Annotated in this window: 59 protein-coding genes (2 of these 59 cut by a window edge); 32 read left to right on the top strand and 27 right to left on the bottom strand. The window is 58.1% G+C overall.

The features are described 5' to 3' along the window. The 5 genes from ACR3EG_RS04220 to ACR3EG_RS04200 all read left to right on the top strand — a co-directional run. On the top strand, window positions 1-1,415 hold the 3' portion of the coding sequence (locus tag ACR3EG_RS04220; RefSeq protein ID WP_480483159.1) for an ABC transporter ATP-binding protein. It extends 115 nt beyond the left edge of the window; the window shows 1,415 of its 1,530 coding nt (coding positions 116-1,530); its start codon lies beyond the left edge, outside the window; the stop codon is at window positions 1,413-1,415. A gap of 3 nt (window positions 1,416-1,418) precedes the next feature. Further along, complete coding sequence (locus ACR3EG_RS04215; RefSeq protein ID WP_480483157.1) at window positions 1,419-2,513, top strand: ABC transporter permease; 1,095 nt, start codon at window positions 1,419-1,421, stop codon at window positions 2,511-2,513. Further along, window positions 2,513-3,481: an ABC transporter permease gene (locus tag ACR3EG_RS04210; RefSeq protein WP_480483155.1), complete on the top strand. Its 969-nt coding sequence runs from the start codon at window positions 2,513-2,515 to the stop codon at window positions 3,479-3,481. The genes ACR3EG_RS04215 and ACR3EG_RS04210 overlap by 1 nt, the downstream gene beginning before the upstream one ends. 248 nt (window positions 3,482-3,729) lie before the next feature. After that, entirely contained in the window at window positions 3,730-4,650 is a 921-nt protein-coding gene (locus tag ACR3EG_RS04205) for a sulfite exporter TauE/SafE family protein (RefSeq protein ID WP_480483153.1), read from the top strand. 2 nt (window positions 4,651-4,652) lie between these two features. Further along, the gene (locus ACR3EG_RS04200; protein ID WP_480483151.1) at window positions 4,653-5,420 is read left to right on the top strand and encodes a TIGR02186 family protein; all 768 of its coding nucleotides are present in this window, start codon (window positions 4,653-4,655) and stop codon (window positions 5,418-5,420) included. Window position 5,421: 1 nt separating this feature from the next. On the opposite strand, the gene ACR3EG_RS04195 is transcribed toward ACR3EG_RS04200, so the two are convergent. The 7 genes from ACR3EG_RS04195 to ACR3EG_RS04165 form a co-directional block, all read right to left on the bottom strand. Then, the gene (locus ACR3EG_RS04195; protein WP_480483149.1) at window positions 5,422-6,150 is read right to left on the bottom strand and encodes an SDR family oxidoreductase; all 729 of its coding nucleotides are present in this window, start codon (window positions 6,148-6,150) and stop codon (window positions 5,422-5,424) included. Beyond that, window positions 6,147-7,679, bottom strand: a complete 1,533-nt coding sequence (locus ACR3EG_RS04190) for an ATP-dependent DNA helicase (RefSeq protein WP_170353500.1) — start codon at window positions 7,677-7,679, stop codon at window positions 6,147-6,149. Before ACR3EG_RS04190 ends, ACR3EG_RS04195 begins: the two co-directional genes overlap by 4 nt. A 60-nt stretch (window positions 7,680-7,739) precedes the next feature. Next, window positions 7,740-8,378: an acyl-homoserine-lactone synthase gene (locus ACR3EG_RS04185; protein ID WP_480483146.1), complete on the bottom strand. Its 639-nt coding sequence runs from the start codon at window positions 8,376-8,378 to the stop codon at window positions 7,740-7,742. An 83-nt stretch (window positions 8,379-8,461) separates the two neighbouring features. Beyond that, a complete protein-coding gene (locus tag ACR3EG_RS04180; protein ID WP_480483145.1) occupies window positions 8,462-9,181 on the bottom strand; it encodes a helix-turn-helix transcriptional regulator in 720 nt (239 codons plus the stop codon). Continuing rightward, window positions 9,120-9,338 carry a hypothetical protein gene (locus ACR3EG_RS04175; protein ID WP_170772339.1) on the bottom strand — a complete coding sequence of 73 codons (219 nt, stop codon included), beginning with the start codon at window positions 9,336-9,338 and terminating at the stop codon, window positions 9,120-9,122. Before ACR3EG_RS04175 ends, ACR3EG_RS04180 begins: the two co-directional genes overlap by 62 nt. 207 nt (window positions 9,339-9,545) lie before the next feature. Next, window positions 9,546-10,832: a crotonyl-CoA carboxylase/reductase gene (gene ccrA / locus ACR3EG_RS04170; protein ID WP_209195320.1), complete on the bottom strand. Its 1,287-nt coding sequence runs from the start codon at window positions 10,830-10,832 to the stop codon at window positions 9,546-9,548. Between the two features lie 112 nt (window positions 10,833-10,944). Beyond that, window positions 10,945-12,333 carry a 1-acyl-sn-glycerol-3-phosphate acyltransferase gene (locus tag ACR3EG_RS04165; RefSeq protein ID WP_480483142.1) on the bottom strand — a complete coding sequence of 463 codons (1,389 nt, stop codon included), beginning with the start codon at window positions 12,331-12,333 and terminating at the stop codon, window positions 10,945-10,947. A 143-nt stretch (window positions 12,334-12,476) separates the two neighbouring features. On the opposite strand from ACR3EG_RS04165, the gene ACR3EG_RS04160 reads away from it, so the two are divergent. The 3 genes from ACR3EG_RS04160 (at window position 12,477) to deoD (ending at window position 15,612) form a co-directional block, all read left to right on the top strand. Beyond that, window positions 12,477-14,441: a methylmalonyl-CoA mutase family protein gene (locus ACR3EG_RS04160; protein ID WP_480483140.1), complete on the top strand. Its 1,965-nt coding sequence runs from the start codon at window positions 12,477-12,479 to the stop codon at window positions 14,439-14,441. A gap of 125 nt (window positions 14,442-14,566) precedes the next feature. Beyond that, a complete protein-coding gene (locus tag ACR3EG_RS04155; RefSeq protein ID WP_170353506.1) occupies window positions 14,567-14,884 on the top strand; it encodes an H-NS histone family protein in 318 nt (105 codons plus the stop codon). Window positions 14,885-14,901: 17 nt separating this feature from the next. Continuing rightward, window positions 14,902-15,612, top strand: a complete 711-nt coding sequence (gene deoD / locus ACR3EG_RS04150; protein WP_480483138.1) for a purine-nucleoside phosphorylase — start codon at window positions 14,902-14,904, stop codon at window positions 15,610-15,612. Window positions 15,613-15,861: 249 nt separating this feature from the next. Here the strand turns inward: deoD and ACR3EG_RS04145 are convergent, their stop codons facing one another. The 3 genes from ACR3EG_RS04145 to ACR3EG_RS04135 all read right to left on the bottom strand — a co-directional run bounded on the left by ACR3EG_RS04145 (window position 15,862) and on the right by ACR3EG_RS04135 (window position 17,277). Continuing rightward, a complete protein-coding gene (locus tag ACR3EG_RS04145) occupies window positions 15,862-16,008 on the bottom strand; it encodes a hypothetical protein (RefSeq protein ID WP_170751779.1) in 147 nt (48 codons plus the stop codon). Between the two features lie 152 nt (window positions 16,009-16,160). Continuing rightward, window positions 16,161-16,361, bottom strand: a complete 201-nt coding sequence (locus tag ACR3EG_RS04140; protein ID WP_480483135.1) for a hypothetical protein — start codon at window positions 16,359-16,361, stop codon at window positions 16,161-16,163. Window positions 16,362-16,497: 136 nt separating this feature from the next. After that, on the bottom strand, window positions 16,498-17,277 hold the full coding sequence (locus tag ACR3EG_RS04135) for a succinate dehydrogenase iron-sulfur subunit (protein ID WP_170751781.1): 780 nt from the start codon (window positions 17,275-17,277) through the stop codon (window positions 16,498-16,500). 163 nt (window positions 17,278-17,440) lie between these two features. On the opposite strand from ACR3EG_RS04135, the gene ACR3EG_RS04130 reads away from it, so the two are divergent. After that, complete coding sequence (locus ACR3EG_RS04130) at window positions 17,441-18,496, top strand: glycosyltransferase family 4 protein (RefSeq protein ID WP_480483133.1); 1,056 nt, start codon at window positions 17,441-17,443, stop codon at window positions 18,494-18,496. A gap of 68 nt (window positions 18,497-18,564) precedes the next feature. On the opposite strand, the gene sdhA is transcribed toward ACR3EG_RS04130, so the two are convergent. From sdhA to ACR3EG_RS04090, 8 genes are all read right to left on the bottom strand, one after another. Continuing rightward, a complete protein-coding gene (gene sdhA, locus ACR3EG_RS04125) occupies window positions 18,565-20,370 on the bottom strand; it encodes a succinate dehydrogenase flavoprotein subunit (RefSeq protein WP_209195326.1) in 1,806 nt (601 codons plus the stop codon). 18 nt (window positions 20,371-20,388) lie between these two features. Further along, window positions 20,389-20,760 (bottom strand): succinate dehydrogenase, hydrophobic membrane anchor protein, encoded by a 372-nt coding sequence (sdhD, locus tag ACR3EG_RS04120; RefSeq protein ID WP_209195327.1) that lies wholly within the window; start codon window positions 20,758-20,760, stop codon window positions 20,389-20,391. Window positions 20,761-20,772: 12 nt separating this feature from the next. Next, entirely contained in the window at window positions 20,773-21,159 is a 387-nt protein-coding gene (gene sdhC, locus ACR3EG_RS04115; protein WP_353391213.1) for a succinate dehydrogenase, cytochrome b556 subunit, read from the bottom strand. Window positions 21,160-21,357: 198 nt separating this feature from the next. Beyond that, a complete protein-coding gene (locus ACR3EG_RS04110) occupies window positions 21,358-22,020 on the bottom strand; it encodes a DUF1194 domain-containing protein (RefSeq protein ID WP_480483130.1) in 663 nt (220 codons plus the stop codon). Window positions 22,021-22,075: 55 nt separating this feature from the next. Continuing rightward, the gene (locus ACR3EG_RS04105) at window positions 22,076-23,104 is read right to left on the bottom strand and encodes a MaoC family dehydratase (RefSeq protein WP_480483128.1); all 1,029 of its coding nucleotides are present in this window, start codon (window positions 23,102-23,104) and stop codon (window positions 22,076-22,078) included. After that, on the bottom strand, window positions 23,104-23,310 hold the full coding sequence (locus ACR3EG_RS04100; protein ID WP_480483126.1) for a DUF1737 domain-containing protein: 207 nt from the start codon (window positions 23,308-23,310) through the stop codon (window positions 23,104-23,106). The genes ACR3EG_RS04105 and ACR3EG_RS04100 overlap by 1 nt, the downstream gene beginning before the upstream one ends. 10 nt (window positions 23,311-23,320) lie before the next feature. After that, a complete protein-coding gene (locus tag ACR3EG_RS04095; protein ID WP_480483125.1) occupies window positions 23,321-23,875 on the bottom strand; it encodes an NnrU family protein in 555 nt (184 codons plus the stop codon). Between the two features lie 6 nt (window positions 23,876-23,881). Beyond that, complete coding sequence (locus ACR3EG_RS04090) at window positions 23,882-24,739, bottom strand: HpcH/HpaI aldolase/citrate lyase family protein (RefSeq protein WP_480483123.1); 858 nt, start codon at window positions 24,737-24,739, stop codon at window positions 23,882-23,884. Window positions 24,740-24,910: 171 nt separating this feature from the next. Between ACR3EG_RS04090 and ACR3EG_RS04085 the strand changes: the two genes are divergently transcribed. Further along, entirely contained in the window at window positions 24,911-25,210 is a 300-nt protein-coding gene (locus tag ACR3EG_RS04085; protein WP_480483121.1) for a hypothetical protein, read from the top strand. Here the strand turns inward: ACR3EG_RS04085 and ACR3EG_RS04080 are convergent. Beyond that, a complete protein-coding gene (locus tag ACR3EG_RS04080; protein WP_480483119.1) occupies window positions 25,207-25,962 on the bottom strand; it encodes a sulfite exporter TauE/SafE family protein in 756 nt (251 codons plus the stop codon). The two genes, ACR3EG_RS04085 and ACR3EG_RS04080, sit on opposite strands and share 4 nt — an antisense overlap. A 146-nt stretch (window positions 25,963-26,108) precedes the next feature. Between ACR3EG_RS04080 and mdh the strand changes: the two genes are divergently transcribed. The 13 genes from mdh (at window position 26,109) to ACR3EG_RS04015 (ending at window position 39,647) form a co-directional block, all read left to right on the top strand. After that, window positions 26,109-27,071 carry a malate dehydrogenase gene (gene mdh / locus ACR3EG_RS04075; protein WP_170353522.1) on the top strand — a complete coding sequence of 321 codons (963 nt, stop codon included), beginning with the start codon at window positions 26,109-26,111 and terminating at the stop codon, window positions 27,069-27,071. 318 nt (window positions 27,072-27,389) lie between these two features. Beyond that, complete coding sequence (sucC, locus tag ACR3EG_RS04070; protein WP_480483117.1) at window positions 27,390-28,583, top strand: ADP-forming succinate--CoA ligase subunit beta; 1,194 nt, start codon at window positions 27,390-27,392, stop codon at window positions 28,581-28,583. A gap of 72 nt (window positions 28,584-28,655) precedes the next feature. Continuing rightward, the gene (locus ACR3EG_RS04065) at window positions 28,656-29,165 is read left to right on the top strand and encodes a hypothetical protein (protein WP_480483115.1); all 510 of its coding nucleotides are present in this window, start codon (window positions 28,656-28,658) and stop codon (window positions 29,163-29,165) included. A 34-nt stretch (window positions 29,166-29,199) separates the two neighbouring features. After that, on the top strand, window positions 29,200-30,081 hold the full coding sequence (gene sucD, locus ACR3EG_RS04060) for a succinate--CoA ligase subunit alpha (RefSeq protein ID WP_170353524.1): 882 nt from the start codon (window positions 29,200-29,202) through the stop codon (window positions 30,079-30,081). 188 nt (window positions 30,082-30,269) lie between these two features. Then, window positions 30,270-30,893 (top strand): hypothetical protein, encoded by a 624-nt coding sequence (locus ACR3EG_RS04055; RefSeq protein ID WP_480483113.1) that lies wholly within the window; start codon window positions 30,270-30,272, stop codon window positions 30,891-30,893. A gap of 9 nt (window positions 30,894-30,902) precedes the next feature. Next, window positions 30,903-31,445 carry a DUF805 domain-containing protein gene (locus ACR3EG_RS04050; protein WP_480483111.1) on the top strand — a complete coding sequence of 181 codons (543 nt, stop codon included), beginning with the start codon at window positions 30,903-30,905 and terminating at the stop codon, window positions 31,443-31,445. Further along, a complete protein-coding gene (locus ACR3EG_RS04045) occupies window positions 31,442-34,399 on the top strand; it encodes a 2-oxoglutarate dehydrogenase E1 component (RefSeq protein ID WP_480483109.1) in 2,958 nt (985 codons plus the stop codon). Before ACR3EG_RS04050 ends, ACR3EG_RS04045 begins: the two co-directional genes overlap by 4 nt. 2 nt (window positions 34,400-34,401) lie before the next feature. Further along, on the top strand, window positions 34,402-35,907 hold the full coding sequence (odhB, locus tag ACR3EG_RS04040) for a 2-oxoglutarate dehydrogenase complex dihydrolipoyllysine-residue succinyltransferase (RefSeq protein WP_480483108.1): 1,506 nt from the start codon (window positions 34,402-34,404) through the stop codon (window positions 35,905-35,907). Window positions 35,908-35,909: 2 nt separating this feature from the next. After that, a complete protein-coding gene (locus tag ACR3EG_RS04035; protein ID WP_480483106.1) occupies window positions 35,910-36,179 on the top strand; it encodes a hypothetical protein in 270 nt (89 codons plus the stop codon). A 129-nt stretch (window positions 36,180-36,308) separates the two neighbouring features. After that, on the top strand, window positions 36,309-36,701 hold the full coding sequence (locus tag ACR3EG_RS04030) for an MAPEG family protein (RefSeq protein ID WP_480483104.1): 393 nt from the start codon (window positions 36,309-36,311) through the stop codon (window positions 36,699-36,701). 87 nt (window positions 36,702-36,788) lie between these two features. Next, window positions 36,789-37,178, top strand: coding sequence for an MAPEG family protein (locus ACR3EG_RS04025; protein WP_170353531.1), 390 nt, complete (start codon window positions 36,789-36,791; stop codon window positions 37,176-37,178). A 79-nt stretch (window positions 37,179-37,257) separates the two neighbouring features. Beyond that, on the top strand, window positions 37,258-38,646 hold the full coding sequence (gene lpdA, locus ACR3EG_RS04020) for a dihydrolipoyl dehydrogenase (RefSeq protein ID WP_480483102.1): 1,389 nt from the start codon (window positions 37,258-37,260) through the stop codon (window positions 38,644-38,646). A gap of 182 nt (window positions 38,647-38,828) precedes the next feature. Continuing rightward, entirely contained in the window at window positions 38,829-39,647 is an 819-nt protein-coding gene (locus tag ACR3EG_RS04015; protein WP_480483100.1) for a tellurite resistance TerB family protein, read from the top strand. Between the two features lies 1 nt (window position 39,648). Here the strand turns inward: ACR3EG_RS04015 and ACR3EG_RS04010 are convergent, their stop codons facing one another. From ACR3EG_RS04010 to ACR3EG_RS03995, 4 genes are read right to left on the bottom strand one after another with little or no spacing between them, the layout of a single operon-like run. Continuing rightward, window positions 39,649-40,254: a pyridoxamine 5'-phosphate oxidase family protein gene (locus ACR3EG_RS04010; protein WP_480483098.1), complete on the bottom strand. Its 606-nt coding sequence runs from the start codon at window positions 40,252-40,254 to the stop codon at window positions 39,649-39,651. Further along, window positions 40,241-40,981 (bottom strand): lysophospholipid acyltransferase family protein, encoded by a 741-nt coding sequence (locus tag ACR3EG_RS04005; protein WP_480483096.1) that lies wholly within the window; start codon window positions 40,979-40,981, stop codon window positions 40,241-40,243. The genes ACR3EG_RS04010 and ACR3EG_RS04005 overlap by 14 nt, the downstream gene beginning before the upstream one ends. Then, entirely contained in the window at window positions 40,981-41,880 is a 900-nt protein-coding gene (locus ACR3EG_RS04000; protein WP_480483094.1) for a cell division protein FtsX, read from the bottom strand. The genes ACR3EG_RS04005 and ACR3EG_RS04000 overlap by 1 nt, the downstream gene beginning before the upstream one ends. Beyond that, a complete protein-coding gene (locus ACR3EG_RS03995) occupies window positions 41,877-42,554 on the bottom strand; it encodes a cell division ATP-binding protein FtsE (protein ID WP_480483092.1) in 678 nt (225 codons plus the stop codon). Before ACR3EG_RS03995 ends, ACR3EG_RS04000 begins: the two co-directional genes overlap by 4 nt. Before the next feature lie 183 nt (window positions 42,555-42,737). Between ACR3EG_RS03995 and ACR3EG_RS03990 the strand changes: the two genes are divergently transcribed. After that, window positions 42,738-43,484: a zinc-ribbon domain-containing protein gene (locus tag ACR3EG_RS03990; RefSeq protein ID WP_480483090.1), complete on the top strand. Its 747-nt coding sequence runs from the start codon at window positions 42,738-42,740 to the stop codon at window positions 43,482-43,484. An 8-nt stretch (window positions 43,485-43,492) separates the two neighbouring features. Here ACR3EG_RS03990 and ACR3EG_RS03985 read toward each other — a convergent pair whose 3' ends face one another. The 4 genes from ACR3EG_RS03985 to argH form a co-directional block, all read right to left on the bottom strand. Beyond that, on the bottom strand, window positions 43,493-46,033 hold the full coding sequence (locus tag ACR3EG_RS03985) for a TIGR02302 family protein (RefSeq protein WP_480483088.1): 2,541 nt from the start codon (window positions 46,031-46,033) through the stop codon (window positions 43,493-43,495). A gap of 40 nt (window positions 46,034-46,073) precedes the next feature. Next, window positions 46,074-47,339, bottom strand: coding sequence for a diaminopimelate decarboxylase (gene lysA / locus ACR3EG_RS03980; RefSeq protein ID WP_480483086.1), 1,266 nt, complete (start codon window positions 47,337-47,339; stop codon window positions 46,074-46,076). 262 nt (window positions 47,340-47,601) lie between these two features. Next, a complete protein-coding gene (locus ACR3EG_RS03975) occupies window positions 47,602-47,784 on the bottom strand; it encodes an argininosuccinate lyase (protein WP_170353542.1) in 183 nt (60 codons plus the stop codon). Then, a complete protein-coding gene (gene argH, locus ACR3EG_RS03970) occupies window positions 47,784-49,172 on the bottom strand; it encodes an argininosuccinate lyase (protein WP_480483084.1) in 1,389 nt (462 codons plus the stop codon). The genes ACR3EG_RS03975 and argH overlap by 1 nt, the downstream gene beginning before the upstream one ends. A 21-nt stretch (window positions 49,173-49,193) precedes the next feature. Between argH and ACR3EG_RS03965 the strand changes: the two genes are divergently transcribed. From ACR3EG_RS03965 to ACR3EG_RS03930, 8 genes are all read left to right on the top strand, one after another. Then, window positions 49,194-49,760: a TlpA disulfide reductase family protein gene (locus ACR3EG_RS03965; protein WP_480483083.1), complete on the top strand. Its 567-nt coding sequence runs from the start codon at window positions 49,194-49,196 to the stop codon at window positions 49,758-49,760. Window positions 49,761-49,892: 132 nt separating this feature from the next. Continuing rightward, window positions 49,893-50,279 (top strand): hypothetical protein, encoded by a 387-nt coding sequence (locus ACR3EG_RS03960; RefSeq protein ID WP_480483081.1) that lies wholly within the window; start codon window positions 49,893-49,895, stop codon window positions 50,277-50,279. Continuing rightward, the gene (locus ACR3EG_RS03955) at window positions 50,276-51,247 is read left to right on the top strand and encodes a sterol desaturase family protein (RefSeq protein WP_480483079.1); all 972 of its coding nucleotides are present in this window, start codon (window positions 50,276-50,278) and stop codon (window positions 51,245-51,247) included. Before ACR3EG_RS03960 ends, ACR3EG_RS03955 begins: the two co-directional genes overlap by 4 nt. A 90-nt stretch (window positions 51,248-51,337) precedes the next feature. Then, window positions 51,338-51,526, top strand: coding sequence for a hypothetical protein (locus tag ACR3EG_RS03950; protein WP_480483077.1), 189 nt, complete (start codon window positions 51,338-51,340; stop codon window positions 51,524-51,526). Window positions 51,527-51,610: 84 nt separating this feature from the next. Continuing rightward, window positions 51,611-52,444, top strand: a complete 834-nt coding sequence (locus ACR3EG_RS03945) for an EAL domain-containing protein (RefSeq protein WP_480483076.1) — start codon at window positions 51,611-51,613, stop codon at window positions 52,442-52,444. Between the two features lie 182 nt (window positions 52,445-52,626). Next, window positions 52,627-53,802 (top strand): acetyl-CoA C-acetyltransferase, encoded by a 1,176-nt coding sequence (locus ACR3EG_RS03940; RefSeq protein WP_480483074.1) that lies wholly within the window; start codon window positions 52,627-52,629, stop codon window positions 53,800-53,802. 184 nt (window positions 53,803-53,986) lie between these two features. Further along, window positions 53,987-54,709 carry an acetoacetyl-CoA reductase gene (gene phbB / locus ACR3EG_RS03935; protein WP_171122624.1) on the top strand — a complete coding sequence of 241 codons (723 nt, stop codon included), beginning with the start codon at window positions 53,987-53,989 and terminating at the stop codon, window positions 54,707-54,709. Window positions 54,710-55,006: 297 nt separating this feature from the next. Next, window positions 55,007-55,126, top strand: the beginning of a protein-coding gene (locus ACR3EG_RS03930) for a transcriptional regulator GcvA (protein ID WP_480483072.1). Its footprint extends 828 nt past the window's final position; the window shows 120 of its 948 coding nt (coding positions 1-120); the start codon lies at window positions 55,007-55,009; the stop codon falls past the right edge of the window.

Genomic DNA, 55,126 nt, shown 5'->3' with positions numbered 1-55,126 from the left:
AAAACGGTGCGGGCAAATCCACGCTGATGAGTATCCTCTACGGCTTTTACAAGGCCGATAAGGGCGAGATTTGGATCAACGGTGACAAGACCGAAATTCCCGACAGTCAGGCTGCGATTGCGGCAGGTATTGGGATGGTGTTCCAGCATTTCAAGCTGGTGGAAAACTTTACCGTTCTGGAAAACATCGTTCTGGGTGCCGAGGACGGAGGGCTGCTTGCCCCCTCGCTGTCCAAAGCGCGTAAAGAACTGAAAGCGCTGGAAGAAGAATACGAGCTGTTCGTCGACCCTGACAAACGTATCGACGAAATAGGCGTGGGCATGCAGCAGCGTGTCGAAATCCTCAAAGCCCTGTATCGCAAGGCCGAGATCCTGATTCTGGACGAACCCACCGGGGTTCTGACCCCGGCCGAGGCCGATCAGCTGTTCCGCATCCTCGACCGGCTGCGGTCCGAGGGCAAGACGATCATCGTGATCACCCACAAGCTGCGCGAGATCATGGAAAACACCGACACCGTCTCGGTCATGCGGCGTGGTGAGATGACAGCCACAGTCAAAACCGCCGATACCAACCCGCAGGAACTGGCCGAGCTTATGGTTGGGCGCAAAGTGCTGTTGCAGGTTGACAAACTGCCCGCAAAACCAGGCCAGCCCGTGCTTGAGATCGAAAATCTGAGTGTCACCGATAGTGCGGGTGTCGAGCGGGTCAAAGGCATCGACCTGACCGTCCGCGCGGGTGAAATCGTGGGCATTGCGGGCGTTGCCGGCAATGGTCAGTCTGAACTGCTTGAGGTTCTGGGCGGGATGCGTCCGGGCCAAGGCACGATCCGCCTGAACGGCGCACCTTTGGCGCTGAGCGGGGCGGGCTCGGATGGTCAGACACGCCGGGCGCAAGGGATTGCGCATGTACCCGAGGACCGCCAGCGCGAAGGTCTGATCATGGATTTCCACGCGTGGGAAAACGTGGCCTTCGGCTATCACCGCGACCCGGCCTACAAGCGGGGCCTGTTCATGGACAACGCCGCCCTGCGCGCTGATACAGAGGCCAAGATGGAAAAGTTCGACGTCCGCCCACCCGATGGCTGGCTTGCGGCCAAGAACTTCTCGGGCGGGAACCAGCAAAAAATTGTCGTCGCGCGCGAGATTGAGCGGAACCCCGATCTGTTGCTGGTGGGTCAACCAACACGCGGCGTGGATATCGGCGCGATCGAGTTCATTCACAAACAGATCGTCGCTCTGCGCGATCAGGGCAAGGCGATCTTGCTGGTTTCGGTCGAGCTGGAAGAGATCTTCTCGCTGTCTGACCGGATTGCGGTGATGTTTGACGGACATATCATGGGCGAACGCCTGCCCCATGAGACGGATGAAAAAGAGCTGGGCCTGCTGATGGCCGGTGTTGCGGGAAAGGCCGCGTGAAGCATGGATAAAATGCCCAAATGGGCCGATGTCGTTCTGATCCCGCTGATCAGTCTGATACTGGCTGCAATCCTCTCGGCGTTGGTGATCCTCGCCATTGGTGAAAACCCCATCGAGGCCGTGAACCTGATGGTCACCGGCGCGCTGGGGTCGACCTATGGCTGGGGCTATACGCTGTATTACGCGACCAACTTCATGTTCACCGGTCTGGCCGTAGCCGTGGCATTTCACGCGCGTCTGTTCAACATCGGCGGCGAAGGTCAGGCCATGCTGGGCGGTCTGGGCGTCGCCATGGTGTGCCTCTATATCGATTGGCCCCACTGGAGTATTGCCCTGCTGGCCGCCTGTGTCGGATCGGCCCTGTTCGGTGCCATGTGGGCGGCAATCCCCGCCTACCTGCAAGCCAAGCGCGGTAGCCATATCGTGATCACAACGATCATGTTCAACTTCATCGCGGCAGCCTTCCTGAACTATATGCTGGTCAACGTGATGCGCCCGCAGGGCTCGCAAGACCCGGCAACCGCGCGTTTCCCCGAAACGGTGCATTTGCCAACCTTCCAGTCCATGTTCTCAACCGCCGAGAATGCTATGTTCCGGGGCGCGCCCGCGAATATCTCGTTCTTTGTGGCCTTGCTGGCCTGTGTCGCGGTCTGGGCGCTAATCTGGCGGACGCGGCTGGGTTATGAAATCCGCGCCTATGGCCATTCGGAAACCGGGGCCGTCTATGCCGGGATTTCCCCGGTGCGCATTACCATCATCGCCATGCTGATCTCGGGCGGATTGGCGGGGATGATGGCCATCAACAACGTCATGGGCGAGGCAGAGCGTCTGGTCCTGAACTCGACCGAGGGCGCAGGTTTCATCGGCATCGCAGTGGCGCTGATGGGGCGGTCGCACCCGTTCGGGGTGTTCCTTGCCGCGATCCTGTTCGGGTTCCTCTATCAGGGCGGTGCAGAACTTGCGCTGTGGACCTCGATCCCGCGTGAGCTGATCGTGGTCATTCAGGCCCTTGTGATCCTGTTCACCGGAGCGTTGGACAACATGGTACGGATGCCGCTTGAAAAGCTGTTCCTGAGCCTGCGGAAAGGAGCGCAGTGATGGAGGCCTTCGTAACTCTTATCCAAGTCCTTGATTCGACAATTCGACTGGCAACACCGCTGCTGCTGGCCTGTCTGGCAGGGCTCTATTCGGAACGCGCGGGCATCTTTGATATCGGGCTTGAGGGCAAGATGCTCATGTCCGCCTTCTTCTCGGCCGCCGTGGCCGCTGTGACCGGCTCGGTCTGGCTGGGCCTTCTGGCAGGAATCGGGGCTTCACTAATCCTGTCGGCCCTTCATGGCGTCGCGTCGATCACGTTCCGGGGCAATCAGCTGATCTCGGGCGTCGCGATCAACTTCCTGGCCTCGGGGATGACCGTTCTGGTCGCTCAAAGCTGGTTCCAACAGGGCGGGCGAACTCCGTCCCTGTTCGGCGGCGGCCGGTTCGAGCCGATCAACTTCCCCTTTGCCGACGCGATAAGCAGCGTGCCCATCGTTGGACCGATCTACTCCGAGCTTCTGTCGGGGCATTCCATCCTCGTCTATATCGCTTTCCTGATGGTGCCGCTGACGTGGTGGATTCTGTACCGCACCCGCTTTGGCTTGCGCCTGCGGGCCGTGGGCGAAAACCCGGCCGCTGTAGATACCGCAGGTGTCTCGGTCGTGGGGCTGCGCTTTGCCGCCGTGGCGATTTGCGGCGTACTGTGCGGGATCGCGGGTGCCTATCTGGCGACCGCCCTGCAAGCCGGGTTCGTCAAGGAAATGACCGCCGGACGGGGTTTCATCGCACTGGCCGCGCTGATCTTTGCCAAATGGCGGCCTTGGCATGCGATGGGAGCGTGTCTGCTGTTCGGTTTGCTTCAGGCTGTTGCGCTGCGTTTCCAGAATATTGACCTGGGCGGCGTTGTCATCCCGGTACAGGTCATGGATGCCCTGCCCTACATCCTGACCGTGGTGATTCTGGCCGGGTTCGTTGGCAAAGCTGTTCCACCCCGGGCGGGTGGCGAGCCCTATGTGAAAGAGCGGTAATAAGTCCAGTTTCGGACAGATTTCAGTCCTGTTCGCTGCAGAGCGGCATGCACAGTTGATTTTGCATGCCGCAGACGCTCTAAAGAGGTATGCGAGTGTTTCCTGTGCCAGCCAATTCCGGACACATACCCACCCGGGTAAATTGCCCAATGGGTTCAAAGCCACGCCTCACGCAGAATTCAAAGCTCTTTCCGGAAACGGACCGCATATCATCACCTAACACACCTGTTAACAAGACCTAGTTCCCCATGCAGATCTACCTTCCTATCGCCGAAGTCTCTGTTAACGCTTTTCTACTGCTGGGTTTGGGCGGTATGGTCGGTATCCTCTCCGGCATGTTTGGCGTCGGCGGCGGGTTCCTGATGACACCGCTTCTGTTCTTTATTGGTATCCCTCCGGCCGTTGCTGTTGCGACCGAGGCGAACCAAATCGTCGCGTCTTCATTTTCCGGTGTTCTGGCACATTTCAGGCGTAAGACCGTCGACCTCAAGATGGGCACTGTCCTGCTGACGGGAGGCCTAATCGGCGCGGCCCTTGGGGTGGTGGTATTCAATTACCTCAAAAGTCTTGGTCAGGTCGATCTGCTGGTTACCCTGTGCTATGTCGTCTTCCTGGGTGTGGTCGGCAGCCTGATGTTCATCGAAAGCCTGAATGCGCTGCGAAAGTCCAAAAAAGGTGGCGCTGCGCCTGCGAAAAGACGACAGCGTGGCTGGGTTCATGCCATGCCTTTCAAAATGCGTTTCCGCACCTCGGGCCTTTATATTTCGGTTATCCCGCCGGTGATGGTCGGGCTTTGCGTTGGGGTTCTTTCAGCGATCATGGGGGTCGGAGGCGGCTTTATCATGGTGCCTGCTATGATCTATCTGCTGGGAATGCCCACCAAAGTTGTCGTCGGCACCTCGCTTTTTCAGATCATTTTCGTAACAGCGTTCACCACGATGCTGCACGCGACAACGAACTATACGGTCGATATCGTTCTGGCCGTTCTGCTGCTGGTCGGAGGCGTCATAGGCGCGCAGATCGGCACGGTGATCGGCGCGCGTATGCCGGCCGAGCAGCTGCGCGTTTTGCTGGCTGCGTTGGTTCTGGTCGTTTGCGGAAAGCTGGCGCTTGATCTGCTTTTGGAACCGTCCGAGCTGTATTCGCTGGGCGTGGAAGGGGGGCACTGATCATGCTGAAACGCCTGATCCTTTTGCTTACCCTGTGCGTGACACCCGCGTTGGCCGAAGAAGAATCCGTTGTACTTGGCCTTAGCCAGGATCGTGTGGCGATCACAGCCACGTTTGACGGGTCCGAGATTTTGATTTTCGGGGCCGTCAAACGCGAAACACCCATTCCATCCGGTCCCCCGCTTGAGGTTATCGTCGCCGTTGCGGGGCCATCCAGCCCGGTGACCGTCCGCAGGAAAGAACGCAAGCTTGGCATTTGGGTCAATACCGACAGCGTTCTGGTCGACCTTGCGCCCAGTTTCTACGCCGTCGCAACAAGCGCGCCGCTGGACGATATTCTGTCGGATACCGAAGACCTGCGCTATCGCGTCTCGATTGAACGTGCGATCCGGTCTGTCGGCGCTGCGATGCACATTCGCGGGGCACAGGACTTCGCTGACGCCGTCGTGCGTATCCGGGAAGACGAAGGGCTGTATTCCATCCGCGAGGACACGGTTGCAGTGGATGAACAAACCTTATTCCGGACCTCAATCGACATGCCAGCGGACCTGACCGAAGGTGAGTACGCGGCGCGCATTTTCCTCACCCGTGGCGGCGCAGTCGTGTCGCAGTTTGAAACCATCATCGACGTGCGCAAAGTGGGGCTGGAACGGTTCCTTTATACAATGTCCCGCGAACAACCCGTCTGGTATGGGTTGATGTCTCTGGTCATCGCGATTGCCGCTGGCTGGGGCGCCTCTACCGCCTTCCGGCTACTGCGCGAGACCTGAGTTACCCACGCCCAATATAAGGCATCGTGGTCGCCATAACCGTCATGAACTGAACATTCGCATCGGGCGGCAAACTGGCCATGTGAAACACCGAACGGGCAGCGTCACCAACGTCCATCGTGGGGTCCGGCTGCTGCCCCGCTGCGATGGCATTGTCTACCAAATCCTGCACCATCTGCGTCCGCGCGTTGCCGATATCGATCTGACCGCAGGCAACGCCAAATGCCCGCCCGTCCAAAGACAGGCTACGCGTCAACCCAGTGATCGCGTGTTTCGTTGCCGAATAATGCACCGAGTTTGGTCGCGGCACGTGGGCTGCAATCGATCCGTTATTGATGATCCGACCGCCCTGAGGCGATTGGTGTCGCATGATCCGAAAGGCTTCGCGCGCGCATAGGAACATTCCGTTCAAGTTGACGTTTACACTTTGGTACCAGTCTTCCAGCGCGATCTCATCAATGGTGCCACCGGGGGCAAAGATACCCGCATTGTTGAACAGGACATCCAGCCTGTCCGCCCTATTGGAAAACGTCCGAAAGGCCCGAGATACCGCAACCGGATCCGTAACGTCGGCAGCCAGCACAATCGCCTTGGGGTGCTGTTGCGCAATTTCGTCCAGCTTATCGGCACTGCGGGCCAACAGACCTACGGTCCAGCCCTCATTCAGAAACAGCTCGGCTGTGGCGCGCCCTATGCCAGAGCTTGCGCCGGTTACGATGATCGTCTTCATGTCTCTTCCGCCTCCAATGTCAGCGAGGCCGCCGGAACCGCCCTCAGATCATCAACGCGCAAAGGATAGGTCGGCTTGGCCAAACGGTTCCGTACCACCCAAATCAACCGTTCCTGCGCACGCGTGATGGCCACATAGGCCAGACGTTTCCAAAGGGGCTGCCCCGCTTCGGTTCGGCCCATCCGAGCAGCTGCGTAGATATCGGGTGCAAAGACCTGCACCGTGTCCCATTGCGAGCCCTGCGCCTTGTGGATGGTCACGGCCGCCCCATGCAGAAAGGTCGCGCCCATGCGGGCGGCATAGGGGATGAATGGCTCTTCCTCATCCGGCATTTCGATTTTCACGATCGAGGCCGCGCTAACCTGCGGGTCCTCGGCCCCCATGACGTGCAGGCGCGAAAAACCGGGCTTGCGACCCGGCCCCAGATAAACAACCTGCGCCCCTTTGATCAGCCCGCGCGCTTCAAGGTCCAGACGCTTCTTGCGATGCTTCAAGGGCAGTTCGATCCCGTCGCAGATCAGCGGCTCGCCTTCCAGCAACTCGGTATCCGGGGCACCATGCACCTGCCGAAACGCCTGAATCAAACGGATACGTGTCGCATTGCGCCACACCAGAACCGGGCTACGGGCCATCAGATCAACCTCGACCCGTTGCCCCCACACGACGCGGTCATCCTGCCGGGCCGTTTGTTCAACCAGACGCTCGAAATCTTCAAACCCCATGGCAGGGTCCGCCAGCGCATGGGCCAGATCCAAAATGGGATTGTCTGCCGTCTGGCGATGCACCCGGTGCAGGATCTGCTTGCGCGGCTCGGGCAGACCATCAAACACCATGCTGCCCGATTGATTGACCGGAGCCAGCTGCGCCGGATCGCCAAACAGCAACAGCGTTGGGAAAATCTCCTGCAGGTCCTCGAACTGCCGGTCGTCCAACATCGAGGCTTCGTCTACGAACCCGATATCCAATGGTTCTTCCCGACGTTTCCAGCCTGTGATGAAATCCGAACCACGTAGCCCCGCCGCGGCCAAAGCACCGGGAATGGACTTGTTGTTTTCATAAAACGCGGCGGCACGGTCCAGTGCCTCGTCGGTCAGCCCTTCGATCTCGGGGCGTTCGTCGTTTCCGGCCAGCCACTCGGCAATCCGCTCATATTCGGGGTCATAGACCGGTGTATAAAGGATGCGGTGGATCGTGGTCGCAGGAACCCCGCGCAACCGCAATACGCTGGCCGCCTTGTTGGTGGGGGCCAGAATTGCAAGGCTGCGTTTGTCCCGTGCCTTGCGGCTTTCAAAATCGCCCGAGACGATCTGAACGCCAGTTTCAGCCAGCGCCTTGTAAAGCTCGGCCAACAGCAGCGTCTTGCCCGACCCAGCCTTGCCGATCACCGCCATCACACCGGATTTTCCGTTGCCCGGCAGTTTCAGCAAGGCATCGTCATCCAGATCAACGCCTGCCGACCTCAACATCTCTGCGATGTTGTCATAGGCGGCGGCTTGGTCGTCCGAGAAGGTCACGAGGGGCGTAGACATGGCGCGACCCTACAAGGCCGCGCCAGCTATCACCAGATGCGGTTTCCGCTTTTCCGCAACTTATGCAGACAGCGCAAACCGATGCTGCCGCGCGGTTCCGAAAGCGGTCTTGAACCAAAGACGCGACAGTTCACGCGGGATACCGGCACGTTCGGCCACACGGTTGCAATCGTCGGAAGAATAAGGCCACAACCCTACCGAAATCTGATCACGCCCCGTTCCTTGCGACCCCAACACCACCGGAGACGACCCGATCAGCCGGTAAATCCTGATCATTCGTGCATCAAACACGCCGGCGATATGGGTCAGGCCGAACCCTTCCATGATTTCGCCCCCGCTCAGCATAATGGCACCGGCGGTATGTGGGCTGGCCGTTCGGGACAGGCAAAAGCGTGTAACCTCCCAGATCAGTGGGCTGTTGATCGGTTCACCCCCAGTCAGATGCCCGAATACTTCGTTCACCATAACGCGCCCGGTCGTCGGCAACACACGCATGGACCCGCCATGACTGCCGTCTTCTTCTTCCCAGATAACATAGAGCGGGTTCAGATCATCATACTGATCCCGCTCTTCCCCCCTTTCATTGACATATACGTCCCAACCCAGTCGGGTTTTGAACTGATCGGCTCGGTCGCGGAACATTCCGTCGGCGAGCTCAGGAAATTTGTGAAGTTCGTCGGCAAACAAATAGCGCAACATGACTTTTTCCCCTTGTCGTCCTGTGCAGGAACGAAGGGAGTACGAAGTCGTGGTTAATTTACCGTTCGAGGTGCGCGCGGCCGTTAAACGACTATTAATCCCCGACTGAGCGCCGTTGCGATCGCGTGGGTGGTATTCTGCGCCCCAAGCTTGGCACGGGCGCTTTCGATATAAACACGCAGCGTATGTTCAGAGATTGACAAGGAATGTGCCACTTGCGCACGGCTATAGCCCAGCGCCAGCAGGGTCATGGCATCCACCTCGCGTGGGGACAGCCCGCGCGGCGCATCCGGTTGACGGTCGCGTTCAAACTCCAGCGCCTTTCGATTGAAATAATGCGCAATAAGGATCAGCTCACGCCCATGGGTATCAATGAAAGCTGTCCAACTGGCGTCGTCGCAGGTGTGGTTTACGGTGAACAGCGCAAACTGGCCGTTCGGGCCCCGGATCGGGATTGAATAGCCTTGGTTACCGACCCCATGCTCCAGCGCGTCCTGCAGGAAATTCTTGGCAACTTTTCCGGACCAGTCCAAAGACTTCCAATCCACAGGATGAAAGCGTTGAAAACACCCCAGTATTACGGGGTCAATACGGTGGTAATTCCGCTCGCGGTATCGTTCTGCCCAGGCGTCGGGATAGGTGGTATAACCGTACTGGTCACCTGCCCCGTCAACCCAATGATATATAAGATGTTCAACCTGTAGCCGGTCGCGCAACCTGACGGCAACATCGCTTAATTCATCAAGCGTGCTGGTGTTTTCCAAGTCCTCCAGGACCTGAGCCATATCCGGTGTTGTTCCCATTCGCAGGCGTCCGAGCCTCATCCTTCAAGGACGCAATCTCGGCCGCTGCGATCAGCTTGGTGTCATCCAACTGCTCGGCAAGCGCGGTCAAACCGTTCTCAACGGCGAATGCGTTGAGATCCGACAAAACGTCCAGTATCCACTCATTTTTCGCCATCTAGAGTCGCTCCGAAACGGTTAACGAAGGGTTAACACAACCATAACATGTGCAGTGTTTTTGCGGCAATTCACTGGTTTCTACTCCCCAAAAATAGCGGGGTCGGGTTCTGCAAGTCGTTGAAAACGGTCACTCGTTCCCAAAACGCAGCGCACCCGCGGACCGAATTAACGATTCGCGGGCGCAATTTCTAGAGAAGCAGGCCGGTTACCCGCGCGCGTCCAGAACCTCTTCGAGGGTGCGCATTCCGGTGCGCGGAGCCTGAACCAGAACCGACATGTTGCCGGGCTTATGCTCGTTGCGCATCATTTTCATGTGGGCTTCGGGCAGCTCGTTCCAAGCAAAGACTTCAGACATGCAGGGGTCCAGACGACGCTCGACCATCAGCTGGTTTGCCGCCGATGCCTGCTTCAGATGCGCAAAGTGTGAACCCTGAAGACGCTTCTGGTGCATCCACATATAACGCACGTCGAAGGTCAGGTTATAGCCGGTGGTGCCAGCACAGATGACGACCATGCCGCCCTTTTTCACCACGAAGGTCGAGACAGGGAAGGTGCTTTCGCCAGGATGTTCAAACACCATGTCGACATTCACACCCTTGCCTGTGATGTCCCAGATGGCTTTGCCGAATTTACGGGCCTCTTTGAACCACTCGGCATATTCCGGCGTGTTGACTGTAGGCAGTTGACCCCAGCAATTGAAATCCTTGCGGTTGATCACACCCTTGGCGCCCAGACCCATCACAAAGTCACGCTTGCTTTCGTCCGAGATCACGGCGATCGCATTCGCACCTGCGGTGTTGATCAGCTGGATCGCATACGATCCCAGACCGCCCGACGCGCCCCAAACCAGAACGTTCTGCCCCGGCTTCAGGTCATGCGGCTCGTGACCGAACAGCATCCGGTAGGCGGTGGCCAGCGTCAGCGTGTAACAGGCGCTTTCTTCCCAGGTCAGGTGCTTGGGGCGCGGCATCAGCTGCTGGGCCTGCACATTGGTGAACTGCGCGAACGAGCCATCGGGCGTCTCGTAACCCCAGATGCGCTGGCTGTCCGAATACATCGGGTCGCCACCGTTGCAGTGTTCGTCGTCACCATCATCCTGATTACAATGGATCACGACCTCGTCGCCAACTTTCCAGCGGGTAACTTTCTCACCCACAGCCCAGACGATGCCCGAGGCATCCGAACCCGCGATATGGAAGGGCTGACCATGGCCGTCAAAGGGGCTGATCGGCTTACCCAGCGACGCCCAGACGCCGTTGTAGTTCACACCAGCCGCCATCACCAGAACCAGCACCTCGTGGCTGTCCAGCTTGGGCACATCGACCACTTCCAGCTGCATGGCCGTGTCCGGCTCGCCATGGCGTTCCTTACGGATCGCCCACGCATACATTTTCTTAGGCACAAATCCCATCGGAGGGATTTCACCCATCTCATAGAGGTCTTTTTCCGGCGCGTCGTAGGACGCGATACCGCTTTCGGTGTCCAGAGCCATGTTGGCCTCCTTTTATCTAACCCTTCGCCGCGATGCAGAATCGCCTGCGTTACCAGATGAGATATTTGGACCCGAGCAATATTGCAATAGAATTTGCATCTATTTTGTAATTTTATGACCCAGCGGGTGCAGAAATTTCTTTTGCTGACGCAGCATCCCCAAACTCGATATCTTCCCGCGCAGAGGCCGCGTAGTAGTTCAACAGGTCAACCCTTTGACCAGATTGGGATATTTTTCCATCTACCTGCTTCAGGATCCGCCTCTGCACGAGTTGGTCCAGAGCCTGGGTAATCACAGTGTCGTCTGGACCTGCCGAAGTTCCGTCGCGTCGCATGGAATCCGAAACAATACGCCGGACGTCATCTTCCAGCAATTCACCACGTTCCTGGATCAGCTTGCAGATCGCCGGCAGAGGGACAAGCGGGATAGCATCTTTGATACGGCCCATCAGGGCACGCGCCAGATCTGTCATGACGTCCCGCTCATGCTCGATACGAAACTCCTGTAACGAGATCGGTTTCCCATACCGCACCGACGCGAGTCCGAACCGAGTGTACCGCCCGATCAAACGGCGACCAATCTGCTTGAGAATCCAACCCGTAATCACCCCAATACGGGCGCGAAAACGCCTTTCATTCCCCAGCGCAGCCTTTGTCAGGATCGTATCCTCAAGCACCCGGTCATAATTCAACGCGACAGGTACGAAGACCACATCTCGTCCATCCGGTTTGGTTCCGTCCAGAATATACTTCAACAGACCCAGCTTGGGACGCCCCAGAGCGCCACTTAGGCTTAATCCCCCTTCAGGGAACATAGCCTGCGTTACCCCTGCTTCGGTCGCGTGACGCACATAGCAGGCCAGGACCTGCCGGTAGAGCTCGCTGCCCGATCTGCGACGGATAAAGTAAGCGCCCATGGCCCGGATCAAGCGGCTGAGCGGCCAGACACGCGCCCACTCGCCCACCGCATAGGACAATGCCGAGTGCTGCGCGGCCAGATACGTGACCAAAACATAATCCATGTTGCTGCGATGGTTCATCACAAACACAACGGTTGCGTCGGGGTCGATGTTTTTTATCGCCTCCTCATCCTGATAGCTGAGGCGCACATCGTAGAACGCATTGCTCAGCATGCGGGCGACTCGAATTGCAAAACTGAAATACGCCACCGCCGAGAAAGATGGCACGATCTCGCGCGCGTAACGGCGGGCGGTTTCGAAAGCCACCGCTTCGGGGACGCCGGTTTCATGTGCATGATCCTGAACCGCTTGTCCCACTTGGGGGTCGTAAATCAGGCGCTGGATCATGTCGTGCCGCTCGGCCAGCTTGAAAGGCTGAATCGGGCGCTGCAGCCGCGTATTCAGGCGCTTCACCGCACGTTCAAGGCGACGACGAAAGAACCACCGCACGGACGGAAACAGAAAATGCGAAGCAAATGTGACCGCGGCAAACACCAGGATCAGCAAAAACAGCCAAAGCGGAAGCTCCACGGTCTCAGTCATGCGCGCACCCTGACAGCAAACGTTGCGTCCTACAATCACAAGAACTGCATATGCCGCATCGCAGCGAATTGACATATCCCGAAAATTGCGCTTTAGAAGCCTTCAGAGTAATTTTATTGCCCACCAAGGACACGAGGCCCGCCATGACGCAGACGCAGAAAGATCGCCCCTGGCTCATCCGAACCTACGCCGGTCATTCCACCGCAAAGGCGTCGAACACATTGTATCGCGGCAATCTGGCAAAGGGTCAGACCGGGCTGTCAGTGGCCTTCGATTTGCCCACTCAAACTGGCTATGACAGCGACCATACGTTGGCACGGGGCGAGGTCGGGAAAGTCGGCGTTCCTATCAGTCACTTGGGCGACATGCGGGTTCTGTTCGACCAGATTCCGCTGGAGCAGATGAATACCTCGATGACCATCAACGCAACGGCACCATGGTTGCTGGCGCTGTATATCGCCGTGGCCGAAGAACAAGGCGCGGATGTATCCAAGCTGCAAGGCACAGTTCAGAACGATCTGATCAAGGAATATCTGAGCCGCGGCACTTACGTGTGCCCGCCGAAACCGTCGCTGAAGATGATCGCGGATGTAGCCGAGTACTGCTATACCAACGTGCCAAAATGGAACCCGATGAACGTGTGTTCCTATCACTTGCAGGAAGCTGGCGCGACGCCCGAACAAGAACTGGCCTATGCCCTTGCAACGGCCATTGCCGTTCTGGACGAGCTGCGCCCGCGCGTACCGGCCGAAGATTTCCCCGCGCTCTGCGGTCGGATTTCATTCTTTGTGAACGCGGGAATCCGTTTTGTCACCGAGATGTGCAAGATGCGCGCCTTCGTGGATCTTTGGGACGAGATTCTGAAAGACCGCTATGGAGTCGAAGACTCCAAGTTCCGCCGCTTCCGCTACGGCGTGCAGGTGAACTCGCTCGGCTTGACCGAGCAACAACCAGAAAACAACGTCTATCGCATCCTGATCGAGATGCTGGCCGTGACTCTGTCGAAAAAGGCACGCGCGCGCGCGGTTCAGTTGCCTGCCTGGAACGAGGCGCTGGGTCTGCCCCGCCCATGGGATCAGCAATGGTCGATGCGGATGCAGCAGATTCTGGCCTATGAGACCGATCTTCTGGAATACGGCGATCTGTTCGACGGCAACCCCACTGTCGACGCTAAGGTCGAAGAACTGAAAGCAGGCGCGCGCGCCGAACTGGCGAATCTGGATTCGATGGGTGGTGCTGTCGCTTCGATCGAATACATGAAGTCCCGTCTGGTTGACTCGAACGCCGAGCGCCTGAATCGCATCGAACGCAATGAAACCGTTGTCGTCGGCGTGAACAAGTGGACCGAAGGTGAACCCTCACCGCTGCAGACCGAGGACGGCGGCATCATGGTTGTCGATCCAGCGGTCGAGCAAGAGCAGATCAGCCGTCTCAACGTATGGCGCTCCGAACGCGATGACGCCGCCGTTACGGCAGCGTTGGCGGCATTGCGCGAAGCGGCGCAGACAGGCACGAACGTCATGGAGCCTTCGATCGCAGCTGCCAAGGCCGGTGTCACCACTGGCGAATGGGCCGAAGAAATGCGGAAGGTTTATGGCACATATCGTGGGCCGACCGGTGTGTCCGGGTCGGTATCGAACAAAACCGAAGGTTTGGAAGACCTGCGCGCCGCTGTGGATGCGGTCAGCGACAAGCTGGGTCGTCGTCTGAAGTTTCTGGTCGGCAAGCCAGGGTTGGACGGCCATTCAAACGGTGCGGAACAGATCGCTTTCCGCGCCCGCGATTGCGGCATGGACATCAGCTATGAAGGCATCCGCCTGACACCCGAAGAAATCGTCGCCGCAGCAATGGAAGATCAGGTTCATGTGATTGGCCTTTCGATCTTGTCGGGCAGCCATATTCCTCTGGTGCAGGATGTCATGGCGCGCCTGAATGCCGCCGGCTTAGACATTCCGGTAATTGTCGGCGGGATCATCCCCGAAGATGATGCGGAAAAGCTGAGGGCAATGGGCGTCGCACAAATCTATACCCCCAAGAACTTTGAGCTGAACGCAATAATGGGGGATATTGTTACGCTGGTTGACCCTCAAAACATCGCCGCTCAATAACAGTCGTATTATCTGTTCTTTTTCCATATCTATTCCATGATAAATTGGGATAGATATCGCCCGTTGTTAGATTTACGGCATTGCTTTGAAAACGCCGTAATAAAACTTGGGCTGGGAGAATACGAATGGCGATTAACCTTGAAAAAATGTCGCGCAAAGAGCTGATTGACCTGCGCGGACAGTTAGATAAAGCACTGATAAAAGCGGAAAAACGCGAACGGCAAGAGGCTTTGAAAGCTGCAGAAAAAGCTGCGGCAGAATTCGGCTTTTCCTTGTCTGAATTGTCGGATGGCGGCATCGGATCGGGCAGCAAACCAAAAGCAAATGCCAAATATCGCAACCCTTCTGAGCCAACTCAAACATGGTCTGGACGCGGACGCAAACCGCAATGGGTTCATGACGCGCTCAATTCCGGGGCGGATATAGCCGATTTGGAAATCTGATAGGAATTAACTTTGACATGACAATTCATATTGGTGCCGAAAAAGGCGAAATTGCAGAAACGGTTCTTTTGCCCGGCGACCCATACCGGGCAAAATGGGCGGCAGAGACGTTTCTGGACGACGTAAAACAAGTCAATAATGTGCGCGGCATGTTGGGGTTCACCGGGACCTGGAAGGGCAACCGCGTAACCATTCAGGGCAGCGGGATGGGTATGCCTTCGCTCTCGATCTACGTGAACGAGCTGATCCGCGACTATGGAGCCAAGACCCTGATCCGCATCGGTTCATGCGGCGGCATGCAGGATAAGGTCAATATCCGCGACGTGATCCTTGCGATGACATCGACAACGCTTAGCACGCCGTCCCGCGGGATCATGAAAGAGCTGAATTTTGCCCCCTGTGCGGATTGGAGCCTGTTACAAGCCGCCGCTACGGCAGCAGCCGCGAAGGGTACGCCGACTCATGTAGGGGGTATTTACTCGTCCGACGTTTTTTATGATGAACGCCCCGACTTGAATGAACAAATGGTGCGTCACGGTATCCTGGGCGTCGAAATGGAAGCTGCCGAGTTGTATATTCTGGCCGCCCGCCATCAATGCAGGGCACTGGCCGTTCTCACCGTCTCGGACCACTTGCTGACCGGAGAGGCTCTGCCCTCTTCCGAGCGTGAAAGCAGCTTTGGCGATATGGTCGAGATCGCTCTGCAGGCGGCCTTTCCTGCAGCATAGATTCAAGCAGGGCGAAGCTGCCCTGCTTGTTTAGCGCTCTCTAAGACATATGTTCGGCGCGTCTTTACCCTCATGCTGGGCGCCGCAAAACGCGCAAACCCAGATACCTTCCTTTCGATATTGACGCCACCGGCAATCGCGCGACAGGGACGTCGTTCTGGACCGCCAATAAAGGTAGGCGAAAACACCGGCGGCAAGTAAAAGCAACAGAACAGGCATAGCTATCCATTGCCCATTCCGCCCATCGCATCAAGCCGCGTTCGCGTATTCAAAAAGCTCAGGTTCGCGCAGCTCTGCAGTTTCGGTGGGTTCGGGCATGTAGTAAGCCCATGCCTGTTCCAACAGCGCCAGCGCCTCAGCTGCGTTCGATTTGTTTTCAGATTCTTGCACTTGCATCGGAGCGATCCCATTCCGGTTCCATCACTCCTCCCTGTGCGGAAAATAGGCTGTCAAGCTGCGGGGGTCACCTCATCTTTTTGCAGTCTCGCCATTCCTCATTTGCATGCAAGGCTGGCATATGGTTTTGCCAACCTTGCGGGTCATTTGATTTACGCGGTGACACAGGCATTCGCTTGGGCGGCCTGCGCTTCGCTAACCCCGTTGCCCGGAACAAACACCTCGGTGTGTTTGCCATCCTTACGGACAATCTGAGTGGTGAATTGGCCTTCAATCCCGGCTTGATTTGCGCAATCCACCTGTTTGAAAACAAGGTCCGCCCGGTTACCACTTGATCCGCTGCATGCGGACACAACCGCGAGCGCAACGAGAGGAAAAACCTTTGTCAGCATTCTAGTCATTGAGGTACTCCGATATTTCAATACCCGCATGACACGAAAAACCCTGGGAGGTTTCCATCCCAGGGTTTGTCATTTTTTAAAACTGTGATCAAACTGCCCGTTCGACCATCATCTTCTTGATCTCAGCAATCGCCTTGGCTGGGTTCAGACCCTTGGGGCACGTCTTTGCGCAGTTCATGATCGTGTGGCAACGATACAGTTTGAAGGGATCTTCCAACTCGTCCAGACGTTCACCCGTGGCCTCATCACGGCTGTCGATGATCCAGCGATAGGCGTGCAACAACGCTGCGGGCCCAAGGTAGCGATCGCCATTCCACCAATAGCTGGGGCACGAGGTCGAACAGCTTGCGCACATCACGCACTCATACAGACCATCCAACTTTTTGCGATCTTCGATGGACTGCTTCCACTCTTTCGCAGGGCGGTTGGTCTTGGTTTCCAGCCATGGCATGATCGAGGCATGCTGAGCATAGAAATGCGTCAGGTCCGGTATCAGGTCCTTGACCACCGGCATATGCGGCAGCGGGTAAATCTTCACATCGCCCTTGATCTCATCCATGCCATAGATACAGGCCAACGTGTTGATCCCGTCGATGTTCATCGCGCAGGATCCGCAAATGCCTTCGCGGCAGGACCGGCGGAACGTCAGGGTTGGATCAATCTCGTTCTTGATCTTGATCAGCGCGTCCAAAACCATTGGACCACAGTTGTCCATATCAACGAAATAGGTATCAACCCTAGGATTCTGACCATCATCCGGGTTCCAGCGATAGATCTGAAACTTGCGCACGTTGGTTGCGCCATCCGGCTTGGGCCAGGTTTTTCCGGTTGTGATCCGGGAATTCTTTGGCAGGGTGAGTTGTACCATTTCCGACCTCGCTAAATTCCTGCGCATTGATACACTCAGAACCGCTGAAAGCCAACCATTTAGCCTTGAAAACACCCAATAAAATTAGGCAAATTCGCCTATGCACCGGGATTTAGCAATCAGGCAAGACCCCGCAAATGATGAGCAGCATCCGGGACCCTAAATGCAAACCAAAGTCGCCAATTTTCCATACGGCACGAAGAACCCTTATCAGGATATGATGTATTCGGCTTGCAGCCCCGAATTCACTCTGTCCGCCCCACGCGAGGTTTCGTTTGCGCAATTCGCAAACCCCGATTTCAGAGCAGCACACGGGATTATTCATCTTCATTGGGATGACCGCCTATTCCGTATCGTCGAATCCGATGACACAAGCCCGCTTTTTCAAGAAGTCAAACGAGGACTAGAGCGCTACCGGGAAAACGGCGGGCGTCTGATTTGGACCATCCACAACCAGGCAGCGCACTCGCAGACCGAGCTTACCGACAATTTTCGGCAGATTCGTCAGCAACTGACTCAGATGTCTGACCTGATTCATGTGCATACACCCCACGCGGCGCGTCACATGATCTCGGAATATGGTGCAGATTCAGAGAAGATTCGATTGATTCCCCATCCAAGTTACCTTGGCGTCTATGAGCCGACAGAGGTCACGCTTAACCGGTCAGCGCCCGCCAACCAACCGATCCGGTTCCTGGCTTTTGGTGCAATGCGTGGAAATCGTGACCTGGACAAGCTGCATGAAGCCGCCCGCAAATTGACCAATCGCGGACATTCGTTCGAGCTATCGGTGGTCGGGAAAGTCTTTCGCTCGGGACGCAGGCTAATGCGTCGAATGCAGGTGAATCCGAATGTGACCGTGATTTCCGACCGTGTTCCGGACGACGAAATTCCCACGATTTTCTCGCAATCGCATGTCTACACCTTGCCATCAATGAACACGTTTACGTCGGGAACTGCCATGCTGGCCCAAACCTTCGGGCTTCCGATCATTGGTCCGGACATTGATCCGCACAAACACACGACCCCCGAAGCCTGTCATGACTTGTTGTATCCGGCGCAAAACCCGCGCGGATTGATCCGGACGATGATGCGGGTGATGGAAATGTCAAAAGACGAACTGAACGAAAAACGCCAAACCTGCTTGCAATTCGCTGTTGCCCGCCAACCAGCCCATATCTCTGGTCAGTTGAAGCAAGCTCTCGCAGAACTCACATAAGGAGACTGCCCCATAAAAAAGCCACCCGGCTTATGGGTGGCTTTTTTCGTGGCTTTTAAACAAATGCGTTAGAAGGTCCGCGCCTTCGGTGCGATTTTCTTGAGGCTGATGCCGCCTTCGGCTTCGGTCGTCAGCGGGTCCGCAATCACAGGGCGATAGCTAAGCTCGACTTTGTTCCCCTCGACGCGGCTGACAGTGTGAACACGCCAGTTTTCATCATCACGCTCGGCAAAATCCTCATGCGCGTGGGCGCCGCGGGATTCTTTGCGCGCCTCAGCCCCGACAATCGTCGCCAGAGCGCTTGGCATCAGGTTGCCCAGCTCCAGCGTCTCCATCAAGTCGCTATTCCACACCAACGAGCGGTCGGTGACTTTCAGATCGTCCATCTTGGCGGCAATGGCCGTCATCTTCTCGACACCTTCGGCCATGGTTTTCGCGGTGCGGAACACAGCCGCGTCTGCTTGCATAGTCTTCTGCATTTCAAGACGCAGATCGGCGGTCGGGATTGCACCACTGGCATTGCGCACAGTGTCAAAGCGATCAAACGCTTTATCCACGGACGCCTGATTTAGCACAGGGTTCGACGCATCCGCGTCGACCACTTTGCCGGCCCGGATTGCTGCCGCGCGGCCAAACACCACCAGGTCGATGAGCGAGTTCGATCCCAAGCGGTTCGCCCCATGGACCGAGGCACAACCGGCCTCGCCCACAGCCATCAGGCCGGGAACCACAGCGGTCGGGTCATCGGCGGTGGGGTTCAGAACCTCGCCCCAATAGTTTGTGGGGATACCACCCATGTTATAGTGCACGGTCGGCAGAACCGGGATCGGCTCCTTGGTCACATCGACACCGGCGAAAATCTTGGCCGATTCTGAGATGCCCGGCAGACGTTCTGCCAGTGCCTCGGCAGGCAGGTGCGACAGGTTCAGGTGGATGTGATCGCCTTCGCCACCAACACCGCGCCCTTCGCGGATTTCCATCGTCATCGAACGGCTGACATAGTCGCGTGGCGCAAGGTCTTTGTACTGGGGCGCATAGCGCTCCATAAACCGCTCGCCTTCCGAGTTGGTCAGGTATCCGCCCTCGCCCCGTGCGCCCTCGGTAATCAGACAGCCCGAGCCGTAGATGCCGGTGGGGTGGAACTGCACGAACTCCATATCCTGCAGGGCCAGACCTGCGCGGGCCACCATGCCGCCACCGTCACCGGTGCAGGTATGGGCCGAAGTCGCGCTGAAATAGGCACGGCCATAACCGCCGGTCGCCAGCACCACCATCTTGGCGTTGAACACATGCATTGTGCCGTCGTCCAGCTTCCAGCAGACGACGCCCTGACACTGCCCATCCTCGGACATGATCAGGTCGATGGCGAAGTATTCGATGTAGAACTCGGCGTTGTTCTTCAGCGATTGCCCGTACAGAGTATGCAGGATCGCGTGGCCGGTCCGGTCAGCAGCCGCACAGGTGCGCTGCACTGCAGGGCCTTCGCCAAATTCGGTGGTGTGGCCACCGAACGGGCGCTGATAGATCTTACCTTCCTCGGTCCGGCTGAAAGGCACACCGTAGTGCTCCAGCTCGTACACGGCCTTGGGCGCCTCACGCGCGAGGTATTCCATTGCATCCGTATCGCCCAGCCAGTCCGAGCCTTTGACGGTGTCGTACATGTGCCACTGCCAGTGATCCGGACCCATATTCGACAGTGACGCGGCAATGCCGCCCTGCGCCGCCACTGTATGCGAGCGGGTCGGAAAAACCTTGGTCACGCAGGCGGTGCGCAGCCCTTGTTCGGCCATGCCCAGGGTGGCCCGCAGACCTGCCCCACCGGCGCCGACAACGACCACGTCATATTCATGCGTTTCGTATTCGTATGCAGCCATTTCTTTCAGCTCCGGAAATTAGAGGGCAATGCGGGCGATGGCGAACAGGCCCGCCGCAGCCGCGCCATAGGACAGGCAGGTTGTCAGGATAATTAGGACCTTCTCGGTCGTGCCGTGAGCATAGTCCTCAAGCATCACCTGTGCGCCTTCGGCGAAGTGTTTCATACTGATCACCAGTGTCAGTGCCGCAACAATTGCCGGGAACGGGCGCGAATAGTAGTCCAACACCACATCATAGGGCTGCCCCAGCACGGGACCAAAGGTGAAGATGAACAGCGGAACAAGGATCAGCAATGCCACCGAGCTGACCTTCATCCGCCAGAAGTGGGCTGTGCCTGCTTTGGCCGATCCAAGGCCACTGGCGCGTTTGCGGTCTGTCAGATAACGCATGTCTGGCCTCCTTTACGCAACGATGATCAGGGTCAGCAGGGTCAGGACAACCGACCCGATGACAACCGCCCAACCCAGCTTCTCCGCGACCGGCAACTCCAGCCCCTTCGCGTTGTCCCAGATCAGGTGCCGAACACCTGCCAGCGTGTGGTACCACAACCCCCACAGGGACAGAGCCATCACAAGATCACCCAAAACCGATGTCAGCCACCAATTCGCACGCTCGTATGCTTCGGGCGAGGTTGCGGCGGCCAGAAACCACCATACGATCAGCAAGGCTGCCACGATCATCGCGTTCCCGGTGATACGGGTCAGAATAGAGGTGACCGAGGTCAACTGAGGGCGATAGATCGACAGATGCGGCGATAACGGGCGATTGCCCCGGTTAACATCGGCCATGGCGGCTCCTTTTCGGTTGGCTACCGAACGTTTTACTGTTTTTTGCGACTCTGTCACGTGCTGCAGATGCAAAAAAGCCTAATATTGGAGCAAAATGACGCATATTTGAGAATTGTGATCACACAAAATAATGACGTGATCACAAATGAATTCAAGTCCATCGAGTGTTAGCGCCGCGACTTCCGAATCTGCATTCACTCAGTCCAGACCTGCGGTTTGCTGCGTCACTTCCCGCAACAATTTCTTGCGAATACGTTCGGGGTAGTCCTCAAACCCCGCAGCCGAGACCACAAAGGCCCCTTCGCCCACGATCACGTTTTCAAAGAAGTAGGCGGTCAGGTCTGGTTCGCTTTCTTCGATCGCAATCGCGTTCACGGTTACGCCTTTGCCACGCAAAACTTCATGTATCTCGCTAGGCTCAACCCCTTCGTTAGAGATTCCATCGCCCGAGATATCGATAAGATGCCTTTTGCAGGTGGCGACTTCGTCAAAACTCGACAGCGTCATTTCCAGGGCCTCGCCAATTGCGGTCGAGAAATTACGCCAGACACGCGGGTCAGCAGCCACCTGATCTGCAAACCGATCCAGCGTTTCGAAACTGTCGATATTGGTCCAGGGGATTGTGATCTTCTGCCGCGAGGCGCCTGTCCATTGAACAAGCATCAAGCGGGCCTGACCACGCACCAGTGCTTCGGACACGATGGGATCGCGCAAACCTGCAGCCAACCCGTCCATCTGAATACGGTATTCAGAGGAATCAACCGAGCCAGAGACATCCACTGCCAACGCCAGCGCAAGATCGCAGGCCATGGCGGGTGGAGCCAGGCAAAAACTCAAAGCTAAGGATCGGAACGCGCGCATGACCGCAGCCTACCACGAATGACGCGGGCTGCGATCACATGAATGTGGGTAGGTATCAAACAGGCATCAATGCCCAGTAGTCCAGATCAAGCAACACGTTGGGCATGTAGCGCCCGTCTTCGTTTTTCAGCAGGAAGGGTTCGCCGCACTTTGTTGCGACCAAGCGTAGACGGATCGCCCCCACGCCGGGCACGCCGGTTTCGGCCTTGTCCAGAACCTCGGACCACGCCTTGATCGTATCGCCCGCAAAACACGGGTTGGCGTGCGCGCCGCCATTCAGACCCACCACCATCTGCGCATTGGCCAGACCATTGAAAGACAATGCCCGCGCCATCGAGATCACGTGGCCGCCATAAATCAGACGTCCCTCGGGGCGGAAGGTCAGGTCGAAATGCACTTTGGCAGTGTTCTGCCAAAGGCGGGTGGCCAGCATATGCTCGGCCTCTTCTATGGTGACACCGTCCACGTGGTCGATCTTTTCGCCGATCTCATAATCGCCCCAGCGATGCGCCTCACCGGCTTGGGTAAAATCGTAGTTCGAGAAATTCAAACCCTGCGGAATGACCAGATCACTTGGCTCCAACGCCTTTTTCAACTGCGGCACAACCGCTTCGGGCGCAGGGGCGGACAGGTCCGATTTGCGCACCATCACCCAGCGGACATATTCCATGACCGCCTCATCGCGCTGATTCAGGCCACGGGTACGCACATAAACCACGCCGGTCTTGCCGTTCGAGTTCTGCTTGACCCCGATCACCTCGGATTCCGACCGCAGCGTGTCACCGGCATAGACCGGCTTCAGCCAGCGCCCCTCGGCATAGCCCAGATTGGCAACTGCATTCAGAGAGACATCCGGCACGGTTTTGCCGAACACCACATGAAACGCCGCCAGATCATCCAACGGGCTTTGCGGCAAGCCGGATGCCCGGGCGAACTCGTCCGAGGAATAAAGCGCATGACGCGCAGGATAGAGCGCGTGATAAAGCGCCCGCTCACCGTCGGTAACGGTGCGCGGCACCGCGTGTTGCAGCACCTGCCCTACGGAATAGTCCTCGAAAAAGCGGCCCGGATTGGTCTTTGCCATTATTGCTGTCCCAGTTTCATATCGGGTGAATAGTCGGCCGTGACCTCTTTGGTCACAGCCTGCGCACAGCGCATCACGCTGTTTGCGGCGTCATAGGCGTAAGAGGGATCGCCATACAGCTCCCACCCCTTCGCCAGCGCATCAGACACTTTGTGGCAAAAGGCCGAGGTGTCCTCTTCCGTCAGCAGACGATAGAGTTTTGCCATTTTATTCCCCTTACGATCCGAACGGAGACGGACCGACCAGCCCGTGGATATAGCCGATGACACCCAGCAGAACGATCGAAGCCACAAAGAACATCGCGTCTTTGCCGTAGGTTCCGGGTTCACCGGGTGTCCAGTCAGGCTCGGACTTGTTGATCACGATCACTTCGACCACGGCCCAGGCCAGCAAACCGCCGAACAGGATGATCGAGGCCAGATCGCCATTTACCAGCAGATGCGCAAAGGCCCACAGCTTGAACCCGCCCAGCATCGGATGGCGCAGCTTGTTCAGCAGGCGGCCTTTCTTGGGTGCGGGGCTCATCAGGAAGATGGCGATCAGCACCAGCAGGTTGTTGACGTGGATCAGGAACGTGGGTGGCGCCCAGACATAGATGAAATCGGTCATGCGATAACCGAAGATCATCAGCAAGATCGCTGCCACCAGCGCCAGTGCCACCGCACCTTTGCCGCCATTGCCCATGGCCTCGCGCCGCGCAGGCGCGACGCGTTTAAACAGATGTGCGGCCCACCAAATCGCCACACCAAGGATCAGAAGAACAAAGCCCATGCTGGCTTACCCCGCTTGCAAAGCTGAAATCGCCTCTGCTTTTGCCAGAATTTCGCGGGCGGTTGCAACGTGCAGGTTCTCAACAATTTTGCCATCCACGACAGCAACACCCTGCCCTTGCGCTTCGACCTCTTCAAAAGCAGCGATCTGACGCTGGGCCAAGTCGATTTCCGCATCCGAGGGCGCATAGGCCGCGTTGGTGATTTCGACCTGAGCAGGGTGTATCAGCGTCTTGCCGTCAAAGCCCATATCGCGGCCCTGCGTACATTCTGCGGCCAGACCTTCGTCATCCTTGAAAGCGTTATAAACACCATCCACGATGATCAGGCCCTCGGCCTTGGCGGCCAGCAGGCACAGGCCCAGCGAGGTCATCAGCGGCAGGCGATCGGGACGGAAACGGGTCTGCAATTCCTTCGCCAGATCGTTGGTGCCCATCACGAACCCCGCCATCAGCGGATGCGCGGCAATCTCAGCCGCGTTCAGCATACCGCGCGGTGTCTCCATCATCGCCCAGATCGGGACATCTCCGGTGATCGCCGCCAGTGCGTCCACGTCAGCGGCTGAATTCACCTTGGGCAGCAGAACCACATCGGCATCCATGTCCCGCACGGCTTCGGCATCGGCGCGGCCCCATTCGGTGTCTAGCCCGTTGATGCGCACGATCTTGACCCGCGCGCCGTATCCGCCCACGGCCAGAGCGGCCTTGAGCGTTTCACGCGCGTTCTCTTTTTCATCCGCGGCAACCGCGTCTTCCAGATCAAAGATGATCGCGTCGACCGACAGGGTGCGCGCCTTGTCCAGCGCCCGATCTTTTGAGCCGGGGATATACAGAACAGAACGATAGGGGCGCTGACGGGGGTCCATTGGCCTCTCCCTTAAGAAATAAAGTTGCGCGGAATGGGGCATTTTTTGCCGGAAAGTTCAAGAGCAAAATCGCCGCATTGCAGCATAAGCGACGCAACGTGCGTTGGCTTAACCGGATTTCGGTGCCTGATCCGCACTCTTTGGGACAGATGGAACCGAAAGGGTGCAAGGATGAAGAAGACGCTGTTCAAGATGACAATGGGGCTGGGAATCATGGTTCTGGCCGCCCAGCAGGTACAGGCCCGAACTTGCGGTCCGCGCGAAGACGTGGTCAAGCGATTGACCGAAACCTATGGCGAGACCCGTCAGGGCATCGGCATCGCGCGCCGAGGTGCGGTGATGGAGGTCTACGCCTCGGACACAAGCGGCAGTTGGACGATCACGGTTACGATGCCGGACGGGATGACCTGTCTGATCGCGTCCGGTCAGTCTTATGAGGACATGGCCGAGGCGTTGCCGCCCAACGTCTAGGTCAGCGCGTCCCAGATCAGTTTGCTGCCCGTTAGGGTCAGCAGGACGTAGGCGATGCCAAAGAACAGGCGCTCGGACAGCATGAAATGCGCCCGGACGCCCAGCCACGCGCCAATAATGGCGAATGGGGCAAGCAGCAAATCCGCCAGCGCCGTGTGCCATGTGAACAGGCCCAGATAGGCGAAGGGCACGAATTTCGCTGCGTTGATGACCCAGAAAACCAGCACGGTGCTGGCCTGAAACTCGGTCTTCGTCAGGCGTTGTGACAGAAGGTAAACGGCTGCGGGCGGGCCGCCGGCATGGCTGACAAAGCTGGTGAAGCCGGCCACCAGCCCCGCAAACAGCCCCGCCGAGGGCGGCAAACGGTTGGCAAAGCCGCGAATCCAGCCCTTGCTTTGCGCCACATGCCAGACCACAAACCCGACCGAGATCCCCCCGATCAGCAGACGCAGCAAATCGTCATCTGTCACGCGATACAGCCACGCGCCCAGCGCGATACCAGGCACAGCGCCAAAGATCAGCAGGCGCGAATCCGGCCAGCTCCAGCGTTTCCAATAGGGTTTCAGCGTGGCGACGTCGATCACCATCAGGATCGGCAGCATCAGCGCCAGCGCCTGTCCCGGCGTCAGGATAAGCGCCAGAATCGACGAAGACGCGAAGGCCACGCCCGACCCGAACCCGCCCTTGGAAATGCCGGCGAAGATCACGGCCGGGATCGCCACGGCAAAAAACATCAGGTCCAGTTCGAACATTTAGTCTTCCGAATACTTCAGGAATCGCGCCCCTCGGACGGCACAAATACGGTATGCGGTTGTATGCCACGCAGCACAACCCTTGCACAAATCCGTTTTACCGACTAGCACAACCGCGATTTCTAACCCCATCGGAGATTTTCCACATGGCCAGACCCAAGATCGCGCTGATCGGCGCAGGTCAGATCGGCGGCACGCTCGCCCACCTCGCTGCAATGAAAGAACTGGGTGACGTCGTCCTGTTCGACATCGCCGAAGGCACCCCCGAAGGTAAGGCGCTGGACATCGCAGAATCCGGCCCCTCCGAAGGGTTCGACGCCAAGCTGAAGGGCACCCAGTCCTACGAAGACATCGCAGGCGCCGACGTCTGCATCGTTACAGCAGGTGTTCCCCGTAAACCGGGCATGAGCCGCGACGACCTGCTGGGCATCAACCTGAAAGTTATGAAATCCGTGGGTGAAGGCATCGCCGCCAACGCGCCCGACGCATTCGTCATCTGCATCACCAACCCGCTGGACGCGATGGTTTGGGCGCTGCGCGAATTCTCGGGCCTGCCCCATAACAAGGTGTGCGGCATGGCCGGCGTTCTGGACTCGGGGCGTTTTGCCCATTTCCTGTCGGAAGAGTTCAACGTCTCGATGCGCGACGTCACCGCGTTCGTTCTGGGCGGCCACGGCGACACCATGGTGCCGTCGGTGCGTTACTCGACCGTTGCCGGTATCCCGCTGCCCGATCTGGTCGAGATGGGCTGGACCACGCAGGAGAAACTGGACGCCATCGTTCAGCGCACCCGTGACGGCGGTGCCGAAATCGTTGGCCTGCTGAAAACCGGCTCGGCCTTCTATGCTCCGGCCACCTCGGCGATCGAAATGGCCGAAGCCTATCTGAAAGACCAGAAGCGCGTTCTGCCCTGTGCCGCCTATTGCAATGGCGAGCTGGGCGTAGATGGCATGTATGTCGGCGTCCCCACCGTGATCGGCGCAGGCGGCATCGAGCGTGTTGTCGACATCAAGCTCAACGAAGAAGAGCAAGCCGGTTTCGACAACTCGGTCAACGCTGTGAAGGGCCTGATCGAAGCGTGCAAGGGTATCGACAGCTCTCTGGCCTGATCCTTCCACAGCACAAAATTCAAAAAAACCGGTCCTCTTTGGGCCGGTTTTCTTTTGCAATCAAGGCTGATGCTGGACGTGTCGCCAATGTTGGCGCAAACGTCGCAAATCCTTTATTTGTTGGCACCAATGACCATGCGCATCCAGATATCGAATCAACAAACACCGCCTACAAAGTTTGTGATCACACCAGAAAATACTGTGATCACAAATGCTGAAAATCTTTGCTAAAAACTGCGTCAGCAGCAAAAAAACCTTTAAACTTGTCCCCCAGACACCCCTATAACGATCTAATCGTAGTCAGACGGGACAATTTCGATGAATATTCACGAATACCAAGCCAAGGCTCTTCTTCGCAGCTATGGCGCTCCGGTCTCCGAAGGTCGCGCGGTTCTGCGCGCCGAGGAAGCCAAAACCGCAGCCGGTGAACTGGACGGCCCCCTGTGGGTTGTCAAAGCCCAGATCCACGCGGGTGGCCGCGGCAAAGGTTCCTTTAAAGAGGCTGACGCCGGCGAAAAAGGCGGTGTGCGTCTGACCAAATCGGTCGAAGAAGCCGCCGAAGAGGCCAAAAAGATGCTGGGCCGCACGCTGGTCACGCATCAGACCGGCCCTGCAGGCAAACAGGTCAACCGCATCTATATCGAAGCCGGGTCCGGCATCGAGCGTGAGCTGTATCTGGCCCTGCTGGTGGATCGCCAGACCAGCCGCATCTCGTTTGTCTGCTCGACCGAAGGCGGCATGGATATCGAAGAAGTGGCCGAGTCCACGCCCGAGAAAATCCTGTCCTTCTCGGTGGACCCTGTGACCGGCTATCAGGCTTATCACGGCCGCCGCATCGCCTTCTCGCTGGGTCTGGAAGGCGCGCAGGTCAAGCAATGCGTCAAGCTGATGGGTCAGCTGTATCAGGCCTTCGTCGAGAAGGACATGGAGATGCTGGAGATCAACCCGCTGATCGTGGCCGAAGGCGGCGACCTCAAGGTGCTGGACGCCAAGCTGGGCTTTGACGGCAACGCGGTTTACCGCCACCCCGACATCGCCGAGCTGCGCGACGAGACCGAAGAAGACCCCAAGGAGCTCGAAGCCTCAAAATACGACCTGAACTACATCGCGCTGGATGGTGAGATCGGCTGCATGGTCAACGGTGCCGGTCTGGCGATGGCGACGATGGACATCATCAAGCTGTACGGGGCCGAGCCTGCCAACTTCCTCGACGTGGGTGGCGGTGCCACTAAAGAGAAAGTGACCGAAGCGTTCAAGATCATCACCTCGGACCCGAACGTCAAAGGCATTCTGGTCAACATCTTCGGCGGCATCATGCGCTGTGACGTCATCGCCGAGGGCGTAGTTGCCGCGGTGAAAGAGGTCGGCCTGCAGGTTCCACTGGTCGTGCGTCTGGAAGGCACCAATGTCGAGAAAGGCAAAGAGATCATCAACACCTCTGGCCTGGACGTAATCGCGGCGGACAACCTGAAAGACGGTGCCGAGAAGATCGTGAAGGCGGTTAAGGGTTGATGAATTCCATCATCAGTCAAACATTCACTTTGAATTCGTCTTCGCTAAACCAAAGAGCTCAATGAACGTCCAATGAAACTAAAACTTATCGCAGCAGCGATCACTTTGTTGGCTTTGAATGCATGTACTGAACCATTGACGCCGGAAGAAAGAGCCGAACAAACGGCGCGCAACCTGCCGTTGCCGACCGCGGCCATTCCGGACTGTGTTTCAACTGCGCTGGGTCAAAATGGAAACTACTCAAAACTGGTAGCCTTGGGATACGAGAACTACAAACCAATAACCAAATCCGGAGTAAACTTCCGAGGCAAAGAGGGGAGTGTTCTGCTGGGAGACAAAACCACCTTGAACTTCCAAAAGGGTATTGGTTGTGAAGCTGAGTATTCCAACGAAACCGATGATTTTAACGTCATTGGCGCGGCTTGGATTTCTGCGTTGAAAAACGCGGGATACGAACCATCAACCAACGGTGGGCAGATTTCTTTCGTCGCCAATGGCGTGCCGATGCGATTTGACGGAAACCACCGTGTTGGCAATTACTCAAATGTCATGGCTTTCAGCATCAAACGCGGTGATCGGTAACTAAGCGACACCCCGAAAACAGGAGACTCCTAAAATGGCAGTCCTCATCGACGAAAATACCAAAGTGATCTGTCAGGGCTTTACCGGCTCGCAGGGCACATTCCATTCTGAACAGGCCATCGCCTATGGCACCAAGATGGTCGGCGGCGTGACCCCCGGCAAAGGCGGGATGACGCATCTTGACCTGCCCGTGTTCAACTCGGTCCACGAGGCCAAGCATGTGACCGAAGCCAATGCCTCGGTGATCTATGTTCCGCCGCCCTTCGCGGCCGACTCGATCCTTGAGGCGATTGACGCCGAGATGGAAGTGATCGTCTGCATCACCGAAGGCATCCCGGTTCTGGACATGATGAAGGTGAAACGCGCTCTGGAGGGCTCGAAATCGCGCCTGATCGGCCCGAACTGCCCCGGTGTCATCACGCCCGACGCCTGCAAGATCGGCATCATGCCCGGCCACATCCACAAGCGCGGTTCGGTCGGCGTTGTGTCTCGTTCGGGCACTCTGACCTATGAGGCCGTCAAGCAGACCACCGATGTGGGTCTGGGCCAGTCCACCTGTGTGGGCATCGGCGGCGACCCGATCAAAGGCACCGAGCATATCGACGTGCTGGAATGGTTCCTGGCGGATGACGAGACCCACTCGATCATCATGATCGGTGAGATCGGTGGCTCGGCCGAAGAAGAAGCCGCACAGTTCCTGGCGGATGAGGCCAAGAAGGGCCGCAAAAAGCCGGTTGCGGGCTTCATTGCTGGCCGTACAGCCCCTCCGGGCCGCCGCATGGGCCACGCAGGCGCGATCGTCGCCGGTGGCAAAGGCGGTGCCGAGGACAAGATCGAAGCCATGCGCTCGGCCGGTATCGTTGTGGCAGAAAGCCCCGCGACGCTGGGTGAAGCCGTGCTGGAAGCGATTGGCTGATGACAAACCGACTCTCCACAGGCGCTGAGGGCAGCGCCCGACCCTGGGTGGGTGCTGCAAGCGCCCTCCCGGGGGGAGGGTCGGGCACTGCCCGGCGTTGCCGCCGGGCGGGTGCAGTATTCGTCGCGCTAAGCACTCTGTGCAACCCCATATATGCATCCGGCGAACCGGAAACCGTCCGCAATGTATTGAGCCTGTGTTCTGACTTAGGAAACAACGTTGCGGCGGTTAATGACGAGTTGAAAAATCTCGGCTGGCAAGCTGCTGAAACACCGCAAACGAGTTTGAACGTGCTGTTCTGGTCGTTGTTTGCGCGGGACTTCGCAATCTTTGGCGATGAAGCCCTCGAGCGAATGGCAAATAGCGACGACCTTGGCACGCAGCTTGGTTATTTGATTGTAAATGCTGATTTCAAGGCCGCCTCAATCCTTGGCAACTCTGCGCTGCCTCCGAACCAGCCCGCATATAGCAAAGGCGAGTACCAACTGGCAGTTCTCGGCGTAAGCCTGGGTAAGGGTTACTGCATCATGGCGGGACCCAGCACCATCCTTGACACCGTAACACAGTTCGACAGTTTTGCAGAAAAATGGCCTGAGGACATGCCAAAGAGCAACCGGGACGGCGTGACAGCGTTGTTTGGAACGCTGGGCAACGCAAATATCTTTGCCGCCAATCTGGACGAACCGGCACTCAGAACGCTCTATTCGTCGACGACAATCGAGCTACCCGAGTCCAGAAGAACATTCGATCCGCAAATCTTCGATGCTCTGCCACCGGCAGTCATCAGCATCTCTCCCACTAAGTCTCAGTGAGGTAACCCCATGACCTTCTCTGACGCCATCCGCACCTGTTTCTCCAAGTTCTTCACGTTCTCTGGTCGTGCCTCGCGGCCTGAATACTGGTTCTTTTTCCTGTTCATCGTGATCTGGAGCCTCATCGCGGGCTTCATCGACCTTAAGTTTTTCACGCAAGTCGCCACGACCGAGACCGAAACGACGAAATCCGTCGCTGCCACATCGAGTCAACCGGTGCAGAGCATTGTCAGCCTGATCGTCTTCTTCCCGCATCTCGCGGTCGCATGGCGGCGTATGCACGACAGCGGGCGCAGCGGGCTGTTCGCTCTGCTGCCGCTGCTGCTGATGGGCGGGGCCATTGCGGTTCTGATCTTTGGTATCGGCCTCTCCGACCAGTTCCAGCATGGCGGAGGTTTGAACATTCTGTTCACCCGCGCGACTTTACTGATTGTTATACCCACCCTTCTAATTCTGATGATCTCGCCGCTTCTGGTGCTGTGGTGGCTGACCCGCCCCAGCCAGCCAGGCACCAACAAATACGGTCCCAACCCATATGAGGTAACCCAATGACCGAGCACTCGCCCAACTCCGCCTTTCATGCCTCAAGCTTCATGCAGGGGCACAACGCAGAATACCTGGAGCAGCTGTACGCCCAATACACGCGCGACCCGAATGCGGTTGATGCGGCCTGGGCCGAGTTCTTTCGCGCCATGGGCGATGCCTCGCCGGATGTGCAGCGCGAGGCCGAGGGGCCATCCTGGGCGCGCACCGACTGGCCGCCGATGCCGGCGGATGATCTGACCGGGGCGCTCACGGGCGAGTGGGCCGAGATTGACGCCAAGGCGGCGGGCAAAAAGATCAAAGACAAGGCGGCAGCCAAGGGCGTTGAGGTCAGCGAAGACCAGATCAAGCGCGCGGTGCTGGACAGCCTGCGGGCGTTGATGCTGATCCGGGCCTATCGGATTCGGGGCCATCTGGCCGCCGATCTCGACCCGCTGGGGATGCGCGCCGCAACCAACCACCCCGAGCTGGATCCAAAGACCTATGGCTTTACCGAGGCCGACATGGACCGGCCTATCTTTATCGACAACGTGCTGGGCCTGCAGATGGCCTCGATGCGGCAGATCGTTGATATCGTGAAACGCACATATTGCGGCACCTTTGCGCTGCAATACATGCATATCTCGGATCCAGAACAGGCTGCTTGGCTGAAGGAACGGATCGAAGGCTACGGCAAGGAAATTGCATTCACCAAGGAAGGACGCAAAGCCATCCTGAACAAGATGGTCGAGGCCGAGGGCTTCGAGAAATTCCTGCACGTCAAATACATGGGCACCAAGCGGTTCGGCCTGGACGGCGGTGAGGCTCTGATCCCCGCGATGGAACAGATCATCAAGCGTGGCGGCGCGCTGGGTGTGCGTGACATTGTGATCGGGATGCCGCACCGGGGCCGTCTTAACATTCTGGCCAACGTGATGCGCAAGCCCTATCGCGCGATCTTCAACGAATTCCAGGGCGGCAGCTTCAAGCCCGAGGATGTGGATGGCTCAGGCGATGTAAAATACCACCTCGGCGCCTCGAGCGACCGCGAGTTTGATGGCAACAGCGTTCACCTGTCGCTGACGGCCAACCCCTCGCACCTTGAGGCGGTGAACCCCGTCGTTCTGGGCAAGGTCCGCGCCAAGCAGGACCAGCTGAAAGACAACGAGCGTACCGCTGTGATGGGCATCCTGCTGCATGGCGACGCGGCCTTTGCTGGTCAGGGCGTTGTGGCCGAAGGGTTTGGCCTGTCGGGTCTGCGCGGTCACAAAACCGGCGGCACCATGCATATCGTGGTGAACAACCAGATCGGGTTCACCACTGCGCCGCATTTCAGCCGCTCCAGCCCCTACCCCACCGATATCGCGCTGATGGTTGAGGCACCGATCTTCCACGTGAACGGTGACGACCCTGAGGCGGTGGTTCACGCCGCCAAGGTCGCGACCGAGTTCCGCCAGAAGTTCCACAAGGATGTGGTCATCGACATCTTCTGCTACCGCCGGTTTGGTCACAACGAGGGCGACGAGCCCATGTTCACCAACCCGATCATGTACAAGAAGATCAAGACGCATAAGACCACCCTGTCGCTGTATACCGAGCGTCTGGTCAAAGACGGCCTGATCCCCGAAGGCGAGATCGAGGATATGAAAGCCGCCTTCCAGGCGCAGCTGAATGACGAGTTCGAGGCCGGTAAGGACTATAAACCCAACAAGGCCGACTGGCTGGATGGGCGATGGTCGCATCTGGACAAGAATAAAGACGAATATGTCAGGGGCGATACCGCGATCTCGCCAGAAACTATGGCCGAGGTCGGCAAAGCGCTGACTCATGTTCCTGCGGATATTGCTTTGCACAAAACAGTGGGCCGCCTTTTGGACCACAAAAAGCAGATGTTCGACAATGGCAAAGGCTTTGACTGGGCCACGGGTGAGGCGCTGGCTTTCGGCTCGCTTTTGACCGAAGGGTATCCGGTGCGTCTGTCTGGCCAAGACGCGACACGCGGGACTTTCAGCCAACGCCATTCGGGCTTTGTCCATCAGGAAACGGAAGAGCGGTACTATCCGCTGAACAACATCCGGGCCGGTCAGTCACAATACGAGGTGATCGACTCGATGCTATCGGAATACGCGGTGCTTGGGTTCGAGTATGGCTATTCGCTGGCAGAACCCAACGCCCTGACCTTGTGGGAAGCGCAGTTTGGCGACTTTGCCAACGGCGCGCAGATCATGTTCGACCAGTTCATCAGCTCGGGCGAAAGCAAATGGCTGCGGATGTCCGGCCTGGTCACGCTGCTGCCGCACGGGTTCGAAGGGCAAGGCCCCGAACACTCGTCAGCGCGTCTGGAACGGTTCCTGCAGATGTGTGGTCAGGACAACTGGATCGTGGCAAACTGTACGACGCCTGCGAACTATTTCCACATCTTGCGCCGTCAGCTGCACCGGACCTTCCGCAAACCGCTGATCCTGGTGACGCCGAAATCGCTGTTGCGGCACAAGCTGGCCGTCAGCACGGCTGCGGATTTCACCACCGGCTCCAGCTTCCACCGGGTGCTATGGGATGACGCGCAGCATGGCAATTCTGACACCAAGCTGGTCAAGGATGACAAGATCAAGCGAGTCGTTCTGTGTTCGGGCAAAGTCTACTATGACCTGCTGGAAGAACGCGACGCGCGCGGCATCGACGACGTCTATCTGATGCGGATCGAGCAATATTATCCCTTCCCCGCGCACTCGCTGATCAACGAGCTTGAGCGTTTCAAGGGCGCCGAGATCGTCTGGTGTCAGGAAGAGCCCAAGAACCAAGGTGCCTGGACCTTTATCGAACCCAACATCGAATGGGTTCTAACCCGGATTAAAGCCAAACATACACGGCCCCGCTATGTCGGTCGCGCCACTTCGGCCTCGCCCGCGACGGGTCTGGCCAGCCAACACAAAGCCCAACAAGAAGCGCTGGTGAACGAAGCGCTGAGCATTGAAGGAAAGTAATGATGTCCATTGAAGTTCGTGTTCCCACGTTGGGCGAGTCGGTCACTGAAGCCACGGTTGCCACCTGGTTCAAAAAGCCCGGTGACGCCGTCGCCGTTGACGAAATGCTCTGCGAGTTAGAGACCGACAAGGTCACCGTCGAGGTCCCCGCCCCGGCTGCAGGTGTAATGGGTGAAATCGTCGCCGCCGAAGGTGAAACCGTTGGTGTTGACGCGCTGCTGGCCACGATTGCAGCCGGCGAAGGCGCAGCCTCTGCCCCTGCGGCGGCAGCCCCGGCCCCTGCGGCGGCCCCGGCAGCATCAGGCGACAGTGTTGACGTGATGGTCCCCACGCTGGGCGAATCCGTGACCGAGGCGACTGTGTCCACATGGTTCAAACAGGTGGGCGACGCCGTCGTGCAGGACGAAATGCTGTGTGAGCTGGAAACCGACAAGGTTTCGGTCGAAGTTCCGGCCCCGGCGGCGGGTGTTCTGGCCGAAATCACTGCCCCCGAGGGCACCACTGTGGACGCCTCGGCCAAGCTGGCCGTGATCTCGGGTGCGGGTGCAGTCGCGGCTCCGGCGGCTGCTCCGGCAGCGGCGGCCCCTGCGGCTGCGGCCACGGGCAAGGACGTGTCCAACGCGCCCTCGGCTGAAAAAGCGATGGCGCAGGCCGGCCTGTCGGCGGATCAGGTCACCGGCACCGGTCGTGACGGACGCATCATGAAAGAGGACGTGGCCCGTGCGGTGGCAACCGCGGCGGCCCCTGCGCCTGCTGCGGCTCCCGCTCCGGCCCCGGCGCCGCGTGCCCCTGTGGCCGCCGACGATGCCGCGCGCGAGGAACGGGTCAAGATGACCCGCCTGCGTCAGACCATCGCCAAACGCCTGAAAGACAGCCAGAACACCGCCGCCATGCTGACCACCTATAACGAGGTGGACATGACCGAGGTGATGGCCCTGCGCAGCCAGTACAAGGACCAGTTCGAGAAGAAGCACGGCGTGCGTCTGGGCTTTATGTCCTTCTTCACCAAGGCCTGCTGCCACGCGCTGAAAGAAGTGCCCGAGGTGAATGCCGAGATCGACGGCACCGACATTGTCTACAAAAACTTCGTCCATATGGGCGTGGCCGCCGGTACGCCGACCGGTCTGGTGGTTCCGGTCATCCGCGACGCTGACAGCATGTCCTTTGCGGCGATCGAAAAAGCCATAGCCGAGAAAGGCAAACGCGCCCGTGACGGCAAGCTGTCGATGGCTGAAATGCAGGGCGGCACCTTCACCATCTCGAACGGTGGTGTTTACGGCTCGCTGATGTCCTCGCCGATCCTGAACCCCCCGCAATCGGGTATTCTTGGGATGCACAAGATTCAGGATCGCCCGATGGCGATCAATGGTCAGGTTGTGATCCGCCCAATGATGTATCTGGCGCTGTCCTATGACCACCGGATCGTCGACGGCAAAGGCGCGGTGACCTTCCTTGTCCGCGTGAAAGAGGCGCTGGAAGATCCGCGCCGCCTGCTGATGGATCTGTAATTATGGCAACCCATGTTCTGTGGCAGGCCGATGTGGCCGATTTCGATGCGTGGCTGACCGTGTTCCGCGAAGATCAGCCAATGCGCAAGGCGGCAGGGATCCACGACCTGCATATCTGGCGCGATCCCGACCAACGCGATCACGCCATCGCCATGTTCGAGGTGCGCGATCTGGACAAGGCCCGTGCTTTTCTGGATTCGCAGGAATTGGCGATGCACCACGAACGCGGCGGCGTTGCCCATATACAGGTGAAACTGCTGCAGCCTGTCTGACACCAAATCGGCCCGTGTGCGGGACGATCTCGCACACGGGCACGCACATACCTGTGAACCCAGCCTGCCTTCACCCCCGGCGGATGGTAATCGCAAGACCGGACTGAGATTTACAAAAGGATAAACATCATGTCTTCCGAGCTTTCGATACTTGCCCTCTATGGCCTTGTAGTCATCATTGTGGTGCTGCTGAATGTCCTGACTGCAATGTCTCAGGTCGGGCTGATGACGCTGGGTGGCGCGCGCGATGACATGCCGCCTTTGACCGGAGTTGCCGGACGAGTGGAACGCACACTAGCAAATTCCGTTGTGGCCATGGCCCTGTTCGCCCCTGCAGTTTTGATCCTGTCAGCCAAGGACGCCTTTACCGGTGGTACGTTGTTTGCGGCACAGATCTTTCTGCTTGCACGGATCGCCTTTGTGCCGATCTACGCCTTTGCAATCCCCGTTCCGTTCCTGCGCACAACTGTCTGGCTGGCAGGGTTTCTGGCAACGGCTTACCTTTACCTTCAAGCGCTTTAAGGCGCGACTTGCCGCGCCCTGCACAATGGCGCGGCTCTGACACAGTTTGCCGCGATCAGGCTCTGCAACGAATACCGGATGGTAGACATGACCCCCGAAACCACAGTTCTAACCCTGGCCGCTCTGCTTTGGGCCGTTCAGTTCATCGCATATCTGGCCGTCGGCCACGGCAAGATCGACCTGAACAAAGCCATAGGCCCCCGCGACACAGAGGTTGATCGCCCCGGAGCGTCGGGCCGGATGCACCGCGCGCTCAGCAACATGACCGAGGGGCTGACCCTGTTCGCCATAGCCGCCCTTGTCATTACCGTGACCGGACAATCGACCTCATTCACCGCCACTGCCGCCTGGATTTTTCTGATCGCGCGCGTTCTCTATGTTCCGGCCTATGCGCTAGGTTGGACACCGTGGCGCACAATCATCTGGATGGCCGGCTTTTTAGCAACTGTCGCAATGCTGCTTGCGGCGCTGTTTTAACCGTGTTTCTCAGGTTAGAATAACATGCCAAGGGATCAGGGCGCACGCCCACATCATAGAACAACAAAGGACCATTTGAATGGCAAACTATGACGTCATCGTAATCGGAGCCGGCCCCGGCGGCTATGTTTGTGCCATCCGCTGCGCGCAGCTGGGCCTGAAAACCGCCGTTGTCGAAGGGCGAGACACGCTGGGCGGCACCTGCCTGAACGTAGGTTGCATCCCGTCCAAGGCGCTGCTGCACGCCAGCCACCAGCTGCACGAGGCCGAGCATAATTTTGCCAAGATGGGCCTTAAGGGCAAATCGCCTTCGGTCGACTGGAAGCAGATGCAGTCCTACAAGGATGAAGTGATCGACGGCAACACCAAGGGCATCGAGTTCCTGTTCAAGAAGAACAAGATCGACTGGCTGAAAGGCTGGGGCTCTATCCCCGCCGCCGGTCAGGTCAAAGTGGGGGATGAGGTTCATACCGCCAAGAACATCATCATCGCTTCGGGGTCCGAGCCGTCCTCGCTGCCCGGGGTTGAGGTGGATGAAAAGGTCGTCGTGACATCGACCGGCGCGCTGTCGCTGGGCAAGATTCCGAAAAAGATGGTTGTAATCGGCGCAGGCGTGATCGGGCTGGAACTGGGCTCGGTCTATCAGCGACTAGGGGCCGAGGTGACGGTGATCGAATTCCTCGACGTGATTACCCCCGGCATGGACCCCGAGGTTCAAAAGACTTTCCAGCGCATCCTCAAGAAGCAGGGTCTGAAATTTGTCATGGGCGCGGCGGTTCAAAAAACCGAAGCCTCCAAGACCAAAGCCAAGGTCACCTACAAGTTGCGCAAAGATGACAGCGAGCATGTAATCGACGCTGATACCGTGCTGGTCGCCACCGGACGCAAGCCATTCTCGGATGGTCTGGGACTGGAGGCTTTGGGCGTCGAGATGACCCAGCGCGGTCAGATCAAAGTCAGGGCCGACTGGCAGACCAACGTGCCCGGCATCTATGCCATCGGCGATGTGACCGAAGGTCCGATGCTGGCCCACAAGGCCGAGGATGAGGGCATGGCCGCCGCCGAACAGGTCGCTGGCAAGCATGGCCATGTGAACTATGGAGTCATTCCGGGCGTCATCTACACCTGGCCCGAGGTCGCCAATGTCGGTGAGACCGAGGAAACCCTGAAAGCTGCAGGTCGCGCCTATAAGTTCGGCAAGTTCATGTTCATGGGCAATGGACGTGCCAAGGCGAACTTCGCCGCTGATGGGTTCGTCAAGATTCTGGCCGACAAAGAGACCGACCGCATTCTGGGCGCCCACATCATCGGCCCCGCAGCAGGTGATCTGATCCACGAGGTCTGCGTTGCAATGGAATTCGGGGCCTCAGCCGAAGATCTGGCCCTGACCTGCCACGCGCATCCGACCTATTCCGAGGCGGTACGCGAAGCTGCACTAGCCTGCGGCGACGGCCCGATTCATAGCTAAGCTTTCGGTATAGAAAATTTCAAAAGGCGGGCTCGAATGCCCGCCTTTATTTTATCGCGAATTCGTCTCAATTTCGCTCACCCAAAGTTTGATCACAAAACTGTGACGACTGACAACTTCGATGAGCTCAATTCAAAAAAGAACCTCAGACAGATATGCGATTTTTTTTCTTTTCCTTAGCAATGCTAATTCCAACCCTGCTCCAAAGTCAGGAAGCACAAGCCGGACGCGGCGGTGCCTGGGGTACCTCGGAACAGATGAGCTTGATTACGCCTACCGAAATCGAAGATGATGCAGGGCAAAAACTTGCACTGTGTCACCTTACCAAAAAGACCCATATTTTGTTCGCCGGTGTCTGGCGTAGTTCGATCGGCTACGTCATGGCTCCGAACCTGTGCGACAGCGACAGATACTATGAACTGACCGCAGATAAACTGGAGCTGGGAAAGGTTTTGGGAGATTTCCCAGCCGATCTACCGCAACAGCCGGTTATGTCGCGCGCCGATATGCTTTCCGGGTTTTGGGGATTGGGTGTGATTGCGTTGATTATAACCTTAGCCGGGTTTAGGAAAGCCGGACAAGCCAGACGCCTTACCCCTTTGCCCTCGGAAACAGACGGCATCCCTCCAACCGCAATGCGCGCAATGGACGCGATGTGCCACGCCGCAAAAGCAGACGGCAAGCTGCACCCGTCCGAGATCACTTTGATGGCCGATATCGCCCTGCAAATCACGGGCGAGCTCTTTGACGAGGCGCGTATCCGTCGCATGTTCGATGCGGCCGAAGCCAAACCAACCGCCGCGCAATTCGCGGCCTTTGGGACAGGCCTGACTTCGGATCAAAGGCGAATGGTTCTTCGGGCCGTACTGATGATCGCTGCTGCGGATGGTAGTTTTGACCATCATGAGACCGCGTTTGTTTATAAACTGGCCCGTGGCCTAAACATCCTGACCGACGAAGTTGCAGAGATGCTGCATGAAATGAGGGCCAAAGCCGTCTAGCCTACCACATGGTTTTCGCAGCCCGCGCGCCCCAATCCTTGTCGTACTGCGCGCCGCCTTCCTCGCCTTGGGACGCTTCGGCCAAGATCTCTCCGACTGTCGGTAGGCCGCTCGTCTCGTCGCCCACACTCCATGTGCGAGCGCGCATCAGGGCGCGAGCGCATTGTGTGTAGATTTCGGCAATCTCGATTACGGCAACGGTGGCGGGCTGTTTGCCGTTCTTTTCGAACCGCCCGCGCAGGGTCGCATCGGCAGTTAACCGTGCAGTACCGTTGACCCGCACCACCACATTCGACCCCGGCACCATAAACAACAACGCCACGCGCGGATCGCGCACGATGTTGCGTAAGGAATCCAACCGATTATTGCCCCGCCAGTCAGGCAGGGCCAGCGTGCTCGGATCAAGCTCCAGCACAACGGGCCCTTCATCGCCACGCGGACTGCCATCGGTGCCTTCTGGCCCGACAGTGCTGAGAATGCACAGGCGCGATGCCATGATCCATCTGCGATACAGCGGTGTGAGGCCGTGCGCCACCTTGCGCAACGCAGGCGCGGCAGGAGTTCCGTACAGCGCCTCAAGCGTTTCTATGTCCTCAACGAAATTCATCAGGATCAAACCCCACTTCTTTCATCAACGTATTCGAGCGATCCTCTATCACATCTTCTAGGCGTTTCAAAAATGAACCCCGTTCAACACCCGGTTCGATCCGATCAAGAAAGTCGACAATCGCCAGGCCGGGTTTACGCATGATGCCCGAACGTGGCCAGAACACACCCGCATTTGTGGCGACAGGTACACAGGGAAAACCCAGCCCCTCGTACAGGACCGCAGTACCCACCTTATAAGGTTTCTGCACCCCAGGCGCGACGCGCGTTCCCTGGGGATAGATGACCAGTTGACCGGGTTCGGCGAATTCTTTCGCGACGTCCTTGACCATCTTTGCCACCGCCGCACCTTTTTTACCGCGGTCCACCGGAATGCACCCCAAACGACGCGCATAAACTCCGATGATCGGGGTCCACATAAGCTCTCGTTTCATGATGAACTTGGCCTGCGGCATCGCGTTGAAGATCATGATGATATCCAAGAAAGACTGGTGCTTCGCGCCTACGACAACCTCATCTACTGGCGCGGTTCCACGCACTTCGCATCGAATACCAACCATCCAACGCGCCAGCCACATAGTAGACCGCGCATAGGACTTGCACGCCTTCCGAGCCCCCTGCTTTGCAAAGATTGCGTAAGGCGCGAAGACGATACCAAGGATCAGCATCCAAACATAGATGACGATCATGAAAACCAAAGAGCGAAACCACTGAACCGCTGTTGCCATCAAGAAAGCTCCTTCAGTTTACGGCTGGCGGCGCTCCATGTCGCCAGAAACGCGACAGTGGCCCCCAGAATCGGAATCAGGGTTGGCAGTAGCCAGCCGACCCCCTTGAAACCAAGCCCAGTCAAAAAACCACCTTCATCCGAAGCTTCGGGCAACAGCAGAACACCGGTCATACCAAGAAACATTCCAACCATCGCCCCAAAGAACGCGCGATACGTGAACCGTCTGACAAACGCATTGGCAATAAACCGGTCCTGCGCCCCAACAAGACGCAGAACCTCGATAATCTGGGCATTTGCGGCAAGCGACGCATTGGCCGCCAGCGTGATCATCGCCGCTGTGGCGCCCCCGATCAGCAGGATCGAGACCCAACCCAGCCTGCGTAAGGACATCGCCGCATCGACCAGAGGCTCGCGCCATCGGGTATGATCATCCAACACCGCTCCGGGCACTTCGGCCCCCAGGCGCAGACGCAAACCTGCGGCATCCATACCGGGCTCGCCTTCGATCACTTCGATCAATTGCGGGACCGGCAGCGTGTCCAGTGGCAGATCAGAACCGAACCAAGGAGATAGCAGGGCGATTTGCTCCTCGGCCGTCAAAGCACGGGCTGACGCCACGCCAGGAGTTTGCGACAGAACGGCCAGCGCAGCCTCGGTTTGGGCCGCAAGCTGATCTGCGGGCGCGTTGATGCGCAGGGTCGCCGCCCCGGCCAGCTCGGTGGCCCAACGATCCGCCAACCGTCCCGACGCAAGTGACAAAGCCAAGGCAAAAACGGCCAGGAATGCCATAGCGCCTGACACAAAAACTGTCAGTTGCGCAGTGTAGCCGGTGGGCGGGACAACGCGATCAGCGCTAGAATCCCGCGTCAACAGGTTGCGGATGGCGCCGTTACTCATAGATCCGCCCCCGCCAATTGCACTTGTCGCTGAGAAATACGCAACACCCGTGCCTGAACCTGACTTTTGGCCGCCCGTATCAGGCTAAGGTCATGCGTAGCGATCAGCACCGTCTTACCCATCTTGTTCAACTCGACCAACAGGCGCAGCAGTCGTTGGGACATTTCCCAATCAACGTTGCCGGTGGGTTCATCTGCCAAAACGACGTCAGGAGACAGGATCACCGCACGCGCCAGTGCCGCGCGTTGGCGTTCACCCCCGGACAGTTCCGGCGGAAGCGCGTCCTTGCGGTCGCCCAAACCAACCCAGTTCAGCAGCTCCGAAAGGTCCTCTTGTTGCGCAGCTTCACCCCGCCCCGACACCATCAGCGGCAGCGCCACGTTTTCGGCAAGGGACATGTGATCCAGAAATCGGCAATCCTGATGCACTACACCAATCCGGCGGCGCAGCAGCGCCATCTGGTCCCGGTCCAGGCCGGCAATGTCTTGTTCAAATGCGGACAACCGACCCGACGTCGGCAACAAAGCGCCATAGCAGAGTTTGAGCAGCGTCGTTTTCCCTGCCCCCGACGGACCGGTCAAAAAATGGAACGACCCGGACTGCAACTGCAAGGACACATCACTTAGCAGGGCACCACCACCATAAGTATAGCTGACATTTTCCAGCTCGATCACGAAAGCCCCCAGTTTGCTTGCTGCTCTTCTTGCCCGAGCGTCGTTGTTGTTTCAATGCCTGCACCGGGTCGAATTGGTGACACTTAGTTGGCGAAACCGAAAACACCCTTTGCTGTCAGGTCTTAACGGAATATCATCCCTGAAAAAACTATTATCAGGCCAGTTCCCCGGCCCGGAGGCAGCATGCGTCTTACATGTCCGAATTGCAGTGCCCAGTACGAGGTTCCAGATGAGGTCATTCCCGCCGAAGGGCGGGATGTGCAGTGTTCGAACTGTGAAAAGACCTGGTTTCAAAGCAAACACCCCGTAGCCGATACGGCAGAGGTTGAGTCAAAGGTTGAGCCCGAGACCGTTCCGGTTGCTCCGCCGGTCGACGAACCGGCGCTGGCCCCTGCCCCACAAAAACCCGACGTGACGGCTGAACAACCGGCCAAATCGGAAGACACGCAGAAATCTGTCCATGTCGATCCTGACGTTGCCAGTATTCTTAAGGAAGAGGCCGCACGCGAGGCTGATCTACGCGCAAAGGAAGCCGAAAACCTTGAGACCCAGCCCGATCTGGGCCTGGATCCTCCGCAAGCGCCCGATCCCGAGGAACGTATCAAGGAACTGACCCGCACCGAGGCAGCAAAGGATGCAGCCGAGGCCGAACCGCTACCGGATGTTGAGGCTATAAACTCGAGCCTGCGCAGCGATGAACCTGTAGCGAAGAAAAATGAGGTTCAGCCCCTGCCACGCAGCTCGGGCAGCGGCTTCAAGCGCGGCTTTGTGATCGCCATCGTCATCGGTGTTGTTTTGCTGTTGCTCTATGCCAACGCGCAGCAGATTTCCGAAGCCGTACCGCAAGCCGATCCGGTTCTGGGCAGCTATGTTTCGCTGGTCGACCAAGCTCGTTTGTGGCTCGAGGCACAGACGGGATCAGGAAGCTAATCCTGTAATCAGAACCGTTCAAGAAGCCGCTTGAGGTATTCCAATTCGATATCGGGGCGATCCGACTCACCCGTGCGGCGGCGGATTTCGTCCAGCAACTCGCGCGCGCGGCGATAGACATCTTCGCCCTGCAGCAGGCTGTCATCAGTCGAAATCGTGCCTGAAGAACCGGGGCTGCGACCAAGCGGGTCACGATTGTTGGCTTGCATATCGCCTTCCTGTGCGCCCTGACCCGGTTGGTTCTGTTGGTTCTGAGCCAGCGCTTCGCCAAGCGAACGCATTCCCTCGCGAAGAGCTTCCATAGCTTCGGACTGGTTGTCGATTGCATCGGCCAATTCATCATTGCGCAACGCTTGCTCGGCCTCATCCATGGCGCGTCCAGCGCGTCCCAACGCATCCCGCGCGGCGTCACCCTCGGGCGTTCCTGCACCGGGCAGGTTTTGCTGTTGCCGTCCCAGCTCATCCCTCAGGGCCTGCTGGCGATCGGCAAGCGACCCTTGGCCCTGCTGGCCCTCACCATCCTGATCCGAACCTTGACCCTGACCCCCTTGACCTTCGTGGCTTTCACCGCGGCCCTGACCACCATTGCGGCCCTCGTTGCCCTGGTTTTCACCGGCCTGCGCGCCGGGGTTGAATTGCTCCTGCAAATCCCGGAAAGCCTGGTCGCTGAGGCCCTGCTGCTCGCGCAGAGTCTCGGCCAGACCTTCCATGGCCTGTTGGCCTTCGGATTGCTGCCCCTGACCCTGGCCTTGGGTGACTCGCATATTTTCCATCATCTGTTGGAACTCTTCCAACGCTTGCTGCGCCTCGGCCATGCGGCCCTGTTCCATCAGCTCCTGAATGCGATCCATCATCCGTTGCAGATCGTCCTGCGTCATTTGCATGGTCTCGCCGTTCTGACCTTGCTGGTTTTCACCACCTTCGCCATTTTCCTGCGCCAGACGCTGCAGCTGACGCATATAGTCCTGCGTCGCCTCGCGCAGTTCTTGCATCAGTTCGGCAATTTCTTCGTCCGACGCGCCGTTCTGCATCGCTTCGGTCAGACGTTCCTGCGCGCGGCGCATACGCTCCAGCGCATCAGCCAGCGTCCCATCTTCGATCAGAACCGCCAATTCCCACAGCGATTGCGCGATCTCTTCCTGCTGTTTCGGCTTCAGATCATATTCGGTAAATGTTTCGAGCCTGCGCAAGGTCACCCGCAGGCGCAGATATGCGGTATCCGAGCGAAAGAACCCCTCGGGCAGATGCGAAACGGCCCGCAACAGCTGCGCCACTCTGGGCGCGTTCTCTCGCGACCACAGCAGATCGCGCCGCTGTTCTATGATCGCCGCTGCCAAGGGATCAAAGAACCGACGAGCTGGCAGAGCGGTCATGTAGGGCTCAGACTGCCCCTCTTGATCCGCAGCGTCACGCGCTGTCAGAGAGATTTTGACAGGCAGATGTGCCCATGGATGCTGTGAAAAATCCTCAATCAGGTCTTCGAAAAAATCCGCACGATCACCGGTGATCGGCATGGGGAGCTCGACCTGAATGGATTCGCGCGACTCGGGGTCTGTTGTCAGGCCGTAACGACGATCAACCGAGGCCAGATCCAACTCGATCACGGCCGCACCGGACACGACGCCATAATCATCGCTGGCTGCGAATGGCAGCTTCATCTGCCCCCCGGCCTCGGCTTCGGCAATGTCGGCCACGCCGATCATCGGCGGGGCATCGGCTATGACCTTCAACGCCCAGTCCTTACCCGCAGGGCCTTCGATCTTCAGCTCGCCCGACCGGTCCACAACAAATTCCTGTTCGGGTTCAGTTGCAGCTTCGGTGCCAAGTGGAGTGGTCGTCTCGGTCAGGCTGTGCGCGCCGACTTCGCCATAAAACCGCAGGGTGATGCGGCTGCCTTGTGGAACAAACAGTGTCGGATCCGATTGGTCCGCCAAATAAAGCGTCGGCAATCCGGTATAGCGCGGAGGTTCCACCCAGCCTTCCCACGTCGGACCCTGCCCAGCGACGGCTGCACCGGGCGCCATCTCGGCCACCGACCCAATTCGCCAGAACGACCCGAACAAGGCAGCGACAACTAAAGCCAGCAAAGCAGAATAGCGTAAAGCATAGGGGTCGCGATCTGCCAGACGCAGGTTGGGTTTGACCGGATCAGCCTGCGCCGCCCGTTGCGCCATTCGCTGCTGATGCGCATGCCACAACGCCACAGAATCCGCATCCATTGCCCCAATGGCCTGATCGTCCATCAGCGCCTGAATGGGGCGACCGGGCAGAGTCTCGTCCAAACGCGCAAGCGCCTCGGTCCGAGTCGGTAGGTGGAATCGCTGCACCCCAAACGCCAAAGCCGCCATAAGGCCAAGCACGGCCAGAGAACCGATAATCCATACGGTCTCGACCGATACGAGATCTTGCAGGCCCAGCATCAAAGCGGCCAAAACGGCCATAATACCCGAGAAAAGAGGCCAAAATGCGCGCCAAACCCGTTCGGCCAGCATACCCGCATGCGTCAGCCACAGGGACAGTCTTGGGATCGGCAAGGTCTGTTTGGCCATAAAGGCGAGCCTCCATCAGCAGGCCCGCGCGCCAATCGCGTCAAAGCCACTCGGGTATGGTATCGCGGTTTATGATTTCGTCAAAGCTTGGCCGTTCACGAATAACTGCAAATTGATCCCCATGCACCAGAACCTCGGGGATCAGGGGCCGAGTGTTGTACTCGCTGGACATCACCGCTCCGTAAGCTCCGGCACTGCGGAAAGCGACCAGATCACCAGCGGCCAGAGGCGGCATGTTGCGCTGTTTGGCGAATGTATCGCCGGTTTCGCACACGGGGCCCACGATGTCATAGGGCTGTTGTTCCACACCCGGCGCGGGTTCGTTCACGGCGACGATGTCGTGATGCGCCTCATACATCGCGGGGCGGATCAGGTCGTTCATCGCACCATCAAGGATCAGGAAATCGCGGCCCTCGCCCGATTTCACATAGATCACCTTACTGACCATCAAACCCGCATTGCCCGCGATCAGACGGCCTGGTTCGATCTCAATCTCGCACCCAAGATGGCCCAGCGTTTTCTGGATAAGCGCCCCGTACTCCACCGGCAGCGGCGGCGCGTCATTGGCGCGGGTATAAGGGATGCCCAGCCCGCCGCCCAAATCAAGACGACGGATATTGTGGCCTTCGGCGCGCAGCTGTTCGGTCAGTTCGGCGACCTTGGTATAGGCCAGCTCGAACGGTGCCAGCTCGGTCAGTTGCGAGCCGATATGGACGTCGATACCAATCACATCCAGACCCGGCAGGGTGGCGGCATGAGCATAAACCTCAGAGGCGCGGGCGATCGGGATGCCGAATTTGTTTTCCGACTTGCCGGTGGCGATCTTGGCGTGGGTCTTGGCATCCACATCCGGGTTCACCCGCACGGTGATCGGCGCGACCACGCCCAGTTCCAGCGCGATGGCGTTGATCACTTCCATCTCAGGCTCGGATTCAACGTTGAACTGGCGAATGCCGCCGGTCAGCGCGGCGCGAATCTCATCCGCTGTTTTACCAACACCCGAGAACACGATCTTGTCGCCGGGCACGCCTGCGGCTTTGGCCCGCAGGTATTCCCCGCCCGAGACCACATCCATCCCCGCGCCCGCCTGCGCCAGCGTCTTCAGAATCGCCTGATTGCTGGCGGCCTTCATCGCATAGCAGACAAGGTGATCCATCCCCTCCAACGCATCGTCAAACAGCTTGAAATGCCGCAGCAGAGTTGCTGTCGAATAGACATAGAAGGGGGTTCCGACCGCGGCTGCGATCTCGGAAATCGGGACATCCTCGGCGAAAAGCGCGCCGTCGCGGTAGAGAAAGTGATCCATACCTGCGCGCTTAGACCAAAAGAGGTCTGCGGATCAATGGATTCCGTTCGACTTGCAACGTTGCCTTAGTTGGATGTTGACACACCCACCCGACCATAACCGGAAATCGAAATACCAGAACCGCTGGGTTCGGGTTCTGGTTCTGGGCGTGGTGCATAATTCGGGTCACATGCCGCAAGCACGACAAGGGTCAGGATAAGGCCAGTCAGTTTCATTCTGCTCTCATTTGAAAAACGTTGTGCGTCAAGCAAGGCCGTCGCTGTTACAGCCCCAAAAAGACACCAAGGCCGCCTTTGCGCAGCCCAACGCCTACGCCACCATATGTACCGCTGCTTCCGACACCGATATTCGCGCTCATTGTGGGTTGGATTGGCTCGCCATCCGCCCCGCAGGCCGCAAGGCCGAAACCGGTAGCAATCAAAACCAGAACTTGCACAATCCGCATTACAGCCGCGCCTTCCATCGCTTGATCTGGGTACGAACCTGATCGGGGGCCGTACCGCCGTAGGATTGTCGCGAGTTTACCGAATTTTCGACCGTAAGGACAGAATAGACATCATCGGTAATATCGCCGTGGACCGATTGCATGTCGTCCAACGTCAGATCAGGTAGATCGCAGCCCTTGGTTTCGGCCATGGCCACAAGCGACCCGGTGACATGGTGCGCGTCGCGAAATGGCAAGCCCAGAACGCGCACCAACCAGTCGGCCAGATCAGTTGCGGTCGAGAAGCCCGAGCCTGCTGCAGCCGCCAGACTGTCGCGATTGGCGGTCATGTCCTTAACCATCCCCTCCATCGCGGCCAGTGCCAGCATCCAGTTGTCAGCGGCGTCAAAGACCTGCTCTTTGTCTTCCTGCATGTCCTTGGAATAGGCCAGCGGTAGGCCCTTCATCACCATCATCAGCGCAGTGTTCGCGCCGTAAATCCGGCCGACCTTGGCGCGGATCAGTTCGGCCGCATCGGGGTTTTTCTTCTGCGGCATAATGGAAGAGCCGGTCGAGAACCGATCCGACAGCGTCACAAACCGGAACTGGGCCGACGACCAGATCACCAGCTCTTCTGCAAAGCGCGACAAGTGGACCGCGCAGATCGAGGCCGTCGACAAGAACTCCAGCGCAAAATCCCGGTCGCTGACTGCATCCAACGAGTTTGCGGCGGGACGGTCAAAGCCCAGTGCCTCAGCCGTCATCTGGCGGTCGATCGGGAAAGATGTGCCTGCCAACGCCGCCGCACCCAGTGGGGATTCGTTCATCCGGGCGCGCGCGTCGCGGACGCGGGACAGATCGCGGCCAAACATCTCGACATAGGCCATCATGTGATGACCCCATGTGACGGGCTGCGCGGTTTGTAAATGGGTAAACCCCGGCATAACCCAATCGGCTCCGGCCTCAGCCTGTGTCAGCAATGCGCGGATCAGGGCCAGCAGGCCGGTTTCGGCGGCATCGAACTGATCGCGGACCCACAGCTTGAAATCGGTCGCCACCTGATCGTTGCGCGAACGTCCTGTGTGCAAACGTCCTGCTGGCTCGCCGATCACCTCTTTCAGGCGCGCCTCGACATTCATGTGAATATCTTCCAGCGCGGTCGAAAACTGAAACGAACCGGACTGGATTTCTGACAAGACTGTGAGCAGCCCTTCCCGAATAGCCTGCGCATCACTATCACTTATGACGCCTGTGGCCGCTAACATGGCGGCATGGGCGCGCGAGCCTGCGATGTCCTGGGCTGCCATCCGCTGATCGAACCCGATCGAGGCATTGATTGCCTCCATGATCGCGTCTGGACCGGCGGCAAAGCGGCCGCCCCACATCTGGTTCGAGGATTGATCGGTCATGTAAGAAAACCCGGAGTTGATATGCGCCTATTTCGTCTGATCCCCCTTTATATGGCCCTTGCGCTAGGTGCAAATGCCGCTTTGGCCGCAGATGCCGAAACTCTGGCACCGCTGCGCGACGGCACTCTAAAACGCCTGATCTTGCACAAGGAACCCAAGCCCAAGGCCCCCATTGAGTTCCAGTTGGAAGATGACGGCGGCACCGCAACGTTGGCTGATTACAAGGGCAAATACGTTCTGGTGAATTTCTGGGCCACGTGGTGCGCACCCTGCCGCAAGGAAATGCCGCAGATTGCTGAGCTGCAGGAAGAGTTCGGCGGCGACAAGTTCGAGGTCGTGACGCTGGCCACCGGCCGCAATTCGCCCGCGGGGATCAAGAAGTTCTTCGAGGAAAACGGCATCGCCAACCTGCCCCGCCATCAGGACGCGGGCTCGGCTGTGGCGCGAGAATTTGGCGTGATTGCCTTGCCGATCACTGTGATCCTTGATCCCAACGGGGATGAAATAGCCCGCCTGATCGGCGATGCCGAATGGAACTCCGACAGTGCCAAAGCAATTGTCGGCGCATTGGTGGGCGGCGAAAGCTAATCGCAGTCGACTTTGAAAATGCGGTAACCGGTCCGTGCCTTGCGGGCCGGTCTTTTTCTGCGAGAGGCTTACGCAACGCCACCTTTGACACTGCCGCAAGCGACTTGCACTCTGCCCTGCGGGAGGATGGCCATGCCGCTTGGAATATTGCTGGTTCTGGTGATCGGGGGGATCGCGGGGATCACCTTGATGATGCATCTTGCGGGCAAGTCTCGTATCACGCAGCTAACCCCGGACAGCGCAAAAGCCGCTTGGTTGCGACACGTACCCGGCGACGAGGTTGTTGATGTAACGATCACCAATGACGGCCATACGGCCTTGATCCGAACACCTGCGGGCAACGGCCTTGTCTGGTCATTCGGCGCCGACACCGTGGCGCGTCACCTTCTGGATTTTGACAGGTTTGACCGCGCCGAAGGGTTTGAAATCCGGTTTCACGATTTCGCCACACCCAAAGTTCTTATCCGTCTTGACGATTTCGAGCGCCAGCACTGGCAAAACCTGATGGAGCCCGTATGACCGACCAAGTAACCTTCCCCGACGCCGTTCAGTGGGCCGTTCCTTTCTTTATCGCCGCCATTCTGGCCGAGTTCCTTTGGATCGCCGTCAAAGGCAGAGGTGGCCGGTACGAGACGCGTGACGCAGTGACCTCGTTGATCATGGGTGCGGGGAATATCGCCTCGGGCCTGTTACTGGGCTTTATCGCCTATGCGTTCTTTATGTGGCTGTGGCAGGTCACGCCCTTGAACCTGGGCACCTCGATCCCGGTCATCATTCTGTGTTTTGTACTGGACGATTTAAGGTACTATTGGGTTCATCGGTTTGGCCATCGCATCCGCTGGGTCTGGGCCAGCCACGTCAATCATCACAGCTCACAGCACTACAACCTGACGACTGCGCTGCGGCAAACTTGGACTTATACTTTCACCTTCATGATGGTGGTGCGCGCGCCCCTGATCCTGTTGGGGTTCCACCCGGCTATGGTGCTGTTCGTGGGCGGACTGAACCTGATCTATCAGTTCTGGATCCACACCGAAGCGATTGGCAAAATGCCGCGCTGGTTCGAGGCGGTGATGAACACACCCAGCCACCACCGTGCCCATCATGGCCGAAATGCGCGCTATCTGGATTGCAACTATGCCGGTGTCTTCATCATCTGGGACAAGATGTTTGGTACATTTGTACCCGAGCAAGAGGATGATCGCGTCGATTTCGGGCTGGTCCATAATATCGGTACGTTTAACCCGCTTCGCGTGGCCTTCCATGAATGGGTCGGGATCTGGCGCGACGCAACACAACCCGGCCTGAGCCTTCGTCAGCGAATGGCCTATTGCTTTGCCCCGCCCGGCTACAGTCATGACGGCAGCCGTGACAACTCGGATCAGATCAAAGCCAAGCACATCGCATTACATCCCGAAGATCGCGGAACGCCCGGATTCGAGCGTTTCCAGCCCGAAGCGCCTAATTCTGAGGCAAAACAGGCTTGAACCCGCCGACCGACCTGAGGTCGTTCCTTGAAAACCGGTCACCGTCGCCCATATCACTTTGATATGTAGCCATCCGACAGGAGACCCGAAATGACCCGTTTAGTGACCATATCCACAGTGTTGGGTTTGACGGGTCTTGTGATCGCCATGATGACCGCTTTGAGCGGCGCAGCGTCTCCGATCGTGGCACTCGGTTTTGCCATGATGGCCCTCGGCTTTGCCGGAGCGGTGATCGGGGCGGCCGTTTCGGTCGGACGGATGTCGCCGATCGCGCGCTAACGTAATCGAGCGGCATTAACCGCAAATTCACAAGTTTGTCCTGAAATCCACCCATGACCGATTACGGTAAAAGGTGGGCCACGCATGACGGACAAGAAACTCGCGGATTTGCCAGAAGGGTCCGACAGTCCGTTGAATGCGGCCGTGATCTCTCGAGATGCGTCAACGGTTCAAATGGCAACCGACGCTGTGAAGCACAAACAATGTAAACTGGCGTTTCAACCGGTGATGCAGGCGAACCCTCCGCATGGTGTCGCGTTTTACGAGGGGTTCATTCGGGTTCTGGACGAAACCGGTCGGGTGATACCGGCGCGAGACTTCATGCCTCAATTGGAAAACACGCCAATTGGCCGCGAGTTGGACTGTATCGCGCTGGAAATGGGCCTGCGCGCATTGGCGCAAAATCCGGAGATACGCATGTCCGTAAACATGTCGGCGCGATCAATTGGATACAGCAGATGGTCGCGCGTCCTCGAACGATTCCTGAAGAAAGATACCAGTATCGGAGAGCGGCTGATCCTGGAAATCTCGGAAAACTCTGCCATGACTGTTCCAGAACTGGTCATGGACTTCATGGACCGGATGCAGCCGCGCGGCGTCGCCTTTGCATTGGACGACTTTGGTGCCAGCAATTTCAGCTTTCGGCATTTCCGCGAGTTTTTGTTTGATGCAGCCAAGATTGACGGCCAGTTCATACGTGGGATCAGCGTGAATCCGGACAATCAAGCCCTGGTTCGCGCGCTTATTGCCGTCGCGCGCGAGTTCGAAATTCTGGTTACAGCCGAATCGGTCGAAACCAAAGAAGATGCAGAATTTCTGGTCGCTAACGGCGTCGATTGCCTTCAAGGTTTCTTGTTCGGCGCCCCCACTGTATCCGCCCCTTGGAAGGCAAAAAACGAAATAAAAACAGCGGGGTGAGCTCCATTACCTTGCGGCACCCTACCTGAGACAAGCTGACCGTTGCTGCAGCAGCAGCATTGCGTTATTCCAATATCAGTTGGAGCGGGGGATCATGAGGCGCTCTGAACCGATAGGGACCTTTCCCTATTGCCTGCGCCGTCACGTTTCCCACAGAACCTTGACGGTAAAGGATTGTCTTAATGACCAACGTAGTAATCGCATCCGCAGCACGCACCGGTGTCGGTAGTTTTGGCGGCTCGTTCGCAAACACACCCGCGCATGACTTGGGTACCGCCGTTCTCGAAGCCGTTGTCGAACGTGCAGGGATCGAAAAGGGTGAGGTCAGCGAGACCATTTTGGGTCAGGTTCTGACAGCAGCACAGGGTCAGAACCCTGCGCGTCAGGCGCACATCAACGCGGGTCTGCCCAAAGAAAGCGCCGCATGGGTCATCAACCAGGTTTGTGGTTCGGGCCTGCGGGCGGTTGCCCTGGGCGCACAGCACATCCAGCTGGGCGACGCTGATATTGTCGCCGCTGGTGGTCAGGAAAACATGACCCTGTCCCCCCATGCCGCAGCGCTGCGCGCCGGCCACAAGATGGGTGACATGAAATATATCGACACGATGATCCGCGACGGTCTGTGGGATGCGTTTAACGGCTATCACATGGGTCAGACCGCTGAAAACGTAGCCGAGCAATGGCAAATCAGCCGCGACATGCAGGACGAACTTGCCGTCGCCAGCCAGAACAAGGCCGAAGCTGCGCAAAAGGCTGGTAAGTTCGCGGATGAGATCACGCCCTTCACCATCAAGACCCGCAAGGGCGACATCGTGATGGACAGCGACGAATATATCCGCCACGGCGCAACCATGGAGGCCATGGGCAAGCTGCGCCCTGCCTTCACCAAAGAGGGTTCGGTTACGGCGGCGAACGCATCCGGTTTGAATGACGGTGCGGCGGCGACACTTCTGATGTCGGCCGAGAATGCGGAAAAGCGCGGGATTGAGCCTCTGGCCCGCATCGCGTCCTTCGCCACTGTTGGTCTGGACCCGTCGATCATGGGCGTCGGCCCGATCTATGCCTCGCGCAAAGCGCTGGAGAAAGCGGGTTGGTCGGTTGACGATCTGGATCTGGTCGAGGCCAACGAAGCCTTCGCCGCACAGGCTTGTGCTGTGAACAAGGACATGGGTTGGGATCCGTCGATCGTGAACGTGAATGGTGGCGCCATCGCCATCGGCCACCCAATCGGTGCCTCGGGCTGCCGGGTGCTGAACACGCTGCTGTTCGAAATGAAGCGCCGTGATGCGAAAAAGGGTCTGGCGACCCTTTGCATCGGCGGCGGCATGGGCGTCGCCCTGTGCGTGGAGCGCGACTGAGCTTTTAAGCACTGAACATAGAAAGGGCGCCCCGCAGGCGCCCTTTTTGTTACACTGGGGCTGACCCAAAGATGCGACGATATTGCCCTATGGGTTTCGACGATTCTTGACGAAACAATATTGCGCAAGATTACCTATCAAAGTAACAGCATTACCAAGACGACTTAAATTGGAGGAAGCCTAAATGGCACGTACAGCACTCGTCACCGGCGGTTCCCGCGGCATCGGCGCAGCAATTTCCAAGGCGCTGAAAGCCGAAGGGTACAATGTTGCAGCCACCTATGCCGGCAACGATGAAGCGGCCGCAAAATTCACCGAGGAAACCGGCATCGCCACATACAAGTGGAACGTGGCTGATTATGACGAATCCAAAGCGGGAATCGAAAAAGTAGAGGCCGAGGTCGGCCCCATCGACATCGTGGTCGCCAACGCGGGCATCACCCGCGACGCCCCGTTCCACAAGATGACCCCGGAACAGTGGCATCAGGTGATCGACACCAACCTGACCGGCGTGTTCAACACCGTTCACCCCGTCTGGCCCGGCATGCGCGAGCGCAAATTCGGCCGCATCATCGTCATCAGCTCGATCAACGGCCAGAAAGGCCAGTTCGCGCAGGTGAACTATGCGGCGACCAAGGCCGGTGATCTGGGCATCGTGAAATCACTGGCGCAAGAGGGCGCGCGCGCGGGCATCACTGCCAACGCCATCTGCCCCGGCTACATCGCAACCGAGATGGTGATGGCGGTGCCCGAGAAGGTCCGCGATTCCATCGTCGCGCAAATCCCGGCAGGCCGCTTGGGTGAACCCGAGGAAATCGCACGTTGCGTGGCTTTCCTGGCATCGGACGATTCACAGTTCATCAACGGATCGACCATTTCGGCCAACGGTGCGCAGTTCTTCGTTTAATCCCTGTGCAAAACGAAAACGGGCCGGTCTTTTCAGACCGGCCCTTTTTTATCCCGTAAGAACGCGCGCGCTGCGCTCAGCGGGAACCGAATAGCCATTTCACCAAGTCACCGATCGCGCGGGACCGTTCGAAATGGGCACGCCGAAAGGCGCGGGCGACAGAGGGGCTGGAGGTTGCCTCGATCATGGAATATCTCCTTTCAGTTCAGCGTTGTTTGACTTGAGATCAATATGAGGCTTATTTTTACAGCCGACAAACGAGCTTTCTTCTGATCTCAGTTAAGATATTCTTATCCAATGAGCGACTACCTACCGCCACTTACCGCCCTACGGGCCTTTGATGCCGCCGCGCGCCACATGTCTTTTTCCAAGGCTGCCGAAGAACTGCATGTCACGCCCGCAGCCCTGTCCTTTCAG

Source organism: Ruegeria sp. AM7, assembly GCF_056535965.1.
The sequence above is the reverse complement of the archived record's forward strand: the minus strand, read 5'-3'. Positions and strand labels throughout refer to the sequence as shown.

Bases quoted from the DNA above. Each gene is read 5' to 3' on its own strand.
- ACR3EG_RS04215 (WP_480483157.1), top strand. From the start codon at position 1,419: ATGGATAAAATGCCCAAATGGGCCGATGTCGTTCTGATCCCGCTGATC.
- ACR3EG_RS04210 (WP_480483155.1), top strand. From the start codon at position 2,513: ATGGAGGCCTTCGTAACTCTTATCCAAGTCCTTGATTCGACAATTCGA.
- ACR3EG_RS04205 (WP_480483153.1), top strand. From the start codon at position 3,730: ATGCAGATCTACCTTCCTATCGCCGAAGTCTCTGTTAACGCTTTTCTA.
- ACR3EG_RS04200 (WP_480483151.1), top strand. From the start codon at position 4,653: ATGCTGAAACGCCTGATCCTTTTGCTTACCCTGTGCGTGACACCCGCG.
- ACR3EG_RS04195 (WP_480483149.1), bottom strand. From the start codon at position 6,150: ATGAAGACGATCATCGTAACCGGCGCAAGCTCTGGCATAGGGCGCGCC.
- ACR3EG_RS04190 (WP_170353500.1), bottom strand. From the start codon at position 7,679: ATGTCTACGCCCCTCGTGACCTTCTCGGACGACCAAGCCGCCGCCTAT.
- ACR3EG_RS04185 (WP_480483146.1), bottom strand. From the start codon at position 8,378: ATGTTGCGCTATTTGTTTGCCGACGAACTTCACAAATTTCCTGAGCTC.
- ACR3EG_RS04180 (WP_480483145.1), bottom strand. From the start codon at position 9,181: ATGGGAACAACACCGGATATGGCTCAGGTCCTGGAGGACTTGGAAAAC.
- ACR3EG_RS04175 (WP_170772339.1), bottom strand. From the start codon at position 9,338: ATGGCGAAAAATGAGTGGATACTGGACGTTTTGTCGGATCTCAACGCA.
- ccrA (WP_209195320.1), bottom strand. From the start codon at position 10,832: ATGGCTCTGGACACCGAAAGCGGTATCGCGTCCTACGACGCGCCGGAA.
- ACR3EG_RS04165 (WP_480483142.1), bottom strand. From the start codon at position 12,333: ATGACTGAGACCGTGGAGCTTCCGCTTTGGCTGTTTTTGCTGATCCTG.
- ACR3EG_RS04160 (WP_480483140.1), top strand. From the start codon at position 12,477: ATGACGCAGACGCAGAAAGATCGCCCCTGGCTCATCCGAACCTACGCC.
- ACR3EG_RS04155 (WP_170353506.1), top strand. From the start codon at position 14,567: ATGGCGATTAACCTTGAAAAAATGTCGCGCAAAGAGCTGATTGACCTG.
- deoD (WP_480483138.1), top strand. From the start codon at position 14,902: ATGACAATTCATATTGGTGCCGAAAAAGGCGAAATTGCAGAAACGGTT.
- ACR3EG_RS04145 (WP_170751779.1), bottom strand. From the start codon at position 16,008: ATGCAAGTGCAAGAATCTGAAAACAAATCGAACGCAGCTGAGGCGCTG.
- ACR3EG_RS04135 (WP_170751781.1), bottom strand. From the start codon at position 17,277: ATGGTACAACTCACCCTGCCAAAGAATTCCCGGATCACAACCGGAAAA.
- ACR3EG_RS04130 (WP_480483133.1), top strand. From the start codon at position 17,441: ATGCAAACCAAAGTCGCCAATTTTCCATACGGCACGAAGAACCCTTAT.
- sdhA (WP_209195326.1), bottom strand. From the start codon at position 20,370: ATGGCTGCATACGAATACGAAACGCATGAATATGACGTGGTCGTTGTC.
- sdhD (WP_209195327.1), bottom strand. From the start codon at position 20,760: ATGCGTTATCTGACAGACCGCAAACGCGCCAGTGGCCTTGGATCGGCC.
- sdhC (WP_353391213.1), bottom strand. From the start codon at position 21,159: ATGGCCGATGTTAACCGGGGCAATCGCCCGTTATCGCCGCATCTGTCG.
- ACR3EG_RS04110 (WP_480483130.1), bottom strand. From the start codon at position 22,020: ATGCGCGCGTTCCGATCCTTAGCTTTGAGTTTTTGCCTGGCTCCACCC.
- ACR3EG_RS04105 (WP_480483128.1), bottom strand. From the start codon at position 23,104: ATGGCAAAGACCAATCCGGGCCGCTTTTTCGAGGACTATTCCGTAGGG.
- ACR3EG_RS04100 (WP_480483126.1), bottom strand. From the start codon at position 23,310: ATGGCAAAACTCTATCGTCTGCTGACGGAAGAGGACACCTCGGCCTTT.
- ACR3EG_RS04095 (WP_480483125.1), bottom strand. From the start codon at position 23,875: ATGGGCTTTGTTCTTCTGATCCTTGGTGTGGCGATTTGGTGGGCCGCA.
- ACR3EG_RS04090 (WP_480483123.1), bottom strand. From the start codon at position 24,739: ATGGACCCCCGTCAGCGCCCCTATCGTTCTGTTCTGTATATCCCCGGC.
- ACR3EG_RS04085 (WP_480483121.1), top strand. From the start codon at position 24,911: ATGAAGAAGACGCTGTTCAAGATGACAATGGGGCTGGGAATCATGGTT.
- ACR3EG_RS04080 (WP_480483119.1), bottom strand. From the start codon at position 25,962: ATGTTCGAACTGGACCTGATGTTTTTTGCCGTGGCGATCCCGGCCGTG.
- mdh (WP_170353522.1), top strand. From the start codon at position 26,109: ATGGCCAGACCCAAGATCGCGCTGATCGGCGCAGGTCAGATCGGCGGC.
- sucC (WP_480483117.1), top strand. From the start codon at position 27,390: ATGAATATTCACGAATACCAAGCCAAGGCTCTTCTTCGCAGCTATGGC.
- ACR3EG_RS04065 (WP_480483115.1), top strand. From the start codon at position 28,656: ATGAAACTAAAACTTATCGCAGCAGCGATCACTTTGTTGGCTTTGAAT.
- sucD (WP_170353524.1), top strand. From the start codon at position 29,200: ATGGCAGTCCTCATCGACGAAAATACCAAAGTGATCTGTCAGGGCTTT.
- ACR3EG_RS04050 (WP_480483111.1), top strand. From the start codon at position 30,903: ATGACCTTCTCTGACGCCATCCGCACCTGTTTCTCCAAGTTCTTCACG.
- ACR3EG_RS04045 (WP_480483109.1), top strand. From the start codon at position 31,442: ATGACCGAGCACTCGCCCAACTCCGCCTTTCATGCCTCAAGCTTCATG.
- odhB (WP_480483108.1), top strand. From the start codon at position 34,402: ATGTCCATTGAAGTTCGTGTTCCCACGTTGGGCGAGTCGGTCACTGAA.
- ACR3EG_RS04035 (WP_480483106.1), top strand. From the start codon at position 35,910: ATGGCAACCCATGTTCTGTGGCAGGCCGATGTGGCCGATTTCGATGCG.
- ACR3EG_RS04030 (WP_480483104.1), top strand. From the start codon at position 36,309: ATGTCTTCCGAGCTTTCGATACTTGCCCTCTATGGCCTTGTAGTCATC.
- ACR3EG_RS04025 (WP_170353531.1), top strand. From the start codon at position 36,789: ATGACCCCCGAAACCACAGTTCTAACCCTGGCCGCTCTGCTTTGGGCC.
- lpdA (WP_480483102.1), top strand. From the start codon at position 37,258: ATGGCAAACTATGACGTCATCGTAATCGGAGCCGGCCCCGGCGGCTAT.
- ACR3EG_RS04015 (WP_480483100.1), top strand. From the start codon at position 38,829: ATGCTAATTCCAACCCTGCTCCAAAGTCAGGAAGCACAAGCCGGACGC.
- ACR3EG_RS04010 (WP_480483098.1), bottom strand. From the start codon at position 40,254: ATGAATTTCGTTGAGGACATAGAAACGCTTGAGGCGCTGTACGGAACT.
- ACR3EG_RS04005 (WP_480483096.1), bottom strand. From the start codon at position 40,981: ATGGCAACAGCGGTTCAGTGGTTTCGCTCTTTGGTTTTCATGATCGTC.
- ACR3EG_RS04000 (WP_480483094.1), bottom strand. From the start codon at position 41,880: ATGAGTAACGGCGCCATCCGCAACCTGTTGACGCGGGATTCTAGCGCT.
- ACR3EG_RS03990 (WP_480483090.1), top strand. From the start codon at position 42,738: ATGCGTCTTACATGTCCGAATTGCAGTGCCCAGTACGAGGTTCCAGAT.
- ACR3EG_RS03985 (WP_480483088.1), bottom strand. From the start codon at position 46,033: ATGGCCAAACAGACCTTGCCGATCCCAAGACTGTCCCTGTGGCTGACG.
- lysA (WP_480483086.1), bottom strand. From the start codon at position 47,339: ATGGATCACTTTCTCTACCGCGACGGCGCGCTTTTCGCCGAGGATGTC.
- ACR3EG_RS03975 (WP_170353542.1), bottom strand. From the start codon at position 47,784: ATGCGGATTGTGCAAGTTCTGGTTTTGATTGCTACCGGTTTCGGCCTT.
- argH (WP_480483084.1), bottom strand. From the start codon at position 49,172: ATGACCGATCAATCCTCGAACCAGATGTGGGGCGGCCGCTTTGCCGCC.
- ACR3EG_RS03965 (WP_480483083.1), top strand. From the start codon at position 49,194: ATGCGCCTATTTCGTCTGATCCCCCTTTATATGGCCCTTGCGCTAGGT.
- ACR3EG_RS03960 (WP_480483081.1), top strand. From the start codon at position 49,893: ATGCCGCTTGGAATATTGCTGGTTCTGGTGATCGGGGGGATCGCGGGG.
- ACR3EG_RS03955 (WP_480483079.1), top strand. From the start codon at position 50,276: ATGACCGACCAAGTAACCTTCCCCGACGCCGTTCAGTGGGCCGTTCCT.
- ACR3EG_RS03950 (WP_480483077.1), top strand. From the start codon at position 51,338: ATGACCCGTTTAGTGACCATATCCACAGTGTTGGGTTTGACGGGTCTT.
- ACR3EG_RS03945 (WP_480483076.1), top strand. From the start codon at position 51,611: ATGACGGACAAGAAACTCGCGGATTTGCCAGAAGGGTCCGACAGTCCG.
- ACR3EG_RS03940 (WP_480483074.1), top strand. From the start codon at position 52,627: ATGACCAACGTAGTAATCGCATCCGCAGCACGCACCGGTGTCGGTAGT.
- phbB (WP_171122624.1), top strand. From the start codon at position 53,987: ATGGCACGTACAGCACTCGTCACCGGCGGTTCCCGCGGCATCGGCGCA.